Origin of the sequence: Variovorax paradoxus, assembly GCF_902712855.1 — a bacterium.
GTDB classification, from domain to species: Bacteria; Pseudomonadota; Gammaproteobacteria; order Burkholderiales; family Burkholderiaceae_C; genus Variovorax; species Variovorax paradoxus_Q.
Genome location: NZ_LR743507.1, coordinates 5,442,501 through 5,499,890, shown reverse-complemented (window position 1 = coordinate 5,499,890; position 57,390 = coordinate 5,442,501). Strand labels below are relative to the sequence as shown.

The window sequence follows — 57,390 nt, the reverse complement described above, 5'->3', positions numbered from 1 at the left end:
AAGGATCTTCAGAAGCCGGAGATCGATGCGGTCCAGATCGAGCATCGGAGGATTATCCGGCGGGGCCATCGATTCGCGGCGGAAGATGCGGCCTATGGAGGCCGGCTATAGGAGATAGAACCAAGGAAATGCCCTTGGCTTACCCACGCCGCGCCGCACTCGCCGGCAGGCTGGCGCGCGAACGCGGTCTTCAGCCACTGCCGTGCACCGGCGAACTGGCCACACGCCGAGGCGCGCACGCGGCCTCGGCGTGTGGCCAGGTGCGGAGCCGAACACCTCCAAAGATGGATGGCAGCCTGCGGCTTGCGGGTCATCCGCAAGGCGTCCCGATGCGGGTTGCACACCGTGCCGGCGCGGCCGATCAAGAAGCCCATGCGCGGGATCGACGAACCGCGGACGACAGCGTCGTTCCCTCGCAGCGACGGCGCCGCGGCACGCCTTGCCAGGCGCAGGAACGTCGCGTACTAACGTCTCTTGCATAACCGTGAGCGCAGCGCGCATAAGCCATGGCGCGGCGCACGCGAGAGGTCTATCGTTGCGCCCATCCGTTCAACCAAGGTATCTCTCATGAGCGAAAAACTCTCCTTCGTCGCGCCGACCGCCAACAGCCCCTGGGGCACCTACCTGTCGCAGGTCGACCGCGTCGTGCCGTACCTCGGCCCGCTGGCCCGCTGGGTCGAAACCCTGAAGCGCCCCAAGCGCGCGCTGATCGTCGACGTGCCGATCGAGATGGACGACGGCACCATCGCCCATTACGAGGGCTACCGCGTGCAGCACAACATGAGCCGCGGCCCGGGCAAGGGCGGCGTGCGCTTCCACCCCGACGTCACGCTGGAAGAAGTGATGGCACTGTCGGCCTGGATGACCATCAAGACGGCCGCCGTCAACCTGCCCTACGGCGGCGCCAAGGGCGGCATCCGCGTCGACCCCAAGAAGCTCTCGCAGAACGAGCTCGAGAAGATCACCCGCCGCTACACCAGCGAGATCGGCATCATCATCGGCCCGCACACCGACATTCCCGCACCCGACGTCAACACCAACGGCCAGATCATGGCGTGGATGATGGACACCTACTCGATGAACGTCGGCGGCACCGCCACCGGCGTCGTCACCGGCAAGCCGCTGCACCTGGGCGGCTCGCTGGGCCGCGTGAAGGCCACCGGCCGCGGCGTGTTCGTCACCGGGCGCGAGGCGGCACGCCGCCTGGGCATGGACCTGCGCGGCGCGCGCATCGCGGTGCAGGGCTTCGGCAACGTGGGCTCGGTCGCGGCCGAACTCTTCGCAGAGGCCGGCGCGAAGATCGTCGCGGTGCAGGACCATACCGGCACCATCGTCAACAGCAACGGCCTCGACCTGGCCAGGCTGATCCCGGTGGCCAACAAGGAAGGCGTGGTCGCCTTCAAGGCCGGCGGCGACATCGTGCCGAACGAGGACTTCTGGAACGTTGCCTGCGACATCCTGATTCCCGCCGCGCTCGAAGGCCAGATCACCGCCGAGCGCGCGCAGAAGACCACCGCCAAGCTGGTACTCGAAGGCGCCAACGGCCCCACCGTGCCGCAGGCCGACGACATCCTCGCCGAGCGCGGCGTGCTGGTGGTGCCCGACGTGATCTGCAATGCCGGCGGCGTGACCGTGAGCTACTTCGAATGGGTGCAGGACTTCTCGTCGTTCTTCTGGGACGAGGACGAGATCAACGTGCGCCTCGACCGCATCATGATGAACGCGCTCAACCAGATCTGGGACACGGCCGACAAGCACAAGATCACGCTGCGCACCGCGACGTACGCCGTGGCTTGCGAGCGCATCCTGATGGCGCGCCAGGAACGCGGCCTGTATCCCTGATGCCTTGATGCACGGGAGCGGTACGCTCGCGGGATGACCACCATCCCCGTACCGCAACTTCCCGCTCTTCCCGCAGACAGCGTCGCCCGCCTCCAGGCTCTGATGGCCGGCGGGGGGCGCAAGCTGTTGGGATTGGTCGGGGCGCCCGGCGCGGGCAAGTCCACGCTCGCGGCGGCGCTGCTCCAGGCCGTAGGCACCGACCGCGCCCAGGTCGTCCCCATGGACGGCTTTCACCTCGCCAACGTCGAGCTGCAACGGCTCGGCCGTGCCGCGCGCAAGGGCGCGCCCGACACCTTCGACAGCGCCGGATACGTGGCACTGCTGCAGCGCCTGCGCGAGCAGCGTCCGGACGGCGACGTCGTCTACGCGCCCGAATTTCGACGCGAGATCGAGGAGCCGATCGCCGGTGCGATCGCGGTGCTGCCGTCCACGCAACTCGTCATCACCGAAGGCAACTACCTGCTGCACGACGTGGGCCCGTGGGCCGGCGCGGCAGCGATGCTCGACGAGGTCTGGTACGTGGACATCGACGACGCGGTGCGCGAGGACCGCCTGGTGCGGCGTCACCAGCAGTTCGGCCGCAGCGCGGAAGAGGCGCGTGCCTGGGTCGAGAGCACCGACGCGCCGAATGCGCGGCTGATCGCGGCGACGCGGGTGCGCGCGCACCACCTGCTGCCCTGGTCCTGAAAATCTCGCGGGTCGGGGAACGCCGGCGGCCCGGCGCGCTCGAAGCCTTGCCGGCGCGGGACGCCGGTTAGCATTCGCCGCTTCATGCCGACCATGCCTCTCACTTCTTCTTCCATTTCCTTTGCCCGCTCGCCGGTCCTGCTCCTGGGTCTGGTGTCCGCCCTCCTGCTTGCCGGCTGCGGCACCGGTTCGCGCCGCGTGACCTACGAACCCGAGGCCTTCGGCTCGACCACCACCCACACCCGCAACTACGAGGCCACCGAGGCCCAGACCTGCGAGGCCGCGCGCCGCGCGCTGCTGAGCCAGGGCTACATGATCACGGCCGCCAACGCCGACCTGGTGACCGGGCGCAAGAGCTTCCAGCCGGCCGCCGAGGTGCATGTGGAGGTCGAATTCCGCGTGGTCTGCGCGCTCGAGAGCACGCGCGGCGGCAAGGTCACGAAGAGCACCGTGGCCTTCGCCACCGCATTGCAGGACCGCTACGGCATCAAGAAAGTGAACAACTCGGCCAGCCTGGGCGTGGGCGCGATCGGTTCGCTCTCGCTGCCGTTCTCGGGCAGCGATGACGCGATGGTGAAGGTGGCGAGCGAGACGCTGACCGACGAGCGCTTCTACGACCGCTTCTTCGCGCTGCTCGACCGCTTCCTCGAAGGTCCGGACGTGGAGGGCGAGGCCGAGACACCCGACGAGGCGCCCGCAGCCGCTGCCTCGCCCGCGCCGACTGCCTTGCCTGCGCCCCAGCCGGCCCCGGCCCCGGTCGCTGCGCCTGCTGTCACCTATCCCGTGAGTTCGTCGCCGAACCGCGGCTGACCTGCCGGCCGGAGCGCTCAGTGCTCCCGAATACCAAGACGCGTCTTACAATCCGGCCGTGTCTTCCGCCACCCCCGATCCGGCGCTCTGCGCCTCCCGCCTTCGCACTTCGGTGTCGCAGCTGGCCCGCCAGCTGCGCAGCAGCAGCGTCGCGCCCGACGGTCCCAGCGTCGCCAAGCTCAGCGTGCTGGGCCGGTTGCACCTGCACGGGCCGTGCTCGCCCACGGCGCTGGCTGCGTTCGAGCGGGTCAAGCTCCAGTCGCTGACCCGGCTGCTGGCCGAGCTGGACGCAGAAGGCTGGACCGCGCGCACGCCGCATCCGAGCGACGGCCGCCAGTGGCTGCTGTCGCTCACGCCGGAAGGCACGCGGCGGCTGAAGGCGCTCATGCGCTCGCGCGAAGCGGCGCTGGCCGAGGCGATCGATGCCACGCTCGATCGCCGCCAGCGCGCCCTGCTGCTGGAGGCCTGCGCACTGATCGACGGGATCGCCGACACGCTCGGCGGCGGCGACAAGGCGGCGAAACCATGAACGGCGCGCCGATGCTTCAAAGCCTCACAGGCCTCTGGAGCCATGGCCGCTGGCGCGCCGGCCTGCAACTCGCGGGCGCCGTGGCGCTCGCCTGGGCGGTGGCCGTCGCGCTGCACCTGCCCGAAAGCTTCTGGGCGGTGATGAGCGTGCTGATCGTGATGCGCCCGAGTGCCGGCTCCACCCTCGACGCCGGCTGGGACCGGGTGCGCGGCACGGCCGTCGGCGCGGTGTTCGGGCTGGGCGGCGTCTACCTGCAGCACCACGGCGTGCCTGTGCTGGTTGCCACGCTGGGCGTCGTGCTGCTGCTGGCTTTCGCCAGCGCTTCGGCTCCCGGCCTGCGCAGCGCGCCGGTCGCGGCGCTGATCGTGCTGTCGGCCGGCGGCATTCCGGGGCATTCGGCGCTGCAGGTGGCCATGCTGCGCATGGTGCAGATCGGCATCGGCGTGGGTGTGGCGCTGGCGGTCTCGACCTTCCTGTCCGAGTACCACGCGGGCGCGCGCTTCGACGAGGGCTGCGCCGCGCTGCTGCGCGGCATCGCGAAGCGCATGGCGGGCGCGCAACGGCCCGCCGAAGCGGAGGCGGAACGCATTCATGCGGCCACGCGCGCGTCGCTCGGCCGGCTGGCGCTGCTGGCCGGCAGCGCCGACCTCGAAGCCCGATGGTGGCGGCGCGGCGGCGCCGCGAAGACGGCGCGCGCCTACCGCGACAAGGCTCGGCTCGCGGGCCGCATCTTCCAGGATGCCGTGGTGCTCGACCGCGTGTTCCGGCAGGCGAACGCTGCCGCGGCCGACCCGTTCTGGCGCGAAGCGGCGCAGGCGGCGGCTGCCGCCGTCGCGGGCGTGGCCGAGGCCCTGGCGGGGAACAACGGCGCGCCCGACCTCGCGGAGCTCGAGCGCGTGACCTCGGTGCAGGCCACGGCATCCAACGCGTTGCTCATTGCGCCGTTGAGCCTGCTGCTCGACGACGTGCGACGCATGCAGCGCTGCATCGCCGTCCCGGCGACGGCCTAACGCACCAGGGTCGACTTGCCGAACAGGCTCTCGATCAGCTCGACCGCCACCTCGGCGGTCTGGTTGCGCACGTCGAGCGCGGGGTTCAGCTCGACCACGTCGACCGAGCCCAGCCGGCCGGTGTCCGCGATCATCTCCATGCACAGCTGCATCTCGCGGTAGGTCGGGCCGCCGCGCACGCCGGTGCCCACGCCCGGCGCGATGCCCGGGTCGAGGCAGTCGAGGTCGAAGCTCACGTGCAAGTGGGTGTCCTCGTCGACGTCCTGCAGCGCCTCGGTCATGGTGGTGCGCATGCCGTGTTCGTCGATGTGGCGCATGTCGAACACGTTCAGGCCGAGCGTGCGGATGGCTTCCTTCTCGTCGCTGTCCACGCTGCGGATGCCGATGAAGCGGATGGCCTCGTGCGCCAGCGCCGCGCGCTCGCCGCTCCAGCCCGTGAGCACCGCGGGACCGTGGCCGAGCAGGCACGACACCGGCATGCCGTGCAGGTTGCCGCTGGGGCTCGTGGTCTCGGTGTTGACGTCGGAGTGCGCGTCGAGCCACAGCACGCGCAGCTTCTTGCCGCGCTTGCGTGCATGCCAGGCCACCGCGCTGATGGAGCCGATGGCCAGGCAATGGTCGCCGCCGAGCATCACGGGCACGTGGCCGGCGCCGAGCGTGCCGTCGACGGACGCGTACACCGAGCGGTTCCATGCGATCACCTCGTCGAGGTGGCGCAGGCCGTTGGCCGGCGGCGCCCACGGCGTGGCCGGTCCCGCGAGGTTGCCCCGGTCGACGACCGTGTAGCCCTGCCGCGCCAGGGCCTCCGGCAGGCCTGCCACGCGCAGCGCGTCAGGGCCCATGCCGGCGCCGCGCACGCTGGCGCCGATGTCGGTGGGGGCGCCGATCAGTTCGAGTGTGGTGTTCATGGCGGGGTTCTCCTTCTTGCGGGGCGCTGGATGACCCATTGTGACGAGGAAGCCGTGACGTGCAGATGATCCGCCGCGCCCCGGCGACGGCGCGAGGCGCAATGTTCACGCCATGCAGTCGGCACAAGATGCGCCCCGGCTGCGCGACAGGCGCCGCCAGCCACAGACCATGCGCACCTTCCAGATCACCCTTGCCGTTGAAATGATCGTTCTCGGCGCCTTGTTGCTCTTCGCATCCGCCGCCGTGGCCATGGCCGTCGCCGGCTTCGAGACGCCGCCGCCGGCCGGCGACGGGCCTCGCCGCGACGCACGCGGCCGCCTGGACCACGCGACAGTTCAGGAGGAACTGCTGCGCAAGCGAGAGCGTGAGGAAGAGCAGCGGCTGCGCTACCGCGAGTCCGGCCGCCGGGCCGCCGGCTCCCTGCCGCAAGGCCGGCCCGCGCGTCGCGCCGAACCGCGCGAGCGCCCGTGGCGTGAGCAGCGAAAGGAAAGCGGCGAGCGCCGGCTCAGCCCCGGGTGAGCGCCTGCGCGGCTAGCGGATGTGCTGCCACAGGTACGCGTAGCCCAGCGCATCCATGAAGGCCGACTCCTTGTTGTCCGTGGCCGCGCTGTGGCCGCCTTCCATGTTCTCGTAGAAGCGGCTGTCGTAGCCCAGTGCCGCCATCTTCGCGTGCATCTTGCGCGCATGCACCGGGCCCACGCGGTCGTCGCGGGTGGACGTGGTGAAGAGGGCGGGCGGGTAGGCCTGGCCCGGCTTCGCGTTCTCGTAGGGCGAGAAGGTCCTGATGAACTCCCACTCCTCGGGCTGCTCCGGGTCGCCGTACTCCGCGATCCACGAGGCGCCGGCCGACAGCTGTGTGTAGCGCCGCATGTCGAGCAGCGCCACTTCGCTCACGATGGCACCGTACAGCTGCGGGTACAGCGTGAGCATGTTGCCCATCAACAGGCCGCCGTTGCTGCCGCCCATGGCGCCCAGGTGCGCGGGCGAGGTGATGTTGCGCGCGATGAGGTCCTCGGACACAGCCGCGAAGTCCTCGCAGGTGCGCAGCCGGTTCTCCTGCAGCGCCGCCTGGTGCCAGCGCGGGCCGTACTCGCCACCGCCACGGATGTTGGCGACGACGTACACGCCACCCTGCTCGAGCCAGGCGCGGCCGATGCTGCCGCTGTAGCTGGGCTGCAGCGAGATCTCGAAGCCGCCGTAGGCGTACTGCAGCGTGGGGTTCCGGCCGTTGGCCTGCAGGTCCCGGGCGGCGATCTCGAAGTAGGGCACGCGCGTGCCGTCCTTCGAGGTCGCGAAGTGCTGGCTCACGCGGTAGCGCGAGGCATCGAAGAAGGCGGGGCTGTCCTTCAGCACCTGCGGCTCGCCCGGGCCGATGGTGCCGATGTAGAGCGTGGTCGGCTGCAGGAAGCCGCTCACGGTCAGGAAGTAGTCGTCGTTCTCGTCCTCGTCGATGCCGCCCGCCGCGATGGTCGAGAGCGCCGGTGCGCCGCCGAGGCTCTCGCGCTTCCACGGCCCCTTGCCGTCGGCCGGCGGCGTGAGCACCTCGAGCCGGTTCACCACGTCGTGCATCACGTTGACGATCAGGTGGTGGCGTGTCCAGGAGTGGCTGTCGAGCGCTGTGGTGTCGTCGGGCTCGAACAGCACGGTGAGCTCGCGCCGGCCCGCCATGTAGTCGTCGAACCTGGCGGCCAGCAGCGACCCCGACCGGTAGGTAGTGCCGCCCACGGTCCAGTCGGTGCGCGGCTCGACCAGCATCCACTCGCGCGTGATCTCGGCCAGCGCATCGTCGGGCACGTCGATCTTCGCGAGCGTGCCGTCGGCGGCGCGCAGCCAGGTCTCGCTGTCGTAGAAGTCCATCTGCCGCGAGACGTAGTCGCGCTCGAAGCCGGGCGTGTTGTCGCGCCAGGCGCCCACGGACATGTCGTCGTGCAGGCCTTCGTACACCGTGGCGGCGCTCTCCAGCGGCGTGCCGCGACGCCACTCCTTCACGATGCGCGGGTAGCTCGAGCTGGTCATCGAGCCGGGGCCGAAGTCGGTGGCCACGTAGAGGTGGTCGATGTCCTTCCAGCCCACGTGGTTCTTGGCTTCGGGCAGCGTGAAGCCGCCTTCGACGAAGGCCTTGGCCTCCAGGTCGAACTCGCGCACCACGTCGGCGTCGGCGCCGCCGCGCGACAGTGAGATCAGGCAGCGCCTGTAGTCGGGGTCGAGGCAGTCGGCGCCGTGCCAGACCCAGTTTTCCTGATCTTGTGCGGCCAGCGCATCGAGGTCGAGCACGGTCTCCCACGCGGGTTGCGGCTTGCGGTATTCGGCCAGCGTGGTGCGGCGCCACAGGCCCTTGGGGTGGGCCTTGTCGCGCCAGAAGTTGTAGAAGCGCGGGCCGATCTTGTGAACCATCGGAATGCGCTCTTCGGAGTCGAGCACCTCGAGGATGCCCTGCTGGAGCGCCTCGAACGCGGGCGACTTCGCATGGGCCTGCACGGTGAGCGCGTTCTGCTCGCGCGCCCAGGCAAGCTGCTTCTCGCCGTCGATGTCTTCGAGCCAGAGATGGTCGTCCTGCGGTTGCGACGGGGGCTGCGGGGTGAGGCTGGATGTCATGGCGCCAGTGTACGGAGCCCGTGCGACAGAGGACCTTTCACGCGGCACCGCGGGCCGTTGCCGCGGGCCTTGCGGGGCGCCTCACTTTTTCATTACTTGGGGCAAACCCCTGTCCCGCCGGTGCTTTCCCCCCGGTGGAAACACTGAAGAACGCGAGGCCCACGAACGCAATGCCCGCGCTATCCTGCCGGACGGCGCATGCCCCACCAAGGAGACAACACATGAAACACCTGAGCGGTCTTGATGCCACTTTCCTGCACCTGGAAACGCCGGAAATGCCGATGCACGTGGGCTCCCTGAACGTGCTCGACCTGCCCAAGGGCTACAAGGGCGACTTCTACGAAGACGCCAAGAACTTCATGGCCAGCCGCATCCACCTGGCCGACGTGTTCACGCGCAAGCTCGCGCTGATGCCCTTCGACATGACCAACCCGGTGTGGGTGGACGACGACGACATCGACCTCGACTACCACGTGCGCCACATCACGCTGCCCAGGCCCGGAACCAACCGGCAGTTGCAGCAGTACGTGGCGCGGCTGCATTCGTCGCTGATCGACCGCAGCCGGCCGATGTGGGAGTTCTACATCATCGACGGCCTCAAGAGCGGGCAGGTGGCGCTCTACACCAAGGTGCACCACGCGGGCATCGACGGGCAGGCCGGCGTGGAAGTGGGCAAGGCCATCTTCGACCTCGAGGCCACCGGCCGCGTGGTGAAGCCGCCGCGCTCGCGCCCGCGCAGCAGCGGCTACCAGCTGGGCATGGCCGAGCTCGCCACGGCGGCGCTGCGCAACACCGCGCAGCAGTACGTGAAGCTCTTCAAGATGGCGCCCGCCATCGCACGCGCCATCAGCGGCATCGCCAGCCCCGACGAGAAGGCGGCCGAGAAGGACACGGCCGCCGCCCCGAAGAAGTTCAACCTCTTCGCGCCGCGCACTTCGCTGAACGTGTCCATCACCAACCAGCGCACCTTCGCGGGCCGCACCATCTCGCTGGCCGAGACCAAGTACATCGCCAAGCACTTCGGCGTGACGCTGAACGACGTGGTCATGGCCACGGTGGCAGGCGCCCTGCGTCACTACCTGGCGGACAACAACGAGCTGCCGGCCAAGCCGCTGGTGGCCGGCGTGCCGGTGAGCCTGCGCGAGGCCGGCGACCAGACGGCCAACAACCAGGCCAGCATGATCCTGGTCAGCCTGGCCACCGACATCACCGACCCGGTGCAGCGGCTGAAGGCGATCAACGCGTCGTCGAACTCGTCGAAGTCGACCATGAAGCGCTTCAAGGCGGTGATCCTCGACGACTTCCCCACCTTCGCCGCGCCGTGGCTGGTGTCGGGCATCGCGTCGATGGTGGGACGCTCGGGCCTCGTCAATCTCCTGCCGCCGGCGGCCAACGTGGCCATCTCGAACGTGGCGGGCGCGCCTTTCCCGATGTACTTCGCGGGTGCACTGGTCACCTGCTACTACCCGGTGTCGATCGCCAGCCACGGCACCGCGCTCAATGTGACGGTGCAGAGCTACAACGGCCGCATGGACTACGGCCTGATCGCCTGCCGCCGTGCGGTGCCCGACATCACCGAGATCGGCGACTACATGCTGGCCGAACACAAGCTGCTGATGGACCTGACGCAGAAGCACCCGGCCGCCGCCGGTGCGGCGCCCGCGCCGGTGCCGCCGAAGACGGTGCACGAGCCTGCCGACGACGAGGCGCCCGCCGAGGCGGTGGCCGTGGCTGCGAAGAAGAAGCCCGCCGCACGCAAGGCAGCGCCGGAAAAAGCGCCGTCAAGGGCGCCGGCAAGGGCTCCAGCGAAGGCGCCGGTGAAGGCCGCAGCGAAGAAAGCCCCGGCCAAGGCCGCTGCCAGGAAGGCGCCCGCCAAGGCCGCGCCCGCCAAACGCGCCCGCGCGCCACGCGCCGCTGCCGCCTGATCGGTGCAGGTTGCCCGGGCTGAAGAAAATTGGGGCAGTTGGACTAGTTTTCCGGCTGTTCTAGTTTTCCAGGCCTAGGCCTTGGGGAAGAAGATAGGCTCATCGCGATCGGCAGACACCCGTTCTTTGTTTGTTTCCTTCGCGAGCCCATCAACTTCAAGGAAATCACCATGACCACGCAAACCACCATCGCTTCGGCAGCCATCCACGTCGTCGGCCAGTACAACGACGCCGGCAAGACCCTGGTCGGCGCCTACCGCACCGGCGTGCATCGCCTGCTCGGCGGCGCCGCTTCGCGCTACAGCGAATTCCTCGGCAGCCGCCAGATTCCGCTGGTGAGCGAACAGGTGAAGGCCAACCTGATCGGCGCGCAGGAAAAGATCAACGGCTTCCTGGCCAACCGCGTGGAGATCGACACCGGCCGCATCGTCTCGGTGATGGACCGTGTCGCCGCCGGCACCGCCAGCGGCATCGAGACCGTTGCCGGCCGAGTGGCCCGCGTCGAGTCGCCGGTTGCCACCAAGGTCATCAACGCCCTGGGCGCGCTGAACCAGCCGATCGCCACCGTGTCGGTGCAGATCGCCGACCAGATCGTCGCCGGCACGCGGAAGATCGAAGCCCGCGTCAGCGGCGCGGACGAAGCCAAGCCGGTTCGCACGGTGAAGGCCAAGGCCGCCGTGGCCAAGAAGCCGGTTCGCCGCGCTGCCGCCCGCAAGGCGGCCTGACCTCCCGGGCGCCTCGCGGCGCCCTTTTCATTCCTTCCGGCACCTGGAGCACTGCATGGCGACCCGTCCTGACGAAACTGCAAAGTCGAAGAAGAGGGCGGCGCCTGCAAGGCCTGCAGGCAAGGCACCTTCGGCGAAGAAGGCCGCGCCCCGCAAGGCGGCGCCCGCAGCGAAGGCGCCCACGGAGCCCGGCAAGGCCGAAGGCCTGCTGCGCGCCGGCCTGAAGGCGCTCGACACCGTGCGCAACGACGTCGCCAAGCGCCAGGCCAACGTGATCGAAGGCCTGCTCGGCATCGGGCAGGGCAAGGTGCCCGGCCTCGACGGCTTCGGCATCCGCAAGTTCGAGGACGTGTTCGACCAGCGCGTCGCCACCGCGCTGCAGCGCCTGGGCATTCCTGGCGCCGACGAGGTGCAGGCCCTGCGCGACGAGGTGGCCCGGCTGCGGGAGCGCGTGGCGCAACTCGAAGGCCCGGCCAGGGCGGCCCCGCGCGCGCGGGCCAGACGCTGACACCCCGAGCGACCCGGCAAGCCGTTCGTGGCCAGTTCCAGCTCCACCTCCACACGCGACCGCATCCTGCAGGCCAGCCTGGGGCTGTTCAATGCGCAGGGGCTGGCCGCCGTGTCGACGCACAAGATCGCGGCCGAACTCGGCATCAGCCCCGGCAACCTGCACTACCACTTCAAGGCCAAGCAGTTGATCGTCGAATGGCTGTTCCGGCGTTTCGAGCAGCGGCTCGAGGCGCTGAACGGCTCGTCCGCCTCCATTGCCGCCATCGACGACCTGTGGCTCGCGCTGCACCTGCGCTTCGAGGCCATCGACGCGTACCGCTTCATCTACCGAGACATGGCCTTTCTGGCCAGCGAGTACCCGGCGCTGGGCCAGCGCGCGCAGGCGCTGACCGCGCAGAACCTGCTTGCCGCGCAGGCGCTGTGCGAAGGCCTGGTGGCATCCGGCGTGATCGAGACCAGCGCCGAACAGGCGCGCATCCTGGCGCTGCAGATGGTCTTCACCACCACCTGCTGGCTGTCCTTCGAGCGGCTCGTGCCCGGCCGCGACGCGCTGGCGCAGGCCGACCCAGGCCTGGCGGCCTTCTACACGCTCACGCTGGTCTCGCCGTATGTTTCGAGCGAATCGAGGGCTTACCTCGATTACCTGAGGGCCAAATACCTCGGATAAATGACGTTGCTGTCCGACGGGGCATTGGCTTCCAGAGCCCCAGGTTCGCATTGAAGAAGATAAAAACCGACAAGGAGCCATCCACCATGACCACCGCCACCCACGCCAAGGAACCGATCGCGCCGCCGTCGCGCCTGCTGCTGCTGGCCGAAGCCCGCGCGCTCTGGGAAACCGGCGCCGGCATCGCCATGTGGCCGCTGCTGCAGCTCACGCCGCGCGGCGACGGCCATCCGGTGCTCGTGCTGCCCGGCCTCGTCGCGGGCGACGGTTCGACGCTGCTGCTGCGCCGCTACCTCTGCAGCCGCGGCTACGACGCCCACGGCTGGGGCCTGGGCCGCAACCTCGGTCCGCGCGAAGGCGTGGAGCACGGCATGGTCGAGCTGCTGAAGACGCTGTACGAGAAGAACGGCGAGAAGGTCAGCGTCATCGGCTGGAGCCTGGGCGGCGTCTATGCCCGCATGCTGGCGTCGTCGTATTCGCACATGATCCGCAACGTCGTCACGCTCGGCAGCCCGTTCTCGGGCAGCCCGCGCGCCACCAACGCATGGCGCGTCTACGAAGGCGTGAGCGGCCAGAGCTCGCACGACCCGCGCCGCATGAAGTTCGTGCAGCCCACCCCGCCCGTGCCGACCACCTCCATCTTCAGCCGCACCGACGGCGTTGTGGCCTGGCAATGCAGCATCGAGAAGACCGGCCCGCAGTCGGAAAACATCGAGGTGCTGGCCAGCCACCTGGGCCTGGGCGCGCACCCCGCCGTGCTCTACGCGGTGGCCGACCGCCTCGCGCAGCCCGAAGGCCAGTGGAAGCCCTTCAACCGCGGATTGCTGGGCCCGCTCGTGTACCCGGACCCCGATCGCGCGGACTGATCAAGCGCCCCGCGGGCTGCCGAACCCTTTCCAGGAATACCGTGGAACCGGCTTTGCCGGGCCACAGGTATTGCCCCCGGCGGGGGGAAGGAGGCCACACGAAGTGGGCAAGCCTGGGGGCGAGCCTAGTTTCCAGCCCAGACGTCCAGGACGTAGCGTTGGTCGGCGATCATCCTGTCCATCCACGCCGCACTGTCCTGCCCGTGCTCGCGCGCCAGGTCGCTCAGCGTGCGGCGCACGTCGGGTTCCATGCGCGAGCCGTCGCCGCACACGTACACCACCGCGCCGGCCTCCAGCAGCTTCCACACGTGGGCGGCCTGCTCGCGGATCAGGTCCTGCACATAGACCTTGCGCTCGCCCGCGCGCGAGAACGCGGTGTGCAGCTTCATCACGCCGCGGTGCGCCCAGGCGTTCAGTTCATCGGCGTAGATGAAGTCCTGCTCGGGATGGCGGCAGCCGAAGAACAGCAGGGCTTCTCCGACGGCGTTGCCCGCCTCGACCTGCGCCGCGCGCTCCTGCAGGAAGCCGCGGAACGGCGCCAGGCCCGTGCCGGGGCCGATCATGATGAGTGGCCGGCCCGCATCGTCCGGCAGCCGGAAGCCCTCGGCCGTGGTCTCGCGCACCACGCCATGCACCGTGTCGCCCGCCTCGGCGCGCGCCAGGAAGTTGGAGCACACGCCCTCGAAGGTGCCCAGGCCCGACTTCGCCGGCCCGTTCACCACGCCCACCGTCACGCTGCACCTGCCGGGCGTCATCGTCGGCGATGACGAGATCGAGTAGTAGCGTGGCGACAGCGGCGACAGCATCTCGAGGAACACCGCGAAGGGCACCTGGCAGGCCCGATGTTCCTCGAGCAGGTCGAGCAGCGACTTGCGCTTGTGCAGCACCTCGGCCTTGTAAGCGGCCTGCGAGGCTTCGTCGCTGCCCGACAGGGCGACGAGCTTCGGCTTGGTGAACGGGCACTCGGTGTAGGCCGCAAGCGTGGCGATCTGCTTGCGCGTGGCCACGTCCTGCAACTCGACGTAATCGCCCAGCAGCCGGTCGACCGCAATCACCTGCTCGACCGGCAGCGCGGCCTTGCGCCCCGCACCCGCATGCAGGCGCACATGCGCCGTGCGGTCGAAGCCGAAACGCGCCATCGCACGCTCGACCTGCCGTGGGCTGTTGCGCGGCACCACGCTCAGGTGGTCGCCGGCGCGGTAGTCGAGCCCTTCGGGCAGCATCAGCTCGACGTGGCGCGTGGAGCGTCCGGCTTCGCCATTGCCGCCGGACTGCAGCTCGCGGTTCTCGATCACCCGCAGCGCCACCGCGCCCAGCGCATCGACGATCGCATTCTTCTGCGGCGGCGGCAGCTCTTCCAGCGTGTAGAGCGGCTCGCTCTGCACCGGCGTGTCGGCGCCGGTCTTGATGTCGAAGGCCTTCACCAGCTCGGGCCAGAGCGCGTCGCTCCAGTCCTGGAAGGCGCCGTCCATGTCCTCGCGCGCATCGCCTTCGCCGCGCGGATGCACGCGCGTTGCGCCGAGCGCCTCGAGCCGCTCGTCGATGCGCCGCGGCACGGCCTGGTAGGTGGCGGCCCAGTCGGTGTTGCCGCAGCCGAACACGCTGAAGCGCACGCCGTTGAGCGAGTCGTCGGCCTTGTCGAGCCAGCGATGGAATTCGGCCGCGTTGTCGGGCGCCACACCGTTGTACGACGCGCACACGATCGCCACCGCGCCGTTGGCCGGCAGCCGCTCGGCGTAGTCGTCGAGCGAGGCCAGCCGGGTCGAGAAGCCGCGGGCCTCGCCGGCTTCGGCGAGCTGGCGCGCCAGGTCTTCGGCGGTGCCGAGGTTCGAGCCCTGCAGCACCAGCAGCGAGGTGCCGTGGCGCGCCGCCTGGGGCTTGCGTTGCGCGGCCTGGGCGGGTTGCACCGGCGCGGCTGCCACGTCGGTCATGTTGCCGCGCGGGCGCGTGGCCGGGTCGCGCAGCAGCGCCTTGATGCGCAGTCCCTCGGGCTTGATCGTCAGCGCTTCCTTGATCTTGAGCTTGTAGCCGGTGTGGTCCACCAGGTTGAAGCGCTGCAGGATCATGCCCAGCGTGAGCACCGCCTCCTGCAGCGCGAACTGCCGGCCGATGCAGGCGCGCTGCCCGTTGCCGAAAGGCTTGAAGGCGTTGACCGGCCGTTCGCGCTCGGCCTCGCGCGTGAAGTTGTCGGGGTCGAACTGGTCGGCGTTCTCGCCCCAGATGCCCTTGTCGCGATGCAGCGCCAGCGCATGCATGATGACCATGTTGTTCTTCTTGATCGTGTACTGGCCGCCGATCTTGGTGTCTTCCTTCGCGCGCATCGATATCGCCGGCGCGGTCGGGAACATGCGCAGCGATTCCTTGAGCACCTGCATCACGTACTGCAGGCGGTTGACCTGGGCATAGGTCGGCTTCTGCGAGGTGTCGGGGCCGAACACGTTGTCGACCTCGGCCTGTGCCTTCGCCATCGCTTCGGGGTTCTTCAGCAGGAAGTAGATGGCGAACGACAGCAGCCCGCTGGTGGTCTCGTGGCCCGCGATGAGGAATTCGATGCACTCGTCGCGGATCATCTTGTCGGTGAGCTTCTCGCCGCTCTTCTTGTCCACGCCCGCGATCATGTAGCTCAGCAGGTCGGGCTTGGTGGCGATGTCGGCGCCGCTCGCGCGGCGCTCCTCGATGATGTCCTCCACCATCTTGTGCATGTAGCGGATGTCCTTGCGCTGCTGCGCAAGTTCCTTCTTGAGCATCAGCTCCTCGAGCGGCAGGCCGCGCCGGTTCTGCACCGTCTCGAGCGTGCGCACCATCGCGTCGACGAAGGGATGGAAGCCCTCGCGGTAGAACGAATTGAAGCGGTAGCCGAAGCCGCACAGGCCGATGGTGTCGAGCGTGAGCGCGGTCATGTCGCGCACCACGTCCACCTCCTCGTCGAAGTTCAGCCGCTCCCACTTGGTCACGAGCTGCCCCGCGATGTCGAGCATCATGGGGTGGTAGGCCTGCATCGCGCGCTGGCTGAAGTTGGCCAGCAGGATGTTGTGCGGCTTCGACCAGGTCTCCTCGTGCGTGTCCGAGGTGAACAGGCCGTGCGACGCGGCACGCAGCCGGCGCAGCGCGCCGCGCGTGCTCTTGTCGAAGCGCGGCTCCTCGCAGAGCTCGTCCACCAGCGCGGGCGAGGACACCACGATCACCGGCATGCCCGGCATGTCGAGCCAGTAGATGCCGCCGAGTTCCTGCGCGATCTTCCACATGTCGAGCACGGGAGAGTCGGACCCGATCGACAGCAGGTTGCCCACGAAGGGCTTCTTTGCCGGATGCGGGATCGGGTAGAGCGAGTTTTTGCCTGCCATGGTTGTCGTGCCTTTGGGTGGGACCCGCTTCGGATGTAACAACCGGAGTATCCCGACGGCACGGGCGGCAGGCAGGACGGGGTTTCCCTTACAAGACTTCAGTCCTCGTCGGCATGCGCGAAACAGGGCGTCAGGGCCGGACCATCTTGCAATCGGTGCCCTGCGCCAGCTCGTTGCCGGTGTACACCGCATCGGTGCGGAAGCCGTAGTTCGTGCCTTCCCAGCCCACCTTCACCGTCTTGCCGTCCACCGGCGCGATGGTGTTCACCACCTGCGGCAGCAGCAGCTGGTGGTCCTCGCCGCGCATGCGCACCGGGCCCACCACGGAGTCGAAGGTGAGGTCTTCGAGCGCGCGTGCGACCTTGACGGTGTCGGCGCTGCCGGCCTTGTCGATGGCCGCGGCCAGCAGGCGCGGCGTCATGTCGATGCGCGGCGCGAGGAAGTCCTTGCCGGTCTTCGCCTTGTAGGCCTTCGCCAGCGCGTCCGCCTTCGGCGTGCCGGCCTCGCCCGGATGCCACTCGGCCACCCAGGTCAGCTGGCCCAGCTTCGCCTGCGACACGGCGGTGACGGTGCCCGGCACCGAGCCCGCGCTGTGGTTGAAGTAGCGCAGGTCGTAGCCCGCGTCGCCGGCGGCCTTCAGCAGCAGCGTCATGTCCTGGCCCCAGTTGCCGGTGATGACCGAATCGGCGCCGCTCTGCCTGACGTTGGCGATGTAGGGCGCGAAGTCTTTCACGCGGCCGATGGGATGCAGCGTCTCGCCGACGAACTGGATGTCCGGCCGCGCCAGTCCTACCAGCTGCCGGCCGTAGCTGGCCCATTGCTTGCCGTGCGCGTAGTCCTGGTTCAGCAGGTACACCTTCTTCACCTCGGGCGTCTTCTTGATGTAGTTGGCCAGCGCCTTCATCTTCATCGCGGTGTTGGCCTCGGTCTGGAAGTGCCAGAAGCTGCAGGCCTTGCCCGTCATCTCGGGGTCGATGGAGGAATGGTTCAGCACCAGCAGCTCCTTGCCCGGGTTGCGCTGGTTCCAGCGCGCCACCGACTGCACCAGCGCCGTCACCACCGACGAGCCCGAGCCGCCGGTCACGATGGCCTTCGCGCCCTGGTCGATCGCCGCCTGCAGCGCACTCTGGCTTTCCTGCGCCGAAAGCTTGCTGTCGAACTGCAGCAGTTGCAGCTTCGTGCCGCCCAGCACGCCGCCCCGGGCGTTGATGTCCTCGATGGCGTACTGCGTGTGCATCAGCATCAGCTCGCCGACGTTGGCGAAGGGCCCCGAGAGCGGATCGATGTAGGCGATCTTGTAGGTCTGCTGCGCATGCGCGGCACCTGCGATGCAGAACATTGACGCAAGGGCGATCCGCGCCAGTGGCGCCTTCTCGAGCTTCATGGTGAGTCTCCGGAGGTTGGTGTTCAGTCTCTGGCGCGCAGCCCGATCACGCGGCTGGCGAGCTTCGTGAGCTCGGCCACCACGTCGTCGGGCGACAGGCGCCCGCCCGGGCGGTACCAGCTGTAGAGAAAGCCGGGGAGGCTGCAGGCGGCGAGGGCGGTGATCTTGGTTTCCGCGAAGTCGAGGTCGCCGTCGCGGCGCGCCTCCTCGAGCAGCGGACACAGCAGGTCGTAGAAGTGGTGCGCGAGCTTCTTCTGCGCGGCGATGTATTCGGGCCGGTACACCTGCGGCTCGCGGTACGCGAAGAAGGCCACCGGGTGGTGCGTGATGGTCGCGCGGATGAGCCGCTCGATGCCCTCGAGCACCTTCTCGCTGGCGCGGCGCGGGTCGGTGGCCGCAAAGTCGAGCGCGGTGAAGCAGTCGACCGCGGGGCGCCACGACAACGTCTCGAAGATCTCCTGCTTGTCGCGGAAGTAGTAGTACACGAAGGGCTTGGTGACGCCCAGCGCGCGCACGATCTGCGCCATGGTGGTGTTGGCGTAGCCCTGCGCCGCGAAGAGCTGCGCGGCCGCCTGCAGGATGCGCTCGCGCTGGAGGTCGGTTCCCTGCGTGGCCGCGCGCTGCCGCCCGGTGCCCTGGGGAAGGTGCGGCCGTGCCGTCGTCTCGCTCTGGTCTCCAGAGGGTTTTTGCCGTGTCGCGGAAGTTATACCCATGGGTAGGATTGTTCGTGCACCATGCGGCATTGGCAAGCGCCCGCCCTGCGTGGGCGGCTATCGATAACCCTGAGGAAGTGACGCCATGGAGACAAGCCACACCGCAGCGCAGAACCTGCGCGAGCTGCCCGACCGCATCGAGCAGCCCCTGCACGAGTACCTGCGCACGCATGCCCGCGAGCGCGGCGCGAGCCCCGCCTGCATCTGGTACGGCCACGCGATGAGCTGGGCCGAGCTCGACAGCGCGAGCGACGCCTTCGGGGCGCGGCTGCAGGCGCTCGGCGTGCAGAAGGGCGAGCCCGTGGTGCTCTTCATGAACAACTGCCCGCAGTACCTCGTGGCGCATTTCGGCATCCAGAAGATCGGCGCCATCGTCTGCCCGAGCGGACCGCTCAACAAGGAGCACGAGCTGGCCTACCAGGTCAACGACCTGAAGGCGCGCGCGATCGTCGCGGCCGCGTCGCTGCTGCCGGTGGTGAACAAGGTGCAGCCCGGCAGTTCGCTCGAGCACGTGTTCGTGGTGCACTACGCCGACCTGCTGCCGGCCCCCACGTCGATCGACCTGCCGGCCGAACTCGCCGCGGAGCGCAACGCGGTGCGCAGCGTGCCCGAAGGCTGCGAGGACTTCCTCGCCGTGATGAAGGCCGGCGCCAGGCCGCAGCCCGTGGCCATCGACATGGACGACGTCGCGCTCATGACCTACACATCGGGCACCACGGGTCTGCCCAAGGGCGCGATGCTGAGCTACGGCAACGCGCTCTACAAGACGCGCGCCGCGGCCGACTGCAATGGCGTGGGGCCGGACGACGTGCTGCTGTCCATCGCGCCGCTGTACCACATCGCGGGCATGCTGATGGGCGTCAACGTGCCGGTGCTCAGCGGCGCCGTTTCGGTGCTGCTGCACCGCTTCGATCCGCGTGCCGTGCTGCAGGCCATCGCGGCCTGCCGGGTGAGCTGGTGGTACAGCATCGCGCCGATGAACGTGGCCTGCATGCAGGTGGACGACATCGCGGACTTCGACCTGTCGAGCCTGCGGATGAACCCGGTGACCAGCTTCGGCATTGCCTTCACCGAGCCGCTGGCGCGGCAGTGGCGCTCGCACGCGACCGGCTGCACCTCGTTCGAGGCCGCCTACGGCCTGAGCGAGACGCACACCTGCGACACCTACACGCCGCACCACGCGCCGCGCTGGGGCACGCAGGGCATCGCGGTGCCGGGCGTGACGATCCGCATCATCGACACCGACACCCAGGCCGACATGCCCGTGGGCGAGGTCGGCGAGATCGTGCTGACCAGCAAGGGCTCGTTCAAGGGCTACTGGAACAAGCCCGAGGCCACGGCTGCCACGCTGCGCAACGGCTGGGTGCATACCGGCGACATGGGCAAGCTCGACGCCGACGGCTACCTCACCTTCATCGGCCGCTTCAAGGAGATGATCAAGGTCTCGGGCTACAGCGTGTTCCCGGAAGAGGTCGAGACCATCCTCATCAAGCACCCGGCAGTGGCGCAGGCCGCGGCCATCGCGCAGCCCGACCCCGAGAAGGGCGAGGTGGTGAAGGCCTTCATCGTGCGCAAGCCCGGCGCCGCGCTCGAGGCCGATGCGCTCATCGCCTGGGCGCGCGACAACATGGCGAGCTACAAGGCGCCGCGCGCCGTGAGCTTCATCGACGCACTGCCCACCACCGGCGCCGGCAAGGTGCTGCGCCGCCTCCTCAAGGACAAGGCCTGAAAGGTTCTCCCACGTGTTTTCCAAAGTTCTGATTGCCAACCGCGGCGAGATCGCGGTGCGCCTGGTGCGCGCGCTGCGCGACCTCGGCATTGCCAGCGTGGCCGTGCATGCGCGCGACGACGCGGCGGCGCTGCATGTGCAGCTGGCCGATGCCGCCGTCGCGCTCGATGCGACCGGGCCGTCCGCCTACCTCGATGTCGCCGAGCTCATCGCGGTGGCCAGGTCGCAGGGGTGCGATGCGGTGCATCCCGGCTACGGCTTCCTCAGCGAGCGCGCCGATTTCGCGCAGGCCTGCGCGGATGCGGGCCTCGTCTTCATCGGGCCCACGCCCGAGCAGCTCGGCCTGTTCGGCGACAAGGCGCGCGCCCGCGCGCTGGCCACGCAATGCGACGTGCCGGTGATGCCGGGCAGCGCGGGCGCGGTGACGCTCGCCCAGGCCCAGGCCTTCTTCGACGAGCAGCATGCGCAAGGTGCGGGCGTGATGGTCAAGGCGATCGGCGGCGGCGGCGGGCGCGGCATGCGCGCAGTGCTGAACGCCGGCGAGCTGCCCGAGGCGCACGCGCGCTGCATGTCGGAGGCCAGGGCGGCCTTCGGCATCGACGGCGTGTACGTGGAGCGGCTGATGCGCAATGCGCGGCATATCGAGGTGCAGGTGCTCGGCGACGGCCGCGCCGTGGCCAGCCTGGGCGAACGTGAGTGCACGCTGCAGCGGCGCTTCCAGAAACTGGTGGAAATCGCGCCGAGTCCGTCGCTGCCCGACGGGCTGCGCGCGCTGCTCACGCAGGCCGCGCTGCGCATGGCGAAGGCCGTGGGCTACCGCGGCCTCGGCACCTTCGAGTTCCTGGTCGATGCCGCGTCGGCGACCCTGCCCTTCGTGTTCATCGAGGCCAATCCGCGCCTGCAGGTCGAGCACACGGTGACCGAGGCGGTGACGGGGCTGGACCTGGTGCAGCTGCAGATTGCTGTGGCCGCCGGCCAGCAGCTGGCCGAGCTCGGCGTGGAGGCCGATCGCACGGCGCCGCAGCGCGGCTTTGCGCTGCAGTGGCGCATCAACGCCGAGACGCTCGACGCGCAGGGCCATGCGCGGCCCTCGGGCGGGACGCTGGCGCGCTTCGACCTGCCGGCCGGTCCCGGCGTGCGTGTCGACACGCACGGCTATGCGGGCCTCGCGCCTTCGCCGCACTACGACACGCTGCTGGCGAAGCTCATCGTGCATTCACCGTCGTCGCGTTTTGCGGACGCGTTGCGCCGTTCGCTGCGCGCGCTGGACGAATGCCACATCGACGGCATCGCCACCAACCTGCCGCTGCTGCGCGCCATCGCGGCGCGGCCCGAATTCGCGACGCAGGCGGTGCACACGCGCTTCGTGGAAGCGCACCTGGGCGACCTGCTCGCGGCCGCGTCGGCGCTGCCGGGCCATGCAAGAAAGGCCGCACCCGCACCGGATGCGCAGCAGCCCGCTGCCGACGACGGATCGGACGAGCTCACCGTCAAGGCACCGATGCCCGCGCGGCTCGTGCAGTTCGAGGTCGAGGTGGGCGACGTGCTGCCGGTCGGCGCGCAGCTCGGTGTGCTCGAGGCCATGAAGATGGAGCACCTGCTGCATGCACCCGTGGCAGGCCGCGTGGTGGCGCTGCTCGCGGCGCCGGGCGACTACCTCGTCGAAGGGCAGTCGCTGCTGCAGCTCGAGGCGGTCGATGCGCAGGCCGTCGAGGCCGAGGCGCGCGCCGAGCAGGACCTGGACGCGATCCGCCCCGACCTGCGCAAGGTCATCGAGCGCCATGCCTACACGCTGGACGCCAACCGGAAGGCCGCCGTCGACAAGCGCCACGCGCAGCGCGGACGTACCGCGCGCGAGAACATCGCCGACCTGTGCGACACGGCGGCCGACCCCGGCAACTTCATCGAATACGGCGCGCTCGCCATCGCCGCGCAGACGCGCCGCCGCACGCTCGAGGACCTGATCGCCAACACGCCCGCCGACGGCATGGTCACCGGCCTGGGCAGCATCAACGCGAAGCAGTTCGGCCCCGAAGTGTCGCGCTGCGCCGTGCTGGCCTACGACTACACCGTGCTGGCCGGCACGCAGGGCATGCGCAACCACCACAAGACCGACCGCCTGCTGGCGGTGGCGCACCAGCTCGGGCTGCCGGTGGTGCTGTTCGCCGAAGGCGGCGGCGGCCGGCCGGGCGACACCGACATGCCGATCGTGGCGGGGCTGAACAACCACACCTTCAGCCAGTTCGCGGCGCTCTCGGGCAAGGTGCCGGTGGTGGGCATCGTGCACGGCCGATGCTTCGCGGGCAACGCGGCGCTGCTGGGTTGCGCCGACGTGATCATCGCGACGAAGGGCAGCAACATCGGCATGAGCGGGCCGGCCATGATCGAAGGCGGCGGCCTCGGCACCTTCGCGCCCGAGCAGATCGGCCCGAGCAGCGTGCAGTCGCGCAACGGCGTGATCGACATCCTGGTGGATGACGAAGCGGCCGCGGTGGCTGCGGCGAAGCAGTACCTCTCGTACTTCCAGGGCGCGACCGCCGACTGGGAATGTGCCGACCCGCGCACGCTGCGGCATGTGGTGCCCGAGAACCGCCTGCGCGTGTACGACGTGCGCGCCGCCATGCGCGGCGTGGCCGACACCGGCTCGCTGCTCGAGCTGCGCGCGGGTTTCGGCGCGGGCATCGTCACCGCGCTTGCGCGCATCGAGGGCAAGCCCGTCGGGCTGATGGCGAACAACCCGCATCACCTCGGTGGCGCCATCGATGTCGAAGCGGCCGACAAGTCCGCGCGCTTCATGCAGCTGTGCAATGCGCACGGCCTGCCGATCGTTTCGCTGTGCGACACGCCGGGCTTCATGGTCGGCCCCGACATCGAGGCGCAGGCGCAGGTGCGCCACGTGTGCCGGATGTTCATGGTGGCCTCGCACCTGCGCGTGCCGTTCTTCGCCGTGGTGCTGCGCAAGGGCTACGGGCTGGGTGCGCAGGCAATGACGGCAGGCGGCTTCGATGCGCCCGTGTTCACGGTGGCATGGCCCACCGGAGAGTTCGGCGCCATGGGCCTGGAAGGTGCCGTCCGGTTGGGATTCCGCAAGGAACTGGAAGCGGCCGAGGAGGGCGCCGAACGCGACGCGCTGTTCAAAAAGCTCGTGGCCCAGCAGTACGCCAACGGCGAGGCGATCCACATGGCGCAGACGCTGGAGATCGATGCGGTGATCGACCCTGCCGAAACGCGCACCTGGCTGGTGCGTGGATTGGCCTCGGCCGGCAAGGCGAAGGAGCCTGCCACCGCGTATGTAGACACTTGGTAACCGATCTCCTAGACCTCGTCACACGCAAGGACTCCATGCCTCCGTACACTGGCTGGCTTTGCGCGGATGAAACTGGTTTCCATTTGGGCGGCACGCTTGCGCGATGTGACGATGGCGCATTGGGTGACTGCCTGTTGCCTGGCATTGCTTGCCCTGGGTGTGCATGCCGTTACACGAGATGGCGACCTTCCCCGTCAACCCGCCGAGGCGCATTGGGTTGCGAGCTGGGCCGTGGCGCCGCTCGACTTCCGCGAGATGGCTGCGGGTCCCGGTGGCCCCACCTTTTCGTCGCCGGCGGGCAATGACCTGCGCGGCCAGACGCTGCGCCAGCAGATCGAACTCTCGCTGGACGGCGAGCGCATCCGCATCCGCTTTTCGAACCGCTTCGGCAAGACGCCGTTGCGCATCGCGGCCGCGACTGCCGCGCGTGGCACGGGTGGCGATGCGTTCTCGCCCGCCACGTTGCGTGTCCTGCATTTCGGAGGCCGCACCAGCCTGACCATCGCGCCAGGCGCCGATGCGTGGAGCGACGGCGTGGAGCTTCCCGTGCAGGCGGGACAGACGGTGGTGGTGAGCGCGTTCTTCGATCGCGCCACGCCGTTCTCGACCGTGTCCATGCCGGAGCCGGGCACCGCCTGGGTGGCCGCCGGCAATGCGGTGGGCGCGCCCAAGCTGAAGAACCCCACGCCGCTGGTGCTCAACCAGATCGTGACCGGGCTCGACGTGCTGACCACGAAGCCGGTGCGCACCGTGGTGGCCTTCGGCGACTCCATCACCGCGGGCACGTCGGAGGGCTCCTTCGGCGCGTACCCCGACATGCTGGCCACGCGCCTTCGCGACACGCGGCCGGCCGGGCAGGACGTGGCGGTGCTCAATGCCGGCATCGGCGGCAATCGCCTGCTGAGCGATGGCGTCGGGCCCAGCGGCCTTTCGCGTTTCGAGCTCGATGCCTTGCGGCAGAGCGGCGTGACCCACGCGATCGTGCTGCTCGGCACCAACGACATCGGCCGCACCGTGTTCGCGCGCGTGCCGGGCGCCGAACTGGCGAGCCGCGACTGGCCCACGGCCGAGCGCATCACCGAAGGGCTGCAGCAGCTCGTCAAGCAGGCCCGCGCCAAGGGCGTGAAGCTGCTGCTGGGCACCGTGCCGCCGTTCAAGAACACGCCTTACTGGAATGGTGCGAACGAGGCGCTGCGCGAGGCCGTCAACCGCTGGATCCGAAGCCGCCAGGACATCGACGGCGTGATCGATTTCGACGCCGCACTGCGCGACCCTGCCGACCCGCAGGCGCTGAATCCGTTGTTCGATTCGGGCGATCACCTGCACCCGAACAAGGCCGGCCATGCGGCCATGGCCGCGGCCATCGACCTTCGCGAACTGGAAGAGTGAGCGCTCGCAAAAGCCGCAAACCGGGGCTGGCGGGCCCCTGAAAAGCGCGTCACAGCTCTACACAAGATTTCGCGTACCGCTTACAGGCGGTTCACATGGGCTGGGCAGCATGAAGCTTCCTCCAACAACTCATGAGGAGTCCTTCATGAAAACGATCGCATTGGCTTTTTCCATCGGCGCGGCTTCGCTCCTGTCGGTGGGTGCATTGACTGTTCCCACTGCGGCGCAGGCACAACCCGTGGTCACCGTGCAGGTGGCACCGCCTCCGCCGCGCTTCGAGCGCGTGCCCCCGCCGCGCCGCGGCTATGCCTGGGCGCCGGGGCACTATGAATGGCGCGGTGGCCGCCATGTGTGGATCGGCGGTACCTGGGTCCGTGCGCGTCCGGGCTATGCCTACCGTGCACCGGAATGGCGCCAGGAAGGCGGCCGCTGGCAGTACAGCGCGGGCCGATGGGACCGCGACGGCGACGGCGTGCCGAACCGCTACGACCGCCGGCCGAACAACCCGAATCGCAACTGACGGGTGCCGGGGCCGCCGCACACGGCGGCCCCATATCGGATTTCGCGTGCGCGGGCGCTAGCGGATGCTGACCAGCTCGAGGGTTTCCCTGACCTGGAACGCACCGCCGCTCGCGCCGCCGCGTGTGTCGACCTCGAATCGGACCACGCGACCCAGTTCCTGTGAGAACCACGCGTTGGCGGCGTACTTGCCGTACTGATTGCCGCCCACCGCGCCTGCGTTGGCGAAGCGCTGGGTGTAGCCCCTGTATTCGATCCGCACGACCTTGAATTCCCTGCCGCCGAGCGTGAGCGTGGTGTCTTCCATCACCGTCGCATTCAGGTCCATGTTGACGCGGACACCTCCGAGCGTGGTCGAGTAGCGGGCCCTCCAGGCCGCGGCTTCCTTCAGGTTCTCCTTGGCCCATCCGCCCGGCGGCATGGCCGAATCGAACTCGCCTGCGATCGCCGACGTCACGCTGACCACCTCGCCGCCGGGCTTCTCGACCCAGCCGCCGCTGTTGAAGCTGAGGCGATCGTCCGTCGCCGCATCGGCGCGATAGATCACCTTGCGGTAGGTGTTGCTGAGACGGTCGTGCAACTGGTATTCGATGACGCTCGGACGCGCCGTTTCCGACATGGCAGGCGAAGCGGATGCCGATGCCGTGGACACCGGAAGGTTCTTCGCCGCCTCGGCCGCCAGCCGGCCGCGCGCCGGCAGTTCCGCGATCCATGACGCAGGCACGGCGAGCCTGGCCGCGTTCGAGCCCGCGGGCGCCGCGCTGACGAGCCCGGCGAGCCGCCCCTGCGCGTCGAACAGGCCGGCGCCGCCGAGTCCCGCCTCGGGCGCGGCGGCGAGCTGCAGCGCTTCAAGCTCTCCGGCGTTGCCGCGGCGCAGGCCCGCCAGCATGCCGGTGCCCAATGTCAGTTCCCGGCCCCGGGGCGAACCGATGGCATACAGCGGCATGCCGACCTGCAGGGCGCTCGCCGGCGCGACGGCGATGGCGGGCGCATTGAAGTTGGCAATGCGCAGCTGGCAGAGATCGCGTTCGGGGTCCGGCAACGCCAGCGTTGCGCCATAGCTGACGTTGTCGCGCTTCAGCGCCACCGTGCTGGCCTTGGCGAGCAGCTGGCAGCTCGTGACCGCGGTGCCGGGCCCGGTGGCGACGGCACTGCCGGTGGCCAGCACCCTGCCTTGCGCGTCGCTCGCCTGCACCACCCACACGCTGGGCGACACGCGCGCGAACAGCGCATCGGGTGCGAGATCGGCGCCTTGCCGAGCTTCCTGGGCAGAAGCGGTGAGCACGGGCAGGGCGACGGCGAACGAGGCGAGCGCTGCGCGCGCCGGGGAAAACTTGAATGTCATGGCGGGTGGGTTCAGCGGTTGGCCGGCAGGAGCAGTCGCAGATCGTTCAGCGGTGTCCGGGCGAACGGTGCAGTCTCGGAAGGCGCGGTGGCTGCGACGCGGGGTGCGGTCAAAGGCGGCGGCGTCGGCGCGGCGGCAGCAGCGGCAGCCGGTGCCGGGATCGCCTCGATCGGCCGCGCCGCCACGGCAGGCTGGGCGACGACTGCGGTCGCTATGGCCGCCGGGACGACCGGCGAAGGCGCTGCCGGTGCTGTGGGTCTGGCGTCCGGCACAGCGGCCTTCGCGGTCCTGGCCGCGGGCAGGCTGTCGTCGTAGGCCAGCGATTGCAGTTCCTGGCGGCCTTCCGCCTCGGAGACGCGTTCGAAGCCGGGACGTCCGACGGCAATGCCGAAGTTCATGCTCATCAGCACATAGGCCGTCTGCTTCGGCCGCAGCACCACGTCGATGGTGGCTTCGGCCTCGGTGCGGGCACTGGCCCGGTAGGTGCCCGCCGGGCGGTCGATGTAGAAGAAGCTGTTCGGCCGCGACTTGCCGACGACCTGTCCGTTGACTGTGACCTCGGGCTGCAGCGCCGCGCCCATGATCGAGTTCCGGTAGAAGTAGATCCGCCCCTCGTTCTCGCCGAGCGACGGCATGCTGCCGGCCATTTCCGAAAACCGTGGCCCGCTGGCCGCGCACCCGAACAGGCCGGCCGCAAGCACGGCCAGCAAACCCCCACCGATCCAACGTCGCATTGCGCCTTCTCCTCGTTTGGCGCGGGATGCTACACCCGCTTACAAGGCGGGTGGCGGGTGATGCGCCGGATTTCAGCGAAACACGACCGTGCGATGGCCGTTGAGCAGCACGCGGTGCTCGCTGTGCCACTTCACCGCGCGCGCCAGCACCTGGCTCTCGGTGTCGCGGCCGCGGGCCGTGAGGTCCTCGACCGTGTCGGTGTGGTCGGCGCGGGCCACGTCCTGCTCGATGATCGGGCCTTCGTCGAGGTCGGCCGTCACGTAGTGGGCGGTGGCGCCGATCAGTTTCACCCCGCGGTCGTGCGCCTGGTAGTAGGGCTTGGCGCCCTTGAAGCTCGGCAGGAACGAGTGGTGGATGTTGATCGCGCGGCCCGACAGGTTGCGGCACATGTTGTCGCTCAGGATCTGCATGTAGCGCGCCAGCACGACCAGCTCGGCACCTTCGGCCTCGATGATCTCGAGCTGCTTCGCCTCGGCCTGCGCCTTGGTCGCGGCCGTCAGCGGGATGTGGTGGAACGGCACGTTGTAGCTGGCCGCGAGCTGGTAGAAGTCGCGATGGTTCGAGATGATGGCGCGCACGTCGATCGCCAGCAGGCCGCTCTTCCAGCGGAACAGCAGGTCGTTGAGGCAGTGGCCTTCCTTGCTCACCAGGATGACCGTCTTCATCGGCTGCGCGGCGGCGTGCAGCTGGAGTGTCATGCCGAAACCGGCGGCGAATGTCTTCAGCTCGTCGCGCAGCGAGGCTTCGCTGTGCGCGCTGCAGGCGAAGCGCACCCGCATGAAGAACAGGCCCGTGTCGTGGTCGTTGTACTGGGCGGCCTCTTCGATGTTGGCGCCTCGCTCGAGCAGGAAGCCCGACACGGCATGCACGATGCCCGTGCGGTCGGGGCACGAGAGGTTCAGGATGTAGGCCGGCGTGTTTGTCGTCATATCAGTTCAATTAACGGGTCACTCGGCAGGCGGCCGGGCCGCATGCCTGTTCGGGGACACCGCGGAACCGGCTTCGCCGGGCCGCTGGCGTTGCCCCCGGTGAGGGGGTGGCGGCCACACGAAGGGGCCGAGCCTGGGGGTGAGCGATGTCCGGGCGTGATTGTGGCAGGGGTGCCAGAATCGCGATTTTCCCCGACCCCATATCCTCAGGAGCGAGACATGGCCTACCAGGACTTCAACATGGACAACCAGTGGTTGCCCTTCACCCCCAACCGTCATTTCCGCAAGGACCCGCGCGTGTTCGTGGCGGCCGACGGCATGGAGTTCACCACGCACGACGGCAGGAAGGTGATCGACGGCATCTCCTCGCTGTGGTGCGTGGGCGCGGGCCACAACCGCAAGCCGATCAACGAGGCCATCAAGAAGCAGCTCGACACGCTCGACTACGCCACCGCATTTCAGGTCAGCAACGACCGCGCCTTCGAGGCGGCGGAGCGAATCGCGTCGCTGGCCCCGGGAGACCTCAACAAGGTGCTGTTCTGCAACTCGGGCTCCGAGGCCGCCGACACCTCGATGAAGGTGGCGCTGGCCTACCACCGCGCGCGCGGCGAGGGCCACCGCAACGTGTTCATCGGCCGCGAGAAGGGCTACCACGGCGTGGGCTTCGGCGGCATGTCGGTGGGCGGCATCCCGGGCAACCGCAAGGTGTTCGGCTCGGCCTTCCTGCCGCGCGTGGACCACATGCGCTTCATTCACGACCCGGTGAACCATGCGTACATCCACAACGAGGAACCGGTATGGGCCGAAGACCCGCTGGTCGAGCTCGAAACCCGCATCCTGCCGCTGCACGACCCGAGCAACGTGGCCGCGATCATCGTGGAGCCGGTGGCCGGTTCGGCGGGCTGGTACCTGCCGCCCAGGGGCTACCTGAAGCGCCTGCGCGAGATCTGCGACAAGCACGGCATCCTGCTGATCTTCGACGAGGTCATCACCGGCTTCGGCCGCATGGGCACCAACTTCGCGTCCGACTATTTCGGCGTGGTGCCCGACATGCTGAACTTCGCCAAGTGCGTGACCAACGGCGTCATTCCGCTGGGCGGCGTGATCTGCCGCGACAAGCTCTACGACGCGATGATGAAGACCGACGCGCCCGAGCACGTGGTCGAGTTCTTCCACGGCTACACCTACTCGGGCCATCCGGTGGCCTGCGCCGCGGCCGTCGCCACGCTCGACCTGTTCAAGCAGGAGAACCTCTTCGCGCGCGCCGGCGAAATGGGCAAGGTGCTGGGCGATGCCTTCCACAGCGCGTTCAAGGGCCTGCCCAACGTGGTCAGCATCCGCAGCCTCGGCCTGGCCGCGGCGGTGGAGCTCGCACCCATCGCGGGCACGCCGGGCAAGCGCGCCTACGACATCTTCCTCGACTGCTTCCACAAGGGCGCGCTCGTGCGGCCCGCGGGCGACGTGCTGGTGATCGCGCCGCCTTACATCGTGGAGAAGTCGCACATCGACACGCTGGTGAACACGCTCGCGGATTCGATCAAGGCGCACGCCTGAACGAGCGCTGAGAGGCAGGCGGCATCGGCCGCACATCGATGTCCGGATGCGGCCAGCCGAGGCGGAAGGGAACGCGCAGCATGTGAATGTCCGCGGCCCCTGCCGCCTTCTCCTTTCCGAGGGCACCATCATGCTGAAGCTGCAACTGAGCCGTCTGGCCTCGCCGCTGGGCGAGCTTCTTCTCGTCACCGACAACGACTGCGCGATCCATGCGCTGGACTTCGCCGATCACCGCGCCCGCCTGCATCGCCTTCTGCTGCAACTGCACGACGACGAGGTGGCGCTGAGCGAAGGCGATGCACCGCATGCGGTGGCCGCTGCCATGGAGCGCTACTTCGATGGCGAGCTCGCGGCCATCGATGCCCTGCCCGTCGCCACGCTGGGCGATGCGCTGCAGCGCAAGGTGTGGGCCGCGCTGCGCCGCATTCCGGCGGGACGCACTACCAGCTACGGCGAGCTCGCGAAGCTGCTGGGTTTCGACGATCCGCGCGCGGCCATCGACATCGGCGCGGCCAACGGATCGAACCCGGTCGGCATCGTCGTGCCTTGCCATCGCGTGATCGGCCGCAACGGCGATCTCAAGGGCTATGCCGGCGGTGTCTTCCGCAAGCGCCGTCTGCTCGAGCACGAAGGCGCGCTGCCGGCGGCCGATGCGCGCATCGACGAAAAAAATGCGCAGGCGGAAACGATGCAGCTGCCGTTCTGAGTCCTTCGATTTCCTGATCGGGCGCCGCACAGGGGGAGAGGTATTTCCACTGCTTTGACAGGAGCGCGCAGTTGCGTCACGCTGCATCCCCATCCCAAGGATGGGGGGACGAGGATGTCGAAAAACATCGAACGCTGGATGGACAGGCCGTTGCCTACGACCGGCCAGGTCGTGCTCATGACGATGGTGCTCGGCTCGGTCAGCGTCTGGCTGCTGCTCTGGTTCGGCGACTGACCAGCCCGGGCCGCGCGAAGAAGCGCGCTGTCTTGCGCGCTCTCATGTGCGCCGTCATGCGCGCCGCGTGAGTCCGTGCCCCGCGCGAATCACGGGGCCGTTGCTTCTTCTTCATTTCTACGGGTTCACGGGATGCCGCCTACCGGTTCCCGGGATACCGGTGGCCGCCCCCCCTAAATAGCATCGCCCTCCAGAAACGTAGCACTTACGAATTCATCGCAGTGTGTTTTCCAGAGAGGGATCGTCATGCAACGCGTATTTCTTTTGGCAGTGGCGTGCGCGCCGTTGATGGCGCTGGCCAACAACGTCGGCGAGAACACGTCATGGCAGTTCCAGTCGAGCGCCGACAAGGTCAACCAGGCGGCCATCCAGGACATGGTGCGCAAGCAGAAGAGCGGCTACTACGTCGCCCCGGTCTACAACACCACCATCGGCCGCCAGTACAACTGCAACGTCTCCGCCACCTCGACGGGCAACGACGGCAACAACAGCACGGTGGCGAATTCGCCGTCGAACTCTGGCGCGACCTCGAGCGCGTCGGGCAACGAAAGCCGCACGGCGGTCGGTGCGCTCGGCGGCGCGACGGTGGGCACCTCGCAGGCCAACTCGGGTGCGGTGGGCTCGGCCATCGTCGGCGGCACCAGCACCCAGGTGCAGGGCGCGGCCACGCAGGCGCTCAACTCGACCCAGGGCAACGCCGGCGCGCAGACCGCGAGCGTCGGCGGCAGCTCGGCGTGCGCCTTCGGCGTGCTCAATTGAGAGGAGCACGCGCCATGCAAACCCACATCCGCAGGTTCACCCTCGCCGCCACCGCAGCGGCATCGCTCGTGCTCGCCGGTTGCGTTTCCACGCCGCAGCAGCGCTTCGCGCCCAGCGAAGCGCCCGTGGTGCTCGGCCCCTCGGTGCGCGACAACGTCACGCCGATGGAAGCCGTGCTCGCCTGCTATGCCGACCACATCGCCGCCACCCGCCGCCCGCCCATCGTCATCGGCGTGGGCGACGTGAAGGACTACACCGGCAAGTACAGCATCAACGAAGGCAACGCCATCACGCAGGGCGGCGCGCTCATGGTGTATTCGGCGCTCGGCAAGCTCGGCGGCGCGGTGAGCATCGCCGAGCGCTTCGACCCGGTCATCGCCGAGCGCGAGCTCGCCTATGCCGACCGCCGTCAGCTCGGCGACGGCCGCACGCACCAGCTCGGCGGCCCGAACGGCGGACAGAACGTGCCGTGGCTGCCTTACTTCGGCGGCACCATCAACAAGTCCGACTACTTCATCGTGGGCGGCATCACCGAGCTGAACTACAACATCAACTCGGGCGGCGCGGAGTTCGCGGTGAACCAGGTGGGCGTGAAGGCGCGCACCTTCAGCCAGTCGGTGAGCGTGGACCTGCGCATCGTCGACACCAAGTCGCTGATGGTGGTGCGCACCGTGAGCCTCACCAAGCAGTTCAACGGCTATGAGGTCGGCCTGAACGTGTTCCGCTTCTTCGGCAGCAAGCTGTACGACGTGGACATCGGCGCCAAGGGCCAGGAGCCGGTGCAGATGGGCGTGCGCGCCGCGCTGGAAGAAGGCGTGGTGCGGCTCATGGCGTCCGTCACGCAGGTCGACCACCGGCCCTGCATGACGATGCGCCCGGGCAGCGGCGAGCAGATCCCGCTCACGCCCGCGGCCGACCTGCGCAAGGTCGACAACCCCGGCGATGCCACCGCGGGCGGCACCGCAGTGGCCACCCCCGTGGCGCAGAGCGGCGTGGCAGTGAACGCCGCGGGCCCCGGCGGTGCGCGGCTCACCGGCAACGCCACGCAGGTGGCCTTCGACTTTGGTGCCACCACGCTCGGCGGCAGTTCGCTCGCGCTGCTCGACCAGATCGCCGGCGCCGCCAAGAAGGGCGCGACCGACATCGTGCTGGTGGCGCGCGACACCGAGAACTGGGACGCCCGCAAGCGCGACGAGCTGACCGACCAGCGCATCGCAGCCGTCACCTCCGCGCTCGCCAACCGCGGCGTGGCACCGGCCGCCATCAGCATCACCTGGCGCCCCGACGCGGCCGACACGTCGATCCACCGCGACGGGCCGGGCCTGCAGGAGATCGCCAAGCTGCGCGTGGGCAGCCCGGTGGTGGGCGGCGCCGCACCGGCCGCCGACGGCTCCGTCAAGGGCGACTGAGTCGCCGCTTCGTTTCCCTTCCGCATCGCGCAGGCGAGCGAAAGCGCTCGCGCCGTTCCCGCTTTTTTTCCGACCCTGACCGCTTCCAACATCCGAGGAGTCACGCCATGAAAGCACGCAAGATCCACCGCCGGGCCGCACGCGCGCCCATGTTCAGCCGCAGCAGCATCGGCTCGGCCGTCGCGATGGCGCTGATCGCCACCTCCGTCGCGCAGGCGGCGGAGACCAGTGTCGGTCCTGCCTACAACGGCAACGCCACCGGCGCGGCGACGCTGAACCCGGGCGGCACCAACGCCGCGAACGTCACCGCCACCATCACCAACGCCACGCTGGGCACGACGTCCACCGGCACCCCCACGACCCCGACCCCCGTGGCCGTGAGCAACACCAGCAACCTGATCGGTGCCACGGCCACCGGCAACAGCTCAGCCAACAGCATCCAGCCGGGCGGGCTGCTGCCGGTGAACGACGCCGCCTCGCTCGGGGTGTCCCTCAATTCGGGCGTGATCAACAGCACCGTGACCAACGGCAAGCTGCTGGCCGAGTCGGCCGTGCTGCAAAGCGGCAGCGTGGTGAATGCCGACAACACCATCTCCGCGTCGAGCACGTTCAACACGGGCAGCTCGATCGTCTCGGGCACGGCGGCGGCCAGCGCAACGCCGCAGCAGGGCACCTCGGTGCTGACCTTCCCGGCCGGCGCGCCGCTGTTCGACGCCAAGGGCAACATCGTGGTGACGTCGCTGCAGTCGGCCACCGGCGCAGGCTCGAGCGCACGGGTGGACGGCAGCACGGTCGACCTGATGCTCACAGCGAACGCCGGCAACACCATGACCACGCAGGCGGTGCTCGAGCGCAACTCGATCTCCGCCGTGCTCAAGGCCAACAGCGCCACCAGCGCCGCCGAGATCAAGGACGGCGGCGCGCCGTCGTTTGCCGGCTCCGCGGTGGTCGCGAACCTGCAGGCCAACGGAAACGGCATCCTGGCCATCCACTCGGCGGTCAACAGAAACTCGGTCGTCATGGGCATCGTGAGCGGCGCGCCCGCGGGCGGCAGCAACGTGCTGGCCGGCTCGCTGGCGGTGCAGGGCAACGGCATCGCGAGCGCGGCCACCGGCAACGAGGCGCTCGGCACCACCGCCGGCGCGGCGGGCAACCGCATCGTGGTCGGCGACGTGCAGGTGGCAGGCTCGGGCACTGCCGCCACCGCGGCCAACAGCAGCACGCACAACGGCGCCGGCGTGACCACCAACGTCGACAGCGACCTGGCCCTCGTCAACAGCCAGGGCAACCTGGGCGCGATGACCTTCGCGCAGACCGAGGGCGCGATGGTCCTCGCGGGCGCGCAGTCGAGCAAGTCCGGCACGGTCACGCTCGCGGACAACAGCATCACGGCCGACGCCACGGGCAACACCGCGTCGAGCGCGATCGTCACCGGCAAGAACGCCACGTCGTTCGCGGGCACGGCGGCCGTCTCGAACCAGCAGGCCAACTTCGCGGCGCCGGTGACGGCGTTCGTCATGCCCTCGGTCATCGCCGCGCAGACCGGCGAGGCGGCCGGAACCGGCCAGACCGTCGGCAGCACCGTCACGGTGTCCGGCAACACGGTGGCGGCCACCGCACAGGGCAACCAGATCACCCAGAGCCTGGCGCTGCAGGCGGGTGCGGTGAACATCGGCAACGCCGGCGCGGTGCTCACCGGCGGCACGAGTTCCGACGGCAACGTGTCCGCCGGCGGCGCGGCCACCATGAGCAACCTGCAAGGCCTCTACGACGGCGGTGTCGGCGCCATCAACATGAGCTCGCAGATCGCGTTGACCGCCAACGGCGGCGGCGCGGGCATCGCGGGCAGCACGCTGGCCATGAGCGGCAACCGGCAGGAATCGGTCGCGCTGGGCAACGGCGCTACCAGCACGCTGACGCTGAGCGGCAATTCCGCCGGCACCGGCGCAGGCATCGCGAGCGTGCAGATGGCCGACGCCAACTCGGGCGTGGGCGCCGGGCTGTCGGAAGTCGGTGCGCGCATCGGCGTGAACGGCAACCTGGCCGGCGGCTCGGTCGCGCTCACCGGCAACCTGCAGCGCGCCATCGCCTACGGCAATGCCGCGACCAACAGCCTGGACGTGACCGCGACCGGCGGCAGCCTGGCCGTGGCGCCATCGGCCGGCCCGGCCTCCACCGTGACGGCGGACATCTCGAGCGGGCTGCCGTTCAGCAACAGCGCCGCTGCGCTGCCCACGGTGCGCGCAGCCTACGGCGTGCTCAACGACCAATCGGTGCAGGCCCACATCAACACCTCGGCCACCGGCGCCAACATGCTGGCCGTGACCGTCGCGGGCAACGCGCAGGGCGCCGACGTGGCGAACGGCGGCAATGCCTTCGTGGCAGCCACCTACGGCAACGACGCCGCCAGCGGCATCGCGCTGAAGCTCAACGGCGTGAGCGGCCCGAACGCCGCGGTGGCCAACGTCACCAACACCCAGGCGGTGGCGGGCACGGGCACCGGTGTGTCGGCCATCGCGGCCGGCGGCATCGTGGCGCGCACCACGGTCACGGGCACGCTCGACGACACCACCGTGTCGAGCTCCGGCAACACGGCGCAGGCGCTGGCCTACGGCAGCCGCGCCGCCGGCAACACCGTGGCGGTGACGGCCGGCAACATCGACACAGCGGGCCTCGCGCTGTCCGGCACCACGCTGGTGGGCTCCACGCTCGCCACCAACGCGGCCTTCAGCGTGCAGAACGCGCAGTCGGGCCAGGGCTCGGTGTCGGCGCAGCGCAGCGGCGGAGCCGAAGTGCTCGTGGGCATCGGCGGCGCGGTCTCCGATTCGACGGTGAACGCCAGCGGCAACACCAGCGTGGCCGGCGCCATCAGCAACAGCGCCGCCAACGGCGTGAGCCTGGACGCGGGCAGGGTGGCGACCACCACCGCGGTGCAGAACCTGCAGCTCACCAGCGCGTCGGTCACTTCGCTGACCGGCCAGGAAGGCGCCTCGCTCAGCAACAAGGATGGCGTGCAGGTGGTGCTCGCCGGCGCAAGCCTGCAGGGCTCGCAGGTCGACATCGACGGCAACGCGGCCGGCGGCTCGGCCACCGGCAATGCCGCGACGAACCGCATCGACGTGAAGGGCAGCGCCATTGCCATGGGCAACGGACTGCCGGTGGGCGGTGCGGGCAGCGTGGGCGGGGTGGCGGGTGCCGTGGCCGACCATGCGCTGTCGAACATCCAGCTGGTGACCGGCACGCTGCCGATCTCCTCGAAGGTGGCGGCGGCCTTCGGCGTGGACGGCGCGCCCGGCGCGGCCATCTCGGGCACGACGCTGAGCGTGTCGGGCAACACGCAGAACTCGAAGGCCGTGGCCAACACCGGCAGCAATGCCGTCTCGCTCGCAGCGGGCGACGTCTCGGCCCGCGCGGCACTGCTGTCGGCCCAGGGCAGCACCGCGGCGGTGGAGGCGCGTTCGTTCATGCAGGTCTTTGCGCCGGCCTCGGCGACGAACTCGTCGGTGAGCATCGCGAAGAACAGCAACACCGCGCTGGGCGTGATCAACGACGTGGACAACAGGCTGGCCGTGACGGGCGGCACCTCCGGCGGCGTGCCGCTGCCGGGCGCCGCGGTGCAGGGCGCCGTGCCGTCCGCCAGCCTCGCGGTGGGCGACCAGGTGCTGGTGAACGTGCAGTCGGCCGGGACTTCGGTGCGCGCCACCGCCGACACGGCGCTCTACAACGACGACGGCACCGTGCCCGGCAACGCAGGCCTGCGCGGCAGCAGCTTCGCGATCACCGACAACGCGACGTACGCGGAAGCCTCGGCCAACCGCGCGACCAACGCGGCCTCGCTGGCCGGCGGTGCCTCGCAGACGGCCCACACCGTGGTGCTCAATGCGCAGGACAGCAACGCCGCCGTGACCGCCAGCGCCAACAACGTGAGCAAGCTCACGCTGACGGGTGCCAACGCGCTGAACGGCAGCACCGTCGCGCTGGAGGGCAACAGCACCAACGCCGCCGCGACCGGCAGCGCCGCCACCAACAGCCTCGGCGTGAAGGGCGGGAACATCGCCGGCGGTTCGCCGCTGCCTGCCACGGCGCTGGCAGGCCCGGCCTCGGCGGTCGCCGTGCTGGCCGACCAGGTCCTGGCCAACGTGCAGCAGGGCACCGCGGCGGTGTCGGCCGCCGCCACGGGCAGCATCGGCATCGACACCGCGGCGCTGTCGTCGGTGGGCAACTCGACGGCCGGCGTGTCGAACAACAGCCAGAGCGCGAAGGCCGTGGCCAACACGGCGCTGAACAGCATCGCGCTGGAAGGCGCGAACGTGGCGGCGCGCTCGGCGCTGCAGTCGTCGCAGTCGGGCACGGCGCCGGTGACGGCCTCGTCCACGCTGGAACTGTTCGCACCGGCCGCGTCCAGCAACTCGACCGTGCGGCTCTCGGGCAACAGCAACGCCGCGCTGGCCGTGACCAACGACGCGACCAACACCCTGGGCGTGGCCGCGGCCAACACGCTGCCGCTCGGGGCCACGGGCAGCGCGACGCTGGCCGAGACGGGCGGCCCCGACAACGTGAGCGCCAGCGGCGACCACGTGCTGTCGAACCGCCAGGTGGCCTCGGGCACGGTCGGCAGCACGGCCAGCACGTCGATCTACAACGACGACCGCGCGGTGCCGGGCACCCAGGGCGTGGTCAACGGCGCGCTCACCGTCGCGGGCAACAGCACCTTCGCCGAAGCATCGGCGAACCGCGCGGCGAACACCGTGACCGTGGCGAGCGGCGGGACGCAGGGCGCCAACACGGGCCTGGTGAACGTGCAGGCCAGCAGCGCCGCGGTGTCGGCCGCCGCCAGCACGACGGCGGGGGTGGTGCTCAACGGCGCGGCGCCGCTCAGCGGCAGCAGCGTGTCGATCGACGGCAACAGCACCGCCGCCCTGGCGCGCGGCAATTCGGCGACCAACGTGCTCGAGTCGGGCGGCGCGGGCTACGGCACCGCGGCGGCGACGGGCTCGTCGAGCCTGGCGGGCGCGCCGCTGGCCCTCAATGTGGGCGCGAGCGCAGCCATCCTGAACAGCCAGTCCAACGCCGGCGCGGTGACCGCCAGCAGCGTGGGCACGAGCTACCAGGTCGCTCTGAACGGCACCGCGCTCGGTGCGGGCGTGTCGAACGGCACCGTCGGCGTCACGGGCAATTCGCTCGCGGCGCAGGCGGTGGGCAACAGCGCCACCAACCGCCTGACGCAGACCGCACTGAACACCGGCACGCCGAGCGCGGCGGTGGCCAACTACCAGGTCAACACCGGCGCCGTGTCGGCCACGGTGACGAGCGTGAACTTCGGCGTGGGCGTGTCGGGCGCGGTGGGTGCGAGCACGTTGCGCACGGCCGGCAACCAGGTGACGGCCTCGGCGACCGGCAACGCCTCGGTGTCGACGATCTTGGCGCGCTGACGGCCGTCCGGCGACGGGCGAACAACGAAAAAGCCGCAGGCCTTCGGGCCTGCGGCTTTTTTGCGGAGGTGCGTGGCGGGGTCAGGCCTTCGGCGCTGGACGCGACTGCCGCTTGAACTCCGCGCAGTAGTCCTTCTCGGGCAAGGCGGCGGTACGCCAGGTCTTGTCGAAGTCGCCGGACATCGTGTCCGCTGCATCGGCATCGGCGGGCGCGGCCCGCATCCGCACCGTCGCGATGCGGACGTCGTCGGGCAGGTGTTGCGGCACGCCGAGTGCGCGCGTCACGTGGCCTGCACCGGCGATCAGCAGCACGGTCTGGCCGGGGCGCTTCGCCTTGACGATGGCCTGGGCCATCGCGCGATCGCGGCCGACCTGAACGCGGGTCATGGGCAAGATCTGCGATTCGGGCAGCATCCTGCAGTGGCCGTCGCGCACCGCGTCCTGCTGCGCGGCATAGGCCTCGCCGTTGAGTTGCACGTCGAGCGAGACATCGGCCATGGCGTCCTTCATGCGCGCACGCGGCAGGTTGGCGCCGACCACCGGCACGCCGGCCCTCACCGCCACCATCACCGCCGGGCCATAGCTGGCCCAGGGCCACGCCTTGTCGCTCCAGTCGAGCGCCGCGCGCACCTGCGCTTCGGTGGCGGCGGGAGCCAACGCGGCGGTGCTGCGGCCTTCTTCGGCCATTTCGAGCGCCAGCGCGGCGAGGTGGCCGCGCGCGACGAGCGCTTCGACCGTCTCGCGTTCGATCGCATGGTGCTCGGGCGCGTCGTGCTGCTCGCCGAGCAACAGCGCGTCGACCGGCTGCAGTGCGGCCACGCGGCGGGGGATGGGTGCATCGGGCGCGTCGGCGCCGAAGGGGAATACGCCGCAGCCCGCGAAGGCCGTCACGGCCAGCATCGGGAGCAGGAAGCGGGACGCCCGGAAGGGCCGGTGTGGAGGACGCATCGCCACATACTATGCCGTCGCTGCGCGGCGGCCGCGCCGTCCATTGCCGCTTGTGGCTGTACGCATCCTTCCGGCCTTTGCGTTTTCAGGACTGAATGGCGGCAAGAAGAAACGCCGATCGAAGAGTGGTTTTGGCCGCTGCTGCATGAAAAAAGCGCCCCGCGGGCGCTTTTTGCTGCCGGAAGACCGGAGAAGCAGGATCGGGCTGAATGCTCGCTCAGTGCACCAGAACCGGCGTGTGGGCCAGCTCAGCGTAGCCCTCGAGCGTGTCTTCCACTTCTTCCTGGGTGGGGGTGTTCAGCTGCCACGCGGCGATCTGCTGCTGGAACAGTTCAGCCCAGGAGCCATCGAGGTAGACCTCCTTGCCGGAGCGCTTGTCCACGATCTCGAAGCCGTGGCGTTCCAGCATCGGCCCGTTGGGCTGCGCGGGCTCGTCGCCTTCATTGGGCTGCACGTGCACGACGACGAAAGACTCCGAGTCATAAAGCATGTTCATGGCGGGCCCTGTGAGTATGTCGATGGCGTTCATGGGAGTTAGATAGCAATCAACGCGCCAGTTTCAAGTCTGGTTGTCTTTTAGTAAAACTAACGGTTTAACTTTTGCCTTTGACCTCGATAATGTGACTTTCTCCTCAGTTTGACGGTCCCGCAGGCAGGGATTCACGCAATTCCATGTCGGCGAAGTCGCCGTTGGGCTGTGTCTGTTTGATCCGCACCGGCAGGTAGCCGAGCTCGGGCGCCAGCCACAGTTCGAGCTTCACGTCGAACTCCTTGCGCGGACTGCGGGTGAGCTTTCGCACCGTGTATTCGCCCGCCTGCACGGTCATTCGTTCCTCGCCCTCGATGTTGAAGACCCAGGTGCCGGCCTCGCGCGTGCCGGCGGTCTGCACGGTGATGTGGCTGCCCGCAGGGTAGCGGGCCGGGTCGCCCGCCAGCAGGCCGCCGAGCTGCATCACCACGCTGAGCCGGTCCTGCGCACCGGGCACCAGCGGCACCGACGGCGCGTTGTTGCTGAACAGGATCTGCCCCTGGTCGCGCACGAAATGCGCCGCGATCTCGCCGCGGCGGCTCTCGGAGTAGCGGTCAGGCTCGATGCCCGACGGGCCGATCTTGCCGGTGCTGTGCTGGCTCAGGATCGTGCTGAAGAGCAGCTTGAGCGTGAGCCGCGCGTCGTAGCTGCTGCCGTCCTGCAGCCATTCGAGCGTGCCGAACACGCCCTGCATGGGCGAGGCGCCGCGCTGGCCGGTGGCCGCGAACGACAGCTTGACCGAGCCGGGCACGCGCAGCGATTGCGTGCCGGCGATGTTGCCGGCGGCGGGGCTCGACGCGCCTGCCGCACCGTCGCCCGCGCCATTCGGGCCGCCGGCCGGTGCATCGGGGGCTTTTGCTCCTGAATCGGTAGCGGCCTGGGCAGTCTGGTCGGGCGCGTCGGGTGTCTCCGGCACCGGCGCGACGGGCGCATCCGGCACCGGTTCGGGCGTGGTCATCACCTGCGGCGTCGGCGCGGGTTTCGGCTTCGGCACCGAGGGCGCGCGCGGGCGGCGCGGCTTGGGCGGTGGCGCCGGCGCGGCTTCCACCGGCGCGGCGGCCGGCGCGGCCGGCTTTGCCGCTTCCGGCGGCGCGATCACGATGGTGCGCGTGATGAATTTGTTCGCCAGCGGCGAGGGCTCCGGCCCGATGGCCGTCGGTGCCAGCCCGAGCACCAGCAGGTGGACCAGTGCGACCAGCAGCGTCAGCCCCGCCAGCACCCGCCACGACGGGCGCCCGGGCAGGCCGGGGGGCAGGGGGAGGTTGGCGACGGATGTCGGCATCGGTGTGTGGAGTGGCGTGTGGGCATGGAGTTTCACGAAGACCACCTCGGTACACTGCCGCCCGTTCAACCAGTTTAAGTGGGCGCAGCGCCCGGCCCGGTGCCCGCGCCGCATCCTCTCCTCCTGCACGCACCCAGGCACGCACCGCATCATGAAACTCGCCACCCTGAAGGACGGCTCGCGCGACGGACAACTCGTCGTTGTCTCGCGCGACCTCACGCTCGCCCACTACGCCACCGGCATCGCGAGCCGGCTGCAGCAGGTGCTGGACGACTGGGGCTTCATGAGCCCCCAGCTGCAGGACCTGTACGCCAACCTCAACGCCGGCCGCACGCGCCATGCCTTTCCGTTCGACCCGGCCATGTGCATGGCGCCGCTGCCGCGCGCCTACCAGTGGGCCGATGGCTCGGCCTACCTGAACCATGTGGAGCTGGTGCGCAAGGCGCGCAATGCCGAGGTGCCCGAGAGCTTCTACCAGGACCCGCTGATGTACCAGGGCGGCAGCGACGATTTCCTCGGCCCGACCGACGACGTCGTCGTGCCCAGCGAGGCGATGGGCATCGACTTCGAGGCCGAGATCGCCGTCGTCACCGGCGACGTGCGCATGGGCGCCACGCCCGAGCAGGCACTGGAAGGCATCCGCCTGGTGATGCTGGCCAACGACGTGAGCCTGCGCAACCTGATCCCGCCCGAACTCGCCAAGGGCTTCGGCTTCTTCCAGAGCAAGCCCGCCACCGCCTTCAGCCCCGTGGCCGTCACGCTCGACGAACTCGGCGAGGCCTGGCAGAAGGGCCGCGTGCACCTGGCGCTGCAAAGCAACTGGAACGGCCGCAAGGTCGGCCTGTGCGACGCCGGTCCCGAGATGACCTTCCACTTCGGCCAGCTCATCGCGCACATCGCCAAGACGCGCAACGTGCGCGCCGGCAGCATCGTCGGCAGCGGCACCGTGAGCAACAAGGGCGTCGAGAAGAACGGCCACATGGACTGGCCCAAGGGCTACTCGTGCATCGCCGAGAAGCGCTGCATCGAGACCATCCAGTCCGGCGCGCCCTATACCGACTTCATGAAGTTCGGCGACACCATCCGCATCGAGATGAAGGGCCTGGACGGCCGCTCGCTGTTCGGCGCCATCGACCAGGAGATCGTGTCCACGGCCGGGCGGCCGAAGGAGGCGCCGGTGTCGCTGGTGAAACCGCAGGGCGACGCGCCCGCCGAGGCTCAGGAAGAGGAAGCCTCGGGCGACTGAGCCGAGCCTTCCGGCGACGTGGGCGAAGTTGGCGAAGTTGGCGAAGTTGGCGAAGTTGGCGAAGTGGGCGGTGCGGAAGGCGCGCCCCGCAGCAGTTCCTTCTGCGACCGGATTCCCAGCCGCCGGAACGCCCGGTACTGATGCGTGCGCACCGTCGTGAGCTCGACGCCGATCTCGCGCGCGGCTTCCTTCGCCGTGCGGCCTGCCATCAGGTGCCCGATGACCTCGCGCTCGCGCAGGCTCAGCGCCAGCAGCCGCGAGCCCAGCCCCGGCTCGACGGCCTCGCGCACCGCGACCGCGCTGCGGCCGTGCGCCGCGGTGGCGTCGGCCAGCAGGGTGGCGTGCGCCTCGATGCGCGCGAAATCGGCCGCATCGAACTCGGGCTGCGCCAGGCTCCGGTAGAAGCTCACCGCCACGCGCTGGCCCGTGGGCAGGAGCAACAGCACCGAGGCGCGCTCGCGGATGCCCACGTCGCCGTAGCAGGCGGCGCGGTACGCGGGGTCGGCCACCTCGTCGGCGCGCTGGTGGCCCAGCCACAGCTGCGGGCGCTTGGGGAGCTTGCGCGCCGCCAGCCACGCCATGTTGGGGTCGAGCTGGTCGAAGCGCTGCGCCACGTAGCGCTCGGACGTGCGCTCGGCCGTGCTGCCGTAGCTGCTTGCGGCCGATACCGTCTCGATGCGCCCGGCCGCGCTGACCGAGAACACGGTGCAGAAGGTGACGGGCATCACGCGCTGCATCGCCTTCAGGTAGCTCGCCGCCAGGCGCGCGGTGCCCACGCCGGACAGCACGTCGCCGACCACGGCGGCGGCCAGTGCGGTGTCGGCAGGATGGAGGCGCCAGCGTCTCATGCGGATGGAATATCGACGGGATCAGGGTAATTACCTCGTACGAAGTTATGACATTGCCGCGGCCCGCGCATCGGGACAATCCCGTCGCATGACGATCCCTCCCGCCGCCGCTCCCGGCGATGCCGCCAGCGGTCCCGTGCCGCCGCCGGCCAGTGCCACCGAACTGCCGCCCTCCGTCGGCGCCTTCCACTACACGCGCTACAAGCCCTGGACGCCGCCGCTCGAACACGGCGAAGGCGAGGGCGTCGGCATGGAGCCCGGCCGCCACCCGGTGGTGATCGCGGGCGGCGGCCCGGTCGGCATGGCGCTCGCGCTGGGGCTCGCGAACCACGGCGTGCGCTGCGTCATCCTGGAAGCCGACGACACCGTGTGCGTCGGCAGCCGCGCGGCGTGCATCTCGCGGCGCAGCCTGGAGATCATGGAGCGCCTGGGCGTGCTGCCGGACTTCATGGCCAAGGGTCTGCCGTGGAGCGTGGGCCGCAGCTTCTACAAAACGGCCGAGGTGTTCCGCTTCGAGATGCCGACCGATGCGCAGCAGAAGCTGCCGCCGATGATCAATCTCGAGCAGTACTACGCCGAGCACTACCTGCTCGAGGAAATCTTCCGCCGCAACGAGCAGACGCCCGGCCTCATCGACATCCGCTGGGGCACCGAACTCACTGCGCTCGCGCAGGACGGCGAGGGCGTGACGCTCGACGTGCGCAACGCCGGGGGCGCCTACCGGCTCCACGGCCAGTGGCTCGCCGCCTGCGACGGCGGCCAGAGCTTCGTGCGCAAGGCGCTGGGTCTCGCGCTCGAGGGCACGGGCTACGAGGGCCGCTACGTGATCATCGACATCGAGCTGAAAAGCGGGCACCCGACCGAGCGCCGCGCCTGGTTCGACCCGCCGTGGAACCCCGGCTCCACGGTGCTGATGCATCGCCAGCCCGACGACATCTGGCGCATCGACTACCAGCTGCGCCCCGGCCAGGACACCGAGGAGGCACTGCAGCCGCCGGCCGTGGCCGAGTTCGTGCAGCGCCACCTCGACGCCATCGGCGAAGGCCATCTGCCTTGGAAGACGGTGTGGACCTCGGTGTACCGCGCGGGCGCGATGACGCTCGACAGCTACCGCCACGGCCGCGTGGTGTTCGCGGGCAACGCGGCACACGCGATGCCGATCTTCGGCGTGCGCGGGCTCAACTCGGGCTTCGACGATGCCGACAACCTCGCGTGGAAACTGGCCTTCGTCGCCAAGGGCCTGTCGGGCGCGGCGCTGCTCGACGCGTACTCCCAGGAGCGCATCGCGGCCTTCCATGTGAACGCCGAGAACGCGATGCGCAGCACCGAGTTCATGTCGCCGCCGTCGCGCGGCTTCGACCTGCTGCGCGAAGCCGCGCTGTCGTTGTCGGAGACGCACCGCGGCATCGCGCAGCTGATCAACCCGCGCCAGACGCAGGCCGTGCGCTATGCCGGTTCGCCGCTCTCGACCGAGGGCGAAGCGCTGCCCGGCGGCCCGCTGCCGGGCGAAGTGATGCCCGAGCAGCCACTCGCGCGCGGCCACCTCACCGATCTCATCGCGCCGACCTTCACGCTGCTGGTGCTGCGGCCCGAAGTGGCGTTGCCGCCGGCGGCCGACGTCGCCTCGGCGCGGCAAGGCGCATTGCCTTTTGCCGTGCGCACCATCGCCGGCCCTGGCTTCGACGACGCCGACGCGCATGCATCGCCCGCGGTGTTCGAGGAGCTCGGCGCGGGCGATGGCGCGGTGTACCTGCTGCGCCCCGACGGCCACGTGGCCGCGCGCTGGCACCGCCTCGCACCCGGCGCCCTGCAACCCGCGCTGGCCCGCGCCGCCGCACAGGAGCTTTCCGCATGACCACGACCACGACACACCTGCACCCCGACGCCCGCGACCGCCTCTACGCCGAATGCGCGCGCGCCATCAGCGAGGCGGGCGCCGAGCGCGAATCGCTGTTCCTCGCGCGGCTCGCGCTGCTGCTGTTCGAGCAGGTGGGCGACGAGGCGCGCTGCCGCGCCGCGCTGGCCGACGCGCTGCACGCGCTGCCCGTACCATCGCTGTCCGCTTCGTAAACAAGCTTTTCGATCAACACAAGCAACTGGAGACTGATCCATGGATCGCCGCACCCTTCTCGCCACGCTCGCCTCCGGCGCCGCCGTGGCCGCATCGCCCTTCGCCCACGCGCAGGAATACCCCCAGCAGCTCATCAGGTGGGTCGTGCCGTATCCGGCGGGCGGCGGCACCGACGTGATCGCGCGCGTGCTGGCCGAATCGATGCGCCAGACGCTGGGCCAGCAGATCGTGGTGGACAACCGCCCCGGCGCCTCGACCAACATCGGCGCCGACCTGGTCGCCAAGAGCAAGCCCGACGGCTACACGATCCTGTCGGCCGACAACGCCGTGCTGGCCTTCAACGAGCACCTGTTCAGCAAGCTGCCGTTCAACCCCGAGAAAGACTTCACCTACATCGGCGCGATCGGCAAGTTCCCGCTGGCGCTGGTCGTGCATCCCGACTTCCCGGCCAAGACCTTCAAGGAGTTCCTGGCCTACGTGAAGGCGAACCCCGGCAAGGTCAACTACGCATCGCCCGGCAACGGTTCGCCGCACCACCTGGCCATGGAGATGTTCAAGGTGCGCACCGGCACCTTCATCACCCACATCCCGTACCGCGGCGCGGCGCCGGCCATGGCCGACGTGATGGGCGGACAGGTGCCCTGCATGTTCCTCGACCTGGCTTCCGGTCTGTCGATCATGCAGAGCAACAAGGTGCGCGTGCTGGCCATCGGCTCGGGCGCGCGCAGCAAGCTGCTGCCCAACGTCCCGACGCTCGCCGAGGTCGGCGTGCCCAACACCGAGGTGTTCGCCTTCCAGGGCATCCTCGGCCCGGCCGGCCTGCCTGCCGCGGTGGTGAACAAGCTCAACGGCGACCTGAACAAGGCCTTCGGCACGCCCGCCGTGCAGAAGCGCTTCGAGGATTTCGGCATGGAAGCCATGCCCGGCACGCCGGCCCAGTTCGCCGCCCTGTCGCGCGCCGAGTCGAACCGCTGGGGACCCATCATCAAGCAGGCCGGAATCAAGCTCGACTGACCCGCCATGCGCGGAGGCCTTGCCCTCCGCCGGCTTCGTGAACACCGGGGAACCGGCGCTGCCGGGCCTCCAGTGTTGCCCCCGGTAGAGGGAAGGAGAAGCGACACGAAGTGCGCGATCCGGGGGCGAGCCAAGAAACACCGAGGAACCGGCTTTGCCGGGCCTCTGGTGTTGCCCCCGGTAGGGGGAAGGAGAAGCGACACGAAGTGCGCGCATCCTGGGGGCGAGCCTACCTAGCCTTGCGCGACCCGTCCTCGAAGACCTCGTCGTCGCGCTGCAACTCGCCGCTCTCGTCCCAGGCGCGCTCGCGCGTGACTCGGCCCTTGGCGTCGAAGCTGGACTCGGCCAGCAGCGAGCCCTTCTCGCTGAAGCGCTGGTGCGTGCCGATCGGAATCTGCCGGCCGCGGCCCACCACCTGATAGCGGCCCAGCGCGGCGCGCTCGCCGGTGTCGTAGAACTCGGTGATCTCGACGGTGCGGGTGTCGCCGCTGCCGCTGTACGCCGACTTGCTGCTCGGCTGGCCGTTGAGGTAGTAGCTGTCGTCGACGATCGGCTCGCCCGCGCTGTTCCAGCGCTGGTCGCGCACCAGCGTGCCTTTCTCGGAGAACGCCTGTTCGCGAACGCGCACGCTGGCGCGCTCCACCAGCAGATAAGCCGTCTCGCGGCGCTTCACGCCTTCGGACGAGTAGTTCTGCTCGGTGCGCTGGTTGCCCACCGTCTCGTCGAGCATGGCCGTCTTGCCGTTGTCGTAGAAATTCTGCAGACGGGTTCGCTTGCCCGACACGTACGACAGCCGTGAACGCAGGCTGCCTTGCGCGTCGAAGAGGTCGACCTGCGACGGGCCGGTGCCCGAGAAGCCACAGAGCCTGGCGTCGTCGACCGCGGGCGACAGCGTGGGCGCGTCGGCGCAGCGCAGCGCCGACAGCTGGCCGCGCTCGGTGAACTCGGCCGATGCGCGCTCGCTGTTGCTGCCGGTGTCGGGATAGAAGATGACGCGCCGCAGCTTGCCGTCGGGGTAGAAGCTGCGCACCAGGCCGCGCTCCTGGCCGTCGTCGTAGTTGGCCTCGCGCAGCACGCGGCCGGTGGGCGAGAACTCGCGCGCACGGCCCTGGATGTTGCCCTTGGCGTTGACGCTGTGCTCCTTGGCCAGCTTGCCCTTTTCGTAGATGCGCACGAGGCCCATGAATACGCCGTTCTGCAGCTGCTCCTCGCGCTGCAGCTCGCCGCTCGCGCGGTCCTTGCAGCGCAGCAGGCCCGTCTTGCCGGCGGTGGTGGCGCCGTTGGCGGGGTTCACGCTGCGGCCGTTGAGGTCGCAGTCGAGCTGCGCGTGGGCTGCGGCGGCGCCCAGCAGCGGCACCAGTGCTGCGAATGCGGCCCGCAGCAGTCGCCCCGGCTTGCCCGGGAGCGCCGCGGGTCTGCAGAAAGGGGCGCGGCGCGGGCTCACTTGTCGTAAAGCGTGTCGAGGGAACGGAAGCCCTTGACCTCGATCGGATTGCCGAACGGGTCGCAGAAGAACATCGTCCATTGCTCGCCCGGCTGGCCTTCGAAGCGCACGTGCGGCTTCAGCACGAACTCGGTGCCTGCCGCCTCCAGCCGTGCGGCCAGTGCCTGCCAGTCGGGCAGCGCGAGCGCCAGGCCGAAATGCGGCATGGGCACCAGTGCGTCGCCCACGCGGCCGGTGCGGGTGGTGGCGAAGGGCTCACCGAGGTGAAGCGAGATCTGGTGGCCGAAGAAATCGAAATCGACCCAGGTGTCGGTGCTGCGGCCCTCGGCGCAACCGAGCACGCCGCCGTAGAAATGGCGGGCGCCGTCGAGGTCGCGAACGTGAAAGGCAAGATGGAAGATGCTCTGCATGGTTTCGGATTATGGGCAGCGGTGCTGTGAGAATGCCGGACTTTCTTTCATCGTGGAGCGAGCCTTGCGGATACTCCGGATCCTCGTCGCGAAGATGCGCGACATCGATTTTTCGGCGCCCATGCGCCTCGTGCAGCGGCTGCCGCGCCTGTCCTCCGGACTGCTGGCGGGCGCCTGCTGCGTCTTTGCATTCGCCCCGGCGCATGCCGCCTGCCCGCCCTCGGCCATTGCCAGCCTCGAGAAGCCGGGCACTGCGCTGCGCAACGGCGTCGACCGCGGCGTGCTCTGGCGCATCGAGCGCGACGGGCGCACCTCGTGGCTCTACGGCACGCTGCACGTGGGCCGCGGCGATTGGGTGCGGCCCGGCCCGACCATCCAGAAGGCGCTGACCCAGAGCGACACGCTCGCGCTGGAACTCGACTCGCGCGACGAGGCCACCGCCCAGGCACTGGCCCGGCCGGCCGACCCCGGCGTGCTGTCGCGCGTGCTCACCAGCGAGCGCGCCCGCCGGCTCGAGAGGCAGGCGTCGGAGGCCTGCGTGCCGCCGGGCAGCCTGTCGCAGCTGCAGCCGATCCTGCAGGTGACCGCGCTGTCCGGCCTGGTTGCGCGCGCCGACGGGCTCTACCCCGAGTTCGGCGTGGACGAGACCCTGGCCGTCTCGGCACGCAACAACAACAAGCCCATCGTCGCACTCGAGAGCGCCGCCGAGCAGCTCAAGGTGCTCACCGGTGGCTCCGAGGCGGAGGAGGCCGAGCAGGTCGATGCCGCGCTCGACGAACTCGAGTCGGGCAAGCTGCGCGGCCAACTCAAGGAAATGGCCGACGTCTGGGCGCGCAGCGATGCCGCGCGCCTGGCGCGCTACGCCGACTGGTGCGACTGCGTGAAGACGCCGGCCGAGCAGCGCCTCATGAAGCGCCTGCTCGACGACCGCAATCCGAACCTCGCCGACGGCATCGAGCGTCTGCACGCCAGCGGCAAGGGGGTGTTCGCCGCGGTCGGCGCGCTGCACATGATCGGCGCGCAGGGACTCCCGGCGCTGATGTCGGCGCGCGGCTTCACCGTGACGCCGGTGCTGGTCGATGCGCAGGCGCAGACGGCGGCGCCCATAGCGGCCTTGCCCGCGCCGTCGCCGGCACCCAGGGCGGCCGCGCGCGGCGGCAAGGCCGTGAAGGGACAGCGCGGGCAGAAGGCCGCGCCGGCGGCCAAGGGCGGAACGGCAGGCGCGCCGGCCAAGGCCGCGCCCGCCGCCAAGGGCGGGAAGGCGAGCGCCGCAAAGGCCCCGGCCAAGACCGCATCCAAGGCCGCGGCCCCTGCCGCCAAGGGCAAAGTGCGCAGATAATCGCGACCGCCATGCACCTGCAGCGCCTGCCCACCCGCCTCGTCGGCCTTCTCGGCCGCTGGGTGCTGCTGTGGTTCGTGCTGTCGCTGGGCGTAGCGGTGGCGTCGCCGCTGGTGCATCCGCAGGCGATGGAGCTGGTGTGCTCCAGCGCCGGCTCCATCAAGGTGGTGGTCCACACCGAGGACGGCGCCCAGGAAATGGGCGCCTCCCACATGGACTGCCCGCTGTGCGTGCTGACCGGCGCCCCGCCGCCGGCCATGGCGACGCCCGCTTTCGATCTTCCCTTGCCGCTGGGCCGCGTGGTCCAGGCGATTCCTGCCGCGCGACTGGCCGCGGCCACCGCCGCGCCGCTGCCGGCGCGCGGGCCCCCGACCCTCTCCTGACGCTCTCAAAACCATAGCTGCATGCGCACGCACGACGTGCGCATCCGGCCTTTCTGGCTTGAAGTTTCGTGGAGAAGGTTTCCCTTGAAAAAGCATTCCCGCGCCTTGGCGATCGCCATGGCATTTCCCCTTGGCGCACCTGCGCTGGCGCAGCAGCAGGCCACTTCCGCCGAAGCCCCGGCCGAAGCCGCTGAAAGCGTGACCGGCGGCCGCGCGCTCGGCACCGTCACCGTGACCGGCGGGCGCCCGACCTCGCTGCCCGCGCAGATCCCGACCACCATCGAAGGCGTGACGCACGACCAGATCGTGGAAACCGTCAACGCGACCGACAGCGAAGACGCGCTCAAGTACCTGCCGAGCCTGGTGGTGCGCAAGCGCTACATCGGCGACTTCAACCACGCGGTGCTCGCCACGCGCGCATCGGGCACGGGCAACAGCGCGCGCTCGATGGTGTTCGCCGACGGGATCATGCTGTCCAACCCGCTGGGCAACGGCGCCACCTACGCGCCGCGCTGGGGCATGGTGTCGCCCGAGGAGATCGAACGCGTCGACGTGCTGTACGGGCCGTTCTCGGCCGCCTACCCCGGCAACTCGGTGGGCGCGGTGGTCGACTACGTCACGCGCATGCCCACGCAGCTCGAGGCGCACGTCAAGCTCAGCGGCTTCGCGTCGAACTTCGACCTGTACAACAGCCATTCCTCGCCAGCCGGCCAGCAGCTCGACCTGTCGCTGGGCAGCCGCAGCGGCGACTGGTCGTGGTGGCTCAGCGCCTCGCGCACCCACAGCAAGGGACAGGCGCTGGTGTTCGGCAACCGGCTGGTGAGCGCCGGAACCATCGGCAATGCGGGCACGCCCGTCACCGGCGCGGCGCCGGGGCTCAACCCGTCGAACCAGCCGTGGTGGCTGGTGGGCGGGTCGACCATCTACGACACCACCCAGGAGCAGGCCAAGCTCAAGGTGGCGTACGACTTCTCGCCCACCGTGCGCGCCACCTACACGCTGGGCGCCTGGAACAACACCACGCACGGCGGCGTCGACACCTACCTGCGCGACCCGCTCGGCCGGCCGGTGTACGGCGGGCGCGTGAACATCGCCGGGCGCACGTACAACCTCGATTCGCCGAGCGCAGCGCTCGCGCCGACCGAGACCGCGCTCACCCACTACATGCACGGCCTCTCGGTGAAGAGCCACACCGGCGGCGTGTTCGACTGGGAAGTGGCGGCCAGCCTGTTCGACTACGCGCGCGACACCTCGCGCACGCCCACCACGCCGCTGCCCGCCGCCTTCGGCGGCGGCCCGGGCCGCACGACCGACATGGGCGGCTCCGGCTGGAACACCTTCAAGGCCGCCGGCACCTGGCGGCCGACCGGCTCCGCCGACGGCGTGGGCGCGCACGTGGTCGACTTCGGCTTCCAGCAGGACACCGCGCGCCTGCGCACGAACGTCGGCAACACGCTCGACTGGATCGGCGGGCCGCCCGTCACGCCGTTCTCGGCCTTCAACGGCAACACCCGGCTGCAGTCGCTCTACGTGCAGGACACCTGGCGCTTCGCGAAGGACTGGAAGACCACGCTCGGCCTGCGCCACGAGCGCTGGGAAGCCTACGGCGGCCAGCTCGGCAACGCGAACACGCTGCTGGACTTCGCACCGCGCAGGAACAGCTACGACTCGCCGAAGGCCGCCGTCGCCTGGCAGGCCACGTCCGACTGGCTGCTGAAGGCCTCGACCGGCCGCGCGGTGCGCATGCCGACCGTGACCGAGCTCTACCAGGGCTCGATCGACGGCAACCGCATCGTCAACACCAACCCGAACCTGCGCCCCGAGCGCTCGTGGACCACCGAGCTCAGCGCCGAACGCGACCTGAAGGGCTGGGGGCTCGACGGCGTGCTGCGCACCACCTTGTTCTTCGAGAACACCAAGGACGCGCTGTACAGCCAGGCCCTGAACAACCTCGTGAGCACCGTGCAGAACGTAGACGCCATCCGCACCCGCGGGCTCGAGGTGGCCCTGAATGCGGTCGACGTGGGCGTGAAGGGCTTCGACCTGAGCGGCAGCCTCACGCTGACCCGATCGAAGATCGCGGCCAACAGCGGCTTTCCGGCCAGCGTCGGCCACGACCAGCCGCGCGTGCCGCGGGTGCGCGCGTCGCTGCTCGCCACCTACCGGCCCGACGCGAAGTGGAGCTACACCGTCGGCGCGCGCTACAGCGGCAAGCAGTACGGCACGCTCGACAGCAGCGACCCGAACGGCTTCGCCTACATGGGCTTCTCGAAGTTCTTCGTGGTCGACGCGCGCATCCGCTACCGGATCGACCGGCAGTGGAGCGCCTCCTTCGGCATCGACAACCTGAACAACAACAGGTACTGGGCCTTCCACCCGTATCCGCAGCGCACCTACGTGGCCGAACTCAAGTTCGACCTTTGACTCCCGCATCCCAACCGCAAGGACCACACCACATGACGAAGAAGAATCCGCTGGCTACGCTGAAGACCATCGCCGCATGCGCGATGCTGACGGGCGTGAGCGCCGCTCTTGCCCACGTGACGCTGCCGCCGGGCGGCGCCACCGTGGGCAGCGATTACGACGCGGCCTTCCGCGTTGGCCACGCCTGCCAGGGCGCCAAGGCCACCACCGGACTGGCCGTGCGCCTGCCCAAGGGCTTCGTGCTGAGCGACGCGCAGGCGCGCAAGGGCTGGAAGCTCGATGTGAAGAAGGGCGAGAAGAACGCCGACGGCGAGGTCCGCTGGACCGCCGAGACCCCCGACAGCGCCCTGCCCAACAGCGAGCGCGCCGAGTTCGTGCTGCGCGGCAAGGTGCCCGCGACACCTGGCACCCTGTGGTTCAAGGTGCTGCAGACCTGCGACACCGGCGTGGCCGACTGGGCCGAAGTGCCGGCGTCGGGCAATTCCACCGCCGGCCTGAAGAGCCCGGCCGCAAAGCTCGACGTGGTGGCGCAGGGCGTGGCCACGGTCGACGTGCGCGACGGCTGGGTCCGCCAGTCGGTGGCGGGCCAGAGCGGCACCGGCGCCTTCATGAAGCTGACTGCGCCCACCGGCACGAAGCTGGTGGGCGTCTCGACGCCCGCCGCCGGCAACGCCGAGGTGCACGAGATGAAGATGGAAGGCGACGTCATGAAGATGCGCGAACTCGCAGGCGGGCTCGACCTGCCCGCGGGCCAGACGGTGGAACTCAAGCCCGGCGGCTTCCACGTGATGATGACGGACCTGAAGGGTGCGCTGGCCAAGGGCGCCACCGTGCCGATGACGCTGAGGTTCGAGGACTCCAAGGGTGTGAAGACGGCGCTGGACGTGACGCTGCCCGTGGGCGCGCCCGAAGGTGCCGATGCCGCCGCAGCGGCGCATCAGCACAAGCACTGATCTTCTTCAGAGCAGCGAGTCGGGCGCCAGCGGCCCGAAGAGCCTGAGCATCAGCCGCAGCGACAGGCTGGTGTCGGGCTCGGTGGTGGCGTCCTTCAGGCCGCTGTCCTTCGGGGCGCGCCATACCAGCGCGCCGTCGGCCAGCTCCACATGCCACGAGCGCTCGGCCATGCCGCGCTCGATCTGCGCCGACGCCGCGCGCGACAGCTCGTCGTTGCGGATCAGCAGCGCGATCTCGGTGTTCTGCAATTGCGAGCGCAGGTCGAGGTTCATCGATCCGACCACCAGCAGCCGGCCGTCCATCACCAGCACCTTCGAGTGCAGCATCGCGCGCGACTCCCCGGTCACGCTGCCGCTGCCCATGCCGCCCGCACGGCCACCGCTGCCAGCGCCTCCTCCCCCGCCGCTGCTCCCGGTGGACCCGAAGACCGTGCCGAAATTGCTCTGCTCGCTGCGCAATTCGTAGAGCTCGATGCCCATCTTCAGCAGCGCCTCCCGGTGCCGGGCATAGCCCACGTGCGCCACCGGCGCGTCGTTGGAGGCCAGCGAGTTCGTCAGCACGCGAATGCGCACGCCTCGCGCACGCGCTGCGGAGAAGGCCTGCAGCATGTCCTTGCCGGGCACGAAGTAGGGCGAAATGATGAGCAGGTCGGAGCGTGCCTGGCCGATCAGCTGCAGCAGCCCCTCGACCACCGTGTCGCCGCCGGCGGCGAGGCCGGAGGCGGCTTCCAGCGAGGTGACGCTGCGCGAAGCGCCGGCCTTGTCGTCGGGCCGGCTGACGACCAGGCCCGGCGCCTTGGCGGTGTCCGGCCCGGAATCGGCGGCGATCTTCCCCGGCTTGTCGGCCAGCATCACGGCCGGCGCCCAGACGAAGGTGGCGGTGCGCAGGTCGAGCGGCTTCTCGTCCCAGACGCGGGCGCGCTGCTCCGCGGTGGGCGGGCCGTTGTCGTCGGGCTTGCTGCGGGGCTCCGCGGCGGGCGCGTCGTCGTGGTCGCGCAGTGCCTGCTCGACCAGTTCCTGGTCGGCCTTCTTCGCGCGCTCGCGCATCGACTGCAGCTCCTCGCGCGTGACCAGCGACTGCACCGGGTAGGCGCGCTCGTTGTTCCAGTAGCTGTCGAAGCTGCGCGACAAGTCCTGCACGATCGGGCCCGCCGCCAGCACGTCGACGTCGACGAAGTTGCCGGTGTTCGCATTGCCGAAGTAGGCGTCGCCCAGGTTGCGCCCGCCCGTGACGCCCAGCACGTTGTCGGCCAGAAACAGCTTGTTGTGCATGCGCTGCTGGATGCGCGAGGCGTCGTCGATCGAGTTGAACAGCCGGCTGAAGGTGGAGTCGCGCGAGCCGGCCAGCGGGTTGAACAGCCGCATCTCGATGTTGGGAATGAAGGCCAGGCCGAGCACCAGTGCGTCGCGGCCGGTGGTGTGGAAGTCGTCGAGCAGCACCCGCACCCGCACGCCGCGTTCGGCCGCCGCGCGCAGCCCGCGCACCAGCCGGCCGGTGCTGGCGTCGGCGTGGATCGCGTAGTACTGCAGGTCGAGCGTCTTCTGCGCGCCTTCGACCAGCGCCAGCCGGCTGCCGTAGGCGGCCTGCGGGCCGCCGAGCAGCAGGAAGCCGGATTCGTAGCGCGCCTTCTCGGCCTGCCGGCGCTGCCGGACCAGGTCGGCCAGCGCGGTCCCGGTGGCCGGGGCCGCGATGGCGGTGGAGACGGGACGGTCGACGTTCTGAGGCAGCTGCGCGCAGGCGCTCAGGATCAGCAGCGCGAGGAGGGCCGGCAGTGCGGCGGTCCGGCGGAAAAACGTCAGGAAGGAAGAAGGCATGCGGCTCCCGGGGCTTGGAGGGGGAGCCGCATGTATAGCCTAGTCTGCGGCTGCCGCGCGTCGGACGTGCGGCGGGACGCAAGACAGGCGCCGGCGCGGATGCCGGCGATGGCGTCAGCGGCCGGTGGCCAGTTCTTCCTGGCGCTCGAGCGCCGCCAGCAGTTCGTCGTCGATCTTCGCGTGGCGCTCGGCCATCTCCGCCGCGCGTGAGGCGTCGCTGGCATAGATGGCGCCGCCGTCGAGCTCGAGCATCTCGGTGATGCGCTTCTGTTCTTCCTCGAGCGCCTCGATCTGGGCGGGCAGGGCGTCGAGCTCGCGCTGCTCCTTGTAAGAGAGCTTCTTGCGGACGCCCACGGCCTTCGGGGTTTCCGCCAACGGCGCTGGCGCCGGGGCCGCCACGGGGGCGGGCGCCGCGGCGGCGCGCTGCTCGGCGATCTCCCTGGCGCGCCTGGACTGGATCAGCCAGTCCTGCACGCTGCCTTCGTACTCGCGCCAGCGGCCGTCGCCCTCGTAGGCGATGGTGCTGGTCACCACGTTGTCGAGGAACGTCCGGTCGTGGCTCACGAGGAACACGGTGCCGTCGTAGTCCTGCAGCAGGGTTTCGAGCAGCTCGAGGGTGTCGATGTCGAGGTCGTTGGTCGGCTCGTCGAGCACCAGCACGTTGGCCGGCCGCGCGAACAGTCGCGCCAGCAGCAGGCGGTTGCGTTCGCCGCCGCTGAGCGAGCGCACGGGGGAATTGGCGCGCGCCGGGGAGAAGAGGAAGTCCGACAGGTAGCTCTTGACGTGCTTCTTCTGCGTGCCGATCTCGATCCACTCGCTGCCAGGGCTGATGAAGTCTTCCAGCGTGGCGTCGAGGTCGAGCTTGTCGCGCATCTGGTCGAAATACGCCACCTGCAGGTTCGTGCCGCGGCGGATCTTGCCGCTGTCGGGCTCGAGTTCGCCGAGGATGAGCTTCAGCAGGGTGGTCTTGCCGGCGCCGTTGGGCCCGAGCAGCCCCACCTTGTCGCCGCGCAGGATGGTGCCGCTGAACTTGCGGATGACGGTCTTCTCGCCGAAGGACTTGGTGGCTTCCGTGAGTTCGGCCACGATCTTTCCGCTGGACTGGCCCGAAGCCACGTCCATGTTGACGCTGCCCTGCACCTCGCGACGGGCGGCCCGGCTCGCGCGCAACTCCTGCAGGCGGGTGATACGGCTCTGGCTGCGCGTGCGGCGCGCTTCCACGCCCTTGCGGATCCAGATCTCTTCCTGGGCGAGCAGCTTGTCGGCCTTGGCGCTGATCACGGCTTCCTGCGCGAGCTGCTCTTCCTTCTGCAGCAGGTACTGCTCGAAGTTGCCGGGGTAGGAGCCCAGCTTGCCCCGATCGAGTTCGACGATGCGGGTGGCGACGCGGTTCAGGAAGCTGCGGTCGTGGGTGATGGTGACGATGCTGCCCTTGAAGTCGATGAGCAGTTGCTCGAGCCACTCGATGGAGTCGAGGTCCAGGTGGTTGGTGGGCTCGTCGAGCAGCAGGACGTCGGGTGCGGCCACCAGGGCCTGGGCCAGGGCCACGCGCTTGCGCGTGCCGCCCGAGAGGGAGCCGACGCGGGCGCCGCGGTCGAGATGGAGGCGGTGCAGCGTTTCTTCCACGCGCTGCTCCCAGTTCCAGGCGTCGTAGGCCTCGATCTGCGACTGGAGCGCGTCGAGATCGAGCCCTTCCGCACCGGAGAGGTAGAGGTCGCGCACCGCGATCACGGGGGCCAGGCCCTGGCTCGCCGCCGTGAAGACATCCGAATCCATGTCCAGCGCAGGTTCCTGGGCCACATAGGCGACGCGCAGGTTCTGCTGGAGTTGGAGCGTGCCGTCATCGGCCTTCTCCAGTCCGCCCAGTATCTTGAGGAGCGACGACTTGCCTGCACCATTGCGGCCGATCAGGCCGATGCGTTCCGATTCGAGAAGAGAGAAGTCCGCATGATCCAGCAGCGGGACGTGACCGAACGCCAATTGGGCGTCGAGGAGTGTGATGAGTGCCATGTGGCGCGAATTATCGGAGGAGCCACCAAGGAGGGTGATCCAGGGGGAAGATTGCGCTCCTCTATATAGGTGTGGGCTGAGGAGGGGCGTTGCTTCCCTATTTAGATAGAG

The 57,390-nt window shown here is 69.6% G+C and carries 45 protein-coding genes (1 of these 45 cut by a window edge); 28 read left to right on the top strand and 17 right to left on the bottom strand.

Annotation, left to right across the window (positions count from 1 at the left end):
* Positions 1-45, bottom strand: the start of a protein-coding gene (locus AACL56_RS26050; protein ID WP_339092685.1) for an Lrp/AsnC ligand binding domain-containing protein. Its footprint begins 423 nt before the window's first position; the window shows 45 of its 468 coding nt (coding positions 1-45); the start codon lies at positions 43-45; its stop codon lies beyond the left edge, outside the window.
* Positions 46-567: 522 nt separating this feature from the next.
* Here AACL56_RS26050 and AACL56_RS26045 point away from each other — a divergent pair.
* The 5 genes from AACL56_RS26045 (at position 568) to AACL56_RS26025 (ending at position 4,878) form a co-directional block, all read left to right on the top strand.
* A complete protein-coding gene (locus tag AACL56_RS26045) occupies positions 568-1,842 on the top strand; it encodes a Glu/Leu/Phe/Val family dehydrogenase (protein WP_339092684.1) in 1,275 nt (424 codons plus the stop codon).
* Positions 1,843-1,875: 33 nt separating this feature from the next.
* A complete protein-coding gene (locus tag AACL56_RS26040; protein ID WP_339092683.1) occupies positions 1,876-2,529 on the top strand; it encodes a nucleoside/nucleotide kinase family protein in 654 nt (217 codons plus the stop codon).
* Between the two features lie 84 nt (positions 2,530-2,613).
* A complete protein-coding gene (locus tag AACL56_RS26035) occupies positions 2,614-3,339 on the top strand; it encodes a DUF2242 domain-containing protein (RefSeq protein ID WP_339092682.1) in 726 nt (241 codons plus the stop codon).
* Between the two features lie 58 nt (positions 3,340-3,397).
* Positions 3,398-3,868 (top strand): MarR family winged helix-turn-helix transcriptional regulator, encoded by a 471-nt coding sequence (locus AACL56_RS26030; protein ID WP_339092681.1) that lies wholly within the window; start codon positions 3,398-3,400, stop codon positions 3,866-3,868.
* The gene (locus AACL56_RS26025; RefSeq protein WP_339092680.1) at positions 3,865-4,878 is read left to right on the top strand and encodes an FUSC family protein; all 1,014 of its coding nucleotides are present in this window, start codon (positions 3,865-3,867) and stop codon (positions 4,876-4,878) included. Before AACL56_RS26030 ends, AACL56_RS26025 begins: the two co-directional genes overlap by 4 nt.
* Here AACL56_RS26025 and rocF read toward each other — a convergent pair.
* Complete coding sequence (gene rocF / locus AACL56_RS26020) at positions 4,875-5,786, bottom strand: arginase (protein WP_339092679.1); 912 nt, start codon at positions 5,784-5,786, stop codon at positions 4,875-4,877. The genes AACL56_RS26025 and rocF overlap by 4 nt on opposite strands.
* Before the next feature lie 169 nt (positions 5,787-5,955).
* Between rocF and AACL56_RS26015 the strand changes: the two genes are divergently transcribed.
* Positions 5,956-6,306 carry a hypothetical protein gene (locus AACL56_RS26015; RefSeq protein ID WP_339092678.1) on the top strand — a complete coding sequence of 117 codons (351 nt, stop codon included), beginning with the start codon at positions 5,956-5,958 and terminating at the stop codon, positions 6,304-6,306.
* 12 nt (positions 6,307-6,318) lie between these two features.
* Here the strand turns inward: AACL56_RS26015 and AACL56_RS26010 are convergent, their stop codons facing one another.
* A complete protein-coding gene (locus AACL56_RS26010) occupies positions 6,319-8,382 on the bottom strand; it encodes a prolyl oligopeptidase family serine peptidase (RefSeq protein ID WP_339092677.1) in 2,064 nt (687 codons plus the stop codon).
* A 221-nt stretch (positions 8,383-8,603) separates the two neighbouring features.
* Here AACL56_RS26010 and AACL56_RS26005 point away from each other — a divergent pair, with 221 nt between their 5' ends.
* The 5 genes from AACL56_RS26005 (at position 8,604) to AACL56_RS25985 (ending at position 13,075) form a co-directional block, all read left to right on the top strand.
* Positions 8,604-10,307, top strand: coding sequence for a WS/DGAT/MGAT family O-acyltransferase (locus AACL56_RS26005; protein WP_339092676.1), 1,704 nt, complete (start codon positions 8,604-8,606; stop codon positions 10,305-10,307).
* 170 nt (positions 10,308-10,477) lie between these two features.
* Positions 10,478-11,032, top strand: coding sequence for a hypothetical protein (locus AACL56_RS26000; RefSeq protein ID WP_339092675.1), 555 nt, complete (start codon positions 10,478-10,480; stop codon positions 11,030-11,032).
* Between the two features lie 55 nt (positions 11,033-11,087).
* Positions 11,088-11,540, top strand: coding sequence for a phasin family protein (locus tag AACL56_RS25995; RefSeq protein ID WP_339092674.1), 453 nt, complete (start codon positions 11,088-11,090; stop codon positions 11,538-11,540).
* 27 nt (positions 11,541-11,567) lie between these two features.
* Positions 11,568-12,209: a TetR/AcrR family transcriptional regulator gene (locus AACL56_RS25990; protein ID WP_339092673.1), complete on the top strand. Its 642-nt coding sequence runs from the start codon at positions 11,568-11,570 to the stop codon at positions 12,207-12,209.
* An 86-nt stretch (positions 12,210-12,295) separates the two neighbouring features.
* Positions 12,296-13,075 carry an esterase/lipase family protein gene (locus AACL56_RS25985; RefSeq protein ID WP_339092672.1) on the top strand — a complete coding sequence of 260 codons (780 nt, stop codon included), beginning with the start codon at positions 12,296-12,298 and terminating at the stop codon, positions 13,073-13,075.
* 125 nt (positions 13,076-13,200) lie between these two features.
* Here AACL56_RS25985 and AACL56_RS25980 read toward each other — a convergent pair whose 3' ends face one another.
* The 3 genes from AACL56_RS25980 to AACL56_RS25970 all read right to left on the bottom strand — a co-directional run bounded on the left by AACL56_RS25980 (position 13,201) and on the right by AACL56_RS25970 (position 18,516).
* The gene (locus tag AACL56_RS25980) at positions 13,201-16,419 is read right to left on the bottom strand and encodes a bifunctional cytochrome P450/NADPH--P450 reductase (protein ID WP_339092671.1); all 3,219 of its coding nucleotides are present in this window, start codon (positions 16,417-16,419) and stop codon (positions 13,201-13,203) included.
* A 130-nt stretch (positions 16,420-16,549) separates the two neighbouring features.
* Positions 16,550-17,803 (bottom strand): branched-chain amino acid ABC transporter substrate-binding protein, encoded by a 1,254-nt coding sequence (locus tag AACL56_RS25975; RefSeq protein WP_339092670.1) that lies wholly within the window; start codon positions 17,801-17,803, stop codon positions 16,550-16,552.
* A 23-nt stretch (positions 17,804-17,826) separates the two neighbouring features.
* Positions 17,827-18,516 (bottom strand): TetR/AcrR family transcriptional regulator, encoded by a 690-nt coding sequence (locus tag AACL56_RS25970; RefSeq protein ID WP_339092669.1) that lies wholly within the window; start codon positions 18,514-18,516, stop codon positions 17,827-17,829.
* A gap of 85 nt (positions 18,517-18,601) precedes the next feature.
* Here AACL56_RS25970 and AACL56_RS25965 point away from each other — a divergent pair, with 85 nt between their 5' ends.
* The 4 genes from AACL56_RS25965 to AACL56_RS25950 all read left to right on the top strand — a co-directional run bounded on the left by AACL56_RS25965 (position 18,602) and on the right by AACL56_RS25950 (position 25,461).
* Positions 18,602-20,245 carry an AMP-binding protein gene (locus AACL56_RS25965; RefSeq protein WP_339092668.1) on the top strand — a complete coding sequence of 548 codons (1,644 nt, stop codon included), beginning with the start codon at positions 18,602-18,604 and terminating at the stop codon, positions 20,243-20,245.
* Between the two features lie 13 nt (positions 20,246-20,258).
* Positions 20,259-23,552: a carboxyl transferase domain-containing protein gene (locus AACL56_RS25960; protein ID WP_339092667.1), complete on the top strand. Its 3,294-nt coding sequence runs from the start codon at positions 20,259-20,261 to the stop codon at positions 23,550-23,552.
* Positions 23,553-23,675: 123 nt separating this feature from the next.
* The gene (locus AACL56_RS25955) at positions 23,676-24,941 is read left to right on the top strand and encodes an SGNH/GDSL hydrolase family protein (RefSeq protein ID WP_339092666.1); all 1,266 of its coding nucleotides are present in this window, start codon (positions 23,676-23,678) and stop codon (positions 24,939-24,941) included.
* Positions 24,942-25,086: 145 nt separating this feature from the next.
* Positions 25,087-25,461: a YXWGXW repeat-containing protein gene (locus AACL56_RS25950; RefSeq protein WP_339092665.1), complete on the top strand. Its 375-nt coding sequence runs from the start codon at positions 25,087-25,089 to the stop codon at positions 25,459-25,461.
* Positions 25,462-25,518: 57 nt separating this feature from the next.
* Here the strand turns inward: AACL56_RS25950 and AACL56_RS25945 are convergent, their stop codons facing one another.
* From AACL56_RS25945 to purU, 3 genes are all read right to left on the bottom strand, one after another.
* Positions 25,519-26,805, bottom strand: a complete 1,287-nt coding sequence (locus tag AACL56_RS25945; RefSeq protein ID WP_339092663.1) for a S1 family peptidase — start codon at positions 26,803-26,805, stop codon at positions 25,519-25,521.
* Positions 26,806-26,816: 11 nt separating this feature from the next.
* On the bottom strand, positions 26,817-27,539 hold the full coding sequence (locus tag AACL56_RS25940; RefSeq protein WP_339092661.1) for a DUF2846 domain-containing protein: 723 nt from the start codon (positions 27,537-27,539) through the stop codon (positions 26,817-26,819).
* 72 nt (positions 27,540-27,611) lie between these two features.
* Positions 27,612-28,469 carry a formyltetrahydrofolate deformylase gene (gene purU, locus AACL56_RS25935; RefSeq protein ID WP_339092660.1) on the bottom strand — a complete coding sequence of 286 codons (858 nt, stop codon included), beginning with the start codon at positions 28,467-28,469 and terminating at the stop codon, positions 27,612-27,614.
* A gap of 219 nt (positions 28,470-28,688) precedes the next feature.
* Between purU and AACL56_RS25930 the strand changes: the two genes are divergently transcribed.
* The 5 genes from AACL56_RS25930 to AACL56_RS25910 all read left to right on the top strand — a co-directional run bounded on the left by AACL56_RS25930 (position 28,689) and on the right by AACL56_RS25910 (position 38,563).
* Positions 28,689-30,023, top strand: coding sequence for an aminotransferase class III-fold pyridoxal phosphate-dependent enzyme (locus AACL56_RS25930; RefSeq protein ID WP_339092659.1), 1,335 nt, complete (start codon positions 28,689-28,691; stop codon positions 30,021-30,023).
* 130 nt (positions 30,024-30,153) lie between these two features.
* Entirely contained in the window at positions 30,154-30,729 is a 576-nt protein-coding gene (locus AACL56_RS25925) for a methylated-DNA--[protein]-cysteine S-methyltransferase (protein ID WP_339092658.1), read from the top strand.
* Positions 30,730-31,209: 480 nt separating this feature from the next.
* The gene (locus AACL56_RS25920) at positions 31,210-31,722 is read left to right on the top strand and encodes a hypothetical protein (protein WP_339092657.1); all 513 of its coding nucleotides are present in this window, start codon (positions 31,210-31,212) and stop codon (positions 31,720-31,722) included.
* 14 nt (positions 31,723-31,736) lie between these two features.
* Positions 31,737-33,131 carry a CsgG/HfaB family protein gene (locus AACL56_RS25915; protein WP_339092656.1) on the top strand — a complete coding sequence of 465 codons (1,395 nt, stop codon included), beginning with the start codon at positions 31,737-31,739 and terminating at the stop codon, positions 33,129-33,131.
* A gap of 107 nt (positions 33,132-33,238) precedes the next feature.
* Positions 33,239-38,563, top strand: a complete 5,325-nt coding sequence (locus tag AACL56_RS25910) for a beta strand repeat-containing protein (RefSeq protein WP_339092655.1) — start codon at positions 33,239-33,241, stop codon at positions 38,561-38,563.
* 81 nt (positions 38,564-38,644) lie between these two features.
* Here AACL56_RS25910 and AACL56_RS25905 read toward each other — a convergent pair whose 3' ends face one another.
* The 3 genes from AACL56_RS25905 to AACL56_RS25895 form a co-directional block, all read right to left on the bottom strand.
* Positions 38,645-39,511, bottom strand: a complete 867-nt coding sequence (locus AACL56_RS25905; protein WP_339092654.1) for a ChaN family lipoprotein — start codon at positions 39,509-39,511, stop codon at positions 38,645-38,647.
* Between the two features lie 217 nt (positions 39,512-39,728).
* Positions 39,729-40,040 carry a BTH_I0359 family protein gene (locus AACL56_RS25900; protein WP_339092653.1) on the bottom strand — a complete coding sequence of 104 codons (312 nt, stop codon included), beginning with the start codon at positions 40,038-40,040 and terminating at the stop codon, positions 39,729-39,731.
* Between the two features lie 103 nt (positions 40,041-40,143).
* Complete coding sequence (locus AACL56_RS25895) at positions 40,144-41,322, bottom strand: DUF3108 domain-containing protein (RefSeq protein WP_339092652.1); 1,179 nt, start codon at positions 41,320-41,322, stop codon at positions 40,144-40,146.
* A 151-nt stretch (positions 41,323-41,473) separates the two neighbouring features.
* On the opposite strand from AACL56_RS25895, the gene AACL56_RS25890 reads away from it, so the two are divergent.
* The gene (locus tag AACL56_RS25890) at positions 41,474-42,568 is read left to right on the top strand and encodes a fumarylacetoacetate hydrolase family protein (RefSeq protein ID WP_339092651.1); all 1,095 of its coding nucleotides are present in this window, start codon (positions 41,474-41,476) and stop codon (positions 42,566-42,568) included.
* On the opposite strand, the gene AACL56_RS25885 is transcribed toward AACL56_RS25890, so the two are convergent.
* Positions 42,541-43,416: a helix-turn-helix transcriptional regulator gene (locus tag AACL56_RS25885; RefSeq protein WP_339092650.1), complete on the bottom strand. Its 876-nt coding sequence runs from the start codon at positions 43,414-43,416 to the stop codon at positions 42,541-42,543. The genes AACL56_RS25890 and AACL56_RS25885 overlap by 28 nt on opposite strands.
* 88 nt (positions 43,417-43,504) lie before the next feature.
* On the opposite strand from AACL56_RS25885, the gene AACL56_RS25880 reads away from it, so the two are divergent.
* From AACL56_RS25880 to AACL56_RS25870, 3 genes are read left to right on the top strand one after another with little or no spacing between them, the layout of a single operon-like run.
* Positions 43,505-45,271 (top strand): FAD-dependent monooxygenase, encoded by a 1,767-nt coding sequence (locus AACL56_RS25880; RefSeq protein WP_339092649.1) that lies wholly within the window; start codon positions 43,505-43,507, stop codon positions 45,269-45,271.
* Positions 45,268-45,486, top strand: coding sequence for a hypothetical protein (locus AACL56_RS25875; protein WP_339092648.1), 219 nt, complete (start codon positions 45,268-45,270; stop codon positions 45,484-45,486). Before AACL56_RS25880 ends, AACL56_RS25875 begins: the two co-directional genes overlap by 4 nt.
* Before the next feature lie 40 nt (positions 45,487-45,526).
* Positions 45,527-46,501: a Bug family tripartite tricarboxylate transporter substrate binding protein gene (locus AACL56_RS25870; RefSeq protein ID WP_339092647.1), complete on the top strand. Its 975-nt coding sequence runs from the start codon at positions 45,527-45,529 to the stop codon at positions 46,499-46,501.
* A gap of 229 nt (positions 46,502-46,730) precedes the next feature.
* Here the strand turns inward: AACL56_RS25870 and AACL56_RS25865 are convergent, their stop codons facing one another.
* On the bottom strand, positions 46,731-47,945 hold the full coding sequence (locus AACL56_RS25865; RefSeq protein WP_425337044.1) for a toxin-antitoxin system YwqK family antitoxin: 1,215 nt from the start codon (positions 47,943-47,945) through the stop codon (positions 46,731-46,733).
* Positions 47,942-48,355: a VOC family protein gene (locus AACL56_RS25860; protein WP_339092646.1), complete on the bottom strand. Its 414-nt coding sequence runs from the start codon at positions 48,353-48,355 to the stop codon at positions 47,942-47,944. The genes AACL56_RS25865 and AACL56_RS25860 overlap by 4 nt, the downstream gene beginning before the upstream one ends.
* A gap of 64 nt (positions 48,356-48,419) precedes the next feature.
* On the opposite strand from AACL56_RS25860, the gene AACL56_RS25855 reads away from it, so the two are divergent.
* The 4 genes from AACL56_RS25855 (at position 48,420) to AACL56_RS25840 (ending at position 53,454) form a co-directional block, all read left to right on the top strand.
* The gene (locus tag AACL56_RS25855) at positions 48,420-49,694 is read left to right on the top strand and encodes a TraB/GumN family protein (RefSeq protein WP_339092645.1); all 1,275 of its coding nucleotides are present in this window, start codon (positions 48,420-48,422) and stop codon (positions 49,692-49,694) included.
* Between the two features lie 11 nt (positions 49,695-49,705).
* Positions 49,706-50,077, top strand: a complete 372-nt coding sequence (locus tag AACL56_RS25850; protein ID WP_339092644.1) for a DUF2946 family protein — start codon at positions 49,706-49,708, stop codon at positions 50,075-50,077.
* A gap of 117 nt (positions 50,078-50,194) precedes the next feature.
* Positions 50,195-52,501, top strand: a complete 2,307-nt coding sequence (locus AACL56_RS25845) for a TonB-dependent receptor (RefSeq protein ID WP_339092642.1) — start codon at positions 50,195-50,197, stop codon at positions 52,499-52,501.
* A 32-nt stretch (positions 52,502-52,533) separates the two neighbouring features.
* Positions 52,534-53,454 (top strand): copper chaperone PCu(A)C, encoded by a 921-nt coding sequence (locus tag AACL56_RS25840; protein WP_339092640.1) that lies wholly within the window; start codon positions 52,534-52,536, stop codon positions 53,452-53,454.
* 6 nt (positions 53,455-53,460) lie between these two features.
* Here AACL56_RS25840 and AACL56_RS25835 read toward each other — a convergent pair whose 3' ends face one another.
* Both AACL56_RS25835 and AACL56_RS25830 read right to left on the bottom strand, forming a co-directional pair.
* Entirely contained in the window at positions 53,461-55,269 is a 1,809-nt protein-coding gene (locus AACL56_RS25835; protein ID WP_339092639.1) for a phospholipase D family protein, read from the bottom strand.
* 114 nt (positions 55,270-55,383) lie between these two features.
* Positions 55,384-57,279: an ATP-binding cassette domain-containing protein gene (locus AACL56_RS25830; RefSeq protein ID WP_339092638.1), complete on the bottom strand. Its 1,896-nt coding sequence runs from the start codon at positions 57,277-57,279 to the stop codon at positions 55,384-55,386.
* Positions 57,280-57,390 lie beyond the last annotated feature (111 nt).

What these genes read in the sequence shown, in the direction of transcription:
- AACL56_RS26045 (WP_339092684.1), top strand. Translation starts at nt 568, where the DNA reads ATGAGCGAAAAACTCTCCTTCGTCGCGCCGACCGCCAACAGCCCCTGG.
- AACL56_RS26040 (WP_339092683.1), top strand. Translation starts at nt 1,876, where the DNA reads ATGACCACCATCCCCGTACCGCAACTTCCCGCTCTTCCCGCAGACAGC.
- AACL56_RS26035 (WP_339092682.1), top strand. Translation starts at nt 2,614, where the DNA reads ATGCCGACCATGCCTCTCACTTCTTCTTCCATTTCCTTTGCCCGCTCG.
- AACL56_RS26025 (WP_339092680.1), top strand. Translation starts at nt 3,865, where the DNA reads ATGAACGGCGCGCCGATGCTTCAAAGCCTCACAGGCCTCTGGAGCCAT.
- rocF (WP_339092679.1), bottom strand. Translation starts at nt 5,786, where the DNA reads ATGAACACCACACTCGAACTGATCGGCGCCCCCACCGACATCGGCGCC.
- AACL56_RS26015 (WP_339092678.1), top strand. Translation starts at nt 5,956, where the DNA reads ATGCGCACCTTCCAGATCACCCTTGCCGTTGAAATGATCGTTCTCGGC.
- AACL56_RS26010 (WP_339092677.1), bottom strand. Translation starts at nt 8,382, where the DNA reads ATGACATCCAGCCTCACCCCGCAGCCCCCGTCGCAACCGCAGGACGAC.
- AACL56_RS26005 (WP_339092676.1), top strand. Translation starts at nt 8,604, where the DNA reads ATGAAACACCTGAGCGGTCTTGATGCCACTTTCCTGCACCTGGAAACG.
- AACL56_RS26000 (WP_339092675.1), top strand. Translation starts at nt 10,478, where the DNA reads ATGACCACGCAAACCACCATCGCTTCGGCAGCCATCCACGTCGTCGGC.
- AACL56_RS25995 (WP_339092674.1), top strand. Translation starts at nt 11,088, where the DNA reads ATGGCGACCCGTCCTGACGAAACTGCAAAGTCGAAGAAGAGGGCGGCG.
- AACL56_RS25985 (WP_339092672.1), top strand. Translation starts at nt 12,296, where the DNA reads ATGACCACCGCCACCCACGCCAAGGAACCGATCGCGCCGCCGTCGCGC.
- AACL56_RS25980 (WP_339092671.1), bottom strand. Translation starts at nt 16,419, where the DNA reads ATGGCAGGCAAAAACTCGCTCTACCCGATCCCGCATCCGGCAAAGAAG.
- AACL56_RS25975 (WP_339092670.1), bottom strand. Translation starts at nt 17,803, where the DNA reads ATGAAGCTCGAGAAGGCGCCACTGGCGCGGATCGCCCTTGCGTCAATG.
- AACL56_RS25970 (WP_339092669.1), bottom strand. Translation starts at nt 18,516, where the DNA reads ATGGGTATAACTTCCGCGACACGGCAAAAACCCTCTGGAGACCAGAGC.
- AACL56_RS25965 (WP_339092668.1), top strand. Translation starts at nt 18,602, where the DNA reads ATGGAGACAAGCCACACCGCAGCGCAGAACCTGCGCGAGCTGCCCGAC.
- AACL56_RS25950 (WP_339092665.1), top strand. Translation starts at nt 25,087, where the DNA reads ATGAAAACGATCGCATTGGCTTTTTCCATCGGCGCGGCTTCGCTCCTG.
- AACL56_RS25945 (WP_339092663.1), bottom strand. Translation starts at nt 26,805, where the DNA reads ATGACATTCAAGTTTTCCCCGGCGCGCGCAGCGCTCGCCTCGTTCGCC.
- AACL56_RS25940 (WP_339092661.1), bottom strand. Translation starts at nt 27,539, where the DNA reads ATGCGACGTTGGATCGGTGGGGGTTTGCTGGCCGTGCTTGCGGCCGGC.
- purU (WP_339092660.1), bottom strand. Translation starts at nt 28,469, where the DNA reads ATGACGACAAACACGCCGGCCTACATCCTGAACCTCTCGTGCCCCGAC.
- AACL56_RS25930 (WP_339092659.1), top strand. Translation starts at nt 28,689, where the DNA reads ATGGCCTACCAGGACTTCAACATGGACAACCAGTGGTTGCCCTTCACC.
- AACL56_RS25925 (WP_339092658.1), top strand. Translation starts at nt 30,154, where the DNA reads ATGCTGAAGCTGCAACTGAGCCGTCTGGCCTCGCCGCTGGGCGAGCTT.
- AACL56_RS25920 (WP_339092657.1), top strand. Translation starts at nt 31,210, where the DNA reads ATGCAACGCGTATTTCTTTTGGCAGTGGCGTGCGCGCCGTTGATGGCG.
- AACL56_RS25915 (WP_339092656.1), top strand. Translation starts at nt 31,737, where the DNA reads ATGCAAACCCACATCCGCAGGTTCACCCTCGCCGCCACCGCAGCGGCA.
- AACL56_RS25910 (WP_339092655.1), top strand. Translation starts at nt 33,239, where the DNA reads ATGAAAGCACGCAAGATCCACCGCCGGGCCGCACGCGCGCCCATGTTC.
- AACL56_RS25905 (WP_339092654.1), bottom strand. Translation starts at nt 39,511, where the DNA reads ATGCGTCCTCCACACCGGCCCTTCCGGGCGTCCCGCTTCCTGCTCCCG.
- AACL56_RS25900 (WP_339092653.1), bottom strand. Translation starts at nt 40,040, where the DNA reads ATGAACGCCATCGACATACTCACAGGGCCCGCCATGAACATGCTTTAT.
- AACL56_RS25895 (WP_339092652.1), bottom strand. Translation starts at nt 41,322, where the DNA reads ATGCCGACATCCGTCGCCAACCTCCCCCTGCCCCCCGGCCTGCCCGGG.
- AACL56_RS25890 (WP_339092651.1), top strand. Translation starts at nt 41,474, where the DNA reads ATGAAACTCGCCACCCTGAAGGACGGCTCGCGCGACGGACAACTCGTC.
- AACL56_RS25885 (WP_339092650.1), bottom strand. Translation starts at nt 43,416, where the DNA reads ATGAGACGCTGGCGCCTCCATCCTGCCGACACCGCACTGGCCGCCGCC.
- AACL56_RS25880 (WP_339092649.1), top strand. Translation starts at nt 43,505, where the DNA reads ATGACGATCCCTCCCGCCGCCGCTCCCGGCGATGCCGCCAGCGGTCCC.
- AACL56_RS25875 (WP_339092648.1), top strand. Translation starts at nt 45,268, where the DNA reads ATGACCACGACCACGACACACCTGCACCCCGACGCCCGCGACCGCCTC.
- AACL56_RS25870 (WP_339092647.1), top strand. Translation starts at nt 45,527, where the DNA reads ATGGATCGCCGCACCCTTCTCGCCACGCTCGCCTCCGGCGCCGCCGTG.
- AACL56_RS25860 (WP_339092646.1), bottom strand. Translation starts at nt 48,355, where the DNA reads ATGCAGAGCATCTTCCATCTTGCCTTTCACGTTCGCGACCTCGACGGC.
- AACL56_RS25850 (WP_339092644.1), top strand. Translation starts at nt 49,706, where the DNA reads ATGCACCTGCAGCGCCTGCCCACCCGCCTCGTCGGCCTTCTCGGCCGC.
- AACL56_RS25845 (WP_339092642.1), top strand. Translation starts at nt 50,195, where the DNA reads ATGGCATTTCCCCTTGGCGCACCTGCGCTGGCGCAGCAGCAGGCCACT.
- AACL56_RS25840 (WP_339092640.1), top strand. Translation starts at nt 52,534, where the DNA reads ATGACGAAGAAGAATCCGCTGGCTACGCTGAAGACCATCGCCGCATGC.
- AACL56_RS25835 (WP_339092639.1), bottom strand. Translation starts at nt 55,269, where the DNA reads ATGCCTTCTTCCTTCCTGACGTTTTTCCGCCGGACCGCCGCACTGCCG.
- AACL56_RS25830 (WP_339092638.1), bottom strand. Translation starts at nt 57,279, where the DNA reads ATGGCACTCATCACACTCCTCGACGCCCAATTGGCGTTCGGTCACGTC.